This is a genomic window from Paraliobacillus sp. X-1268, from assembly GCF_003426095.1.
Classification (GTDB): domain Bacteria; phylum Bacillota; class Bacilli; order Bacillales; family Amphibacillaceae; genus Paraliobacillus_A; species Paraliobacillus_A zengyii.
In genome coordinates this window covers 1-57,671 of the sequence record NZ_QJSK01000012.1, presented here as the reverse complement: position 1 = coordinate 57,671, position 57,671 = coordinate 1, and the positions used below count along the sequence as shown (strand labels likewise).

Below are 57,671 nucleotides of genomic sequence, written 5' to 3'. Positions count from 1 at the left end.
TATTACTTGTTGATAAGTCCGATCAGATGGGGTTTTAAAATCACTTTCCATCGTTCCTGCAGCATCGATAACAATGACACCTTTTCGATAAGGTAGTTCTATAATAATCGAATCCCCTTGACCTACATCAAGCATTGTGATTGTTCCATTTCCGTTAATATATGGACGACAAGCGATCCAAAAAACTAAACCAATTAATACTAATCCGTTTAAAATAGCCATTCTTTTCTTTTTATCATCTAGTGCAATGAATAAGAAAAACAAACATAAATAATATGGAATATAGTAATATATAGGGAATTCACCGATTATCCATGGATAATACCATTTTTGATCAATCCATTCTATTATGGATAAAGCAGGTTGATGAAGATGAATAAAAGTGCTATCGATTAACGTAGTCAAAAACGGAAAGAAATAAATGGAAAGAAGCATGAGGAACAAAACAGGCATAACTATAATAGAAAAGTAAGGTACGACTATAGTATTTAGTATCAGTGATAATGGATTCAAAAAATAAAAATGGGCTATTTGAATAGGTAAAACACTAACTAAGCTAATAAAACTTATTCGAAATATAAGATTTAATTTTCCGCTACTTCTGGTTATAAAATGTTTAGACAACAAAATGGATAAGGTTACAAGAAAAGAAAATTGAAAACCTAATTGGTAAATGATTTGTTTATCAAATAAAACACAAATAAAGAAAACTATACTTAGACTATCAATCATTCCTAAGTTTATTTTATTTTTCATCATAATAAATCCTAATATCGTCATCCATGCAGCTCGCCATACAGATGGAGCCCCTCCACTAATAAACGGATAAACCATCAACAATGCAAGTAATAGATAAAATGCTTTCTCTTTCGTAACCATACCAGTCTTAATTAAGATAAAATAAACAAAGCTACTAATTAATCCTACATGTAAGCCAGATATAGCTAGCAGGTGGGACAACCCCCATCGTTCGAATACATTGATGGCCTTTTCGTCAATCAATGCGTCTCGGCCTAATAATAGCGCTTGGAGCCACCCACTCGCAAAACTACTTATTTCCCTTTCAATTTTAACTATGATATTTTTCCGCAAAGTGAAAAGCTCATTTTCAAATGAAGAGCCAGTACATTTTAGATCGCTTTGCTCGATCGTTATGAGATAGGTTATTTTTTGTTTAAAAAGGTATTCTTGATAATTAAATTGACCTGGATTTTTGCTGACTGGAGGTATTTCTGGTGATCCTTGTAACTGACATGTGGCACCTGTTTTCCAAGTTGTAGAGGAGGATAGATCCTCTTCATTTTTAAAGTTAGTGACAAGAAGATCTTGATTTGTTATAGCATCATGAAAGACAAATGAGGTTTTTAACGGAGTAGAGTCTATCTCTGAGGTGATGGTTCCCATGAAATCCTGAACTTCACCATCTAATATTTTATTTTGATTCGATGGATAATAGTAAAAAGAGAAAATGAAACATGTACTACACATGATCATAATATCCACAATTCTTATCCGTTTGTTCTTGAATAGTAGGTATAACCAAAGAAAAAATATACCATAAAGGAATAACAATCGCAGTGTGATTGCAATTATTCCAATAATAGCACTAACTGCAATCAGATGCCATTTTCCACGCACAATTGGCTCTCCTCTTTTCTATTTTTAATTAATTTTCAGGTATTAAGTCGATTGAAACTTGTTCTAATACGACTTTTTCAACATGAACCCCTGCTTCACGAAAGAGATCAATTGCATATGGGTGATTTTTATAATCTGTTGCATAATAAACAGACTTAATACCACCTTGAATAATAGACTTACAACATTGTAAACAAGGAAAATGCGTTACATACATTTCTGCTCCATCTGTTGCTACGCCAAATTTTGCGCACTGTAATAATCCATTTATCTCTGCATGAATCGTACGCACGCAATGTCCGTCAATCACATAACAGCCTTCATCAATACAATGCGTACTACCGGAAACACTTCCGTTATATCCGCCTGCAATAATTCGTTTATCACGAACAATCGTTGCTCCTACCATTAATCTCTCACACGTACTACGCAAAGCAATTAAATGACTTTGCGCCATAAAATACTGATCCCATGAAATTCTTTCCATTCATACATACCTCACTTACTTTTTTCTAAAGTTTATCCAACAAATGAACATTCGTCAATGACTTATGGAATTTGTATGAATTCCGCAAGATTCTCAATTGTTTTAGTTCCAATTCCAGTTATACCTTCTAAATCCTGAATCGATGTGAATGGGCCATTTTCTTCTCGATACTGCAAAATGGCATCAGCCTTAACTCCACCAATGCCTGGTAGGGTTTCTATTTCTTCTTTAGTGGCTGTATTAAGGGGAATTTTAGATGTAGTTGTTTCATTTGTGGTTGTTTGTAAGGTTTGTATCTCTTCCCCAATTTTCGGGACAATTATCACCATTTCATCTACTACTTTTTGGGCTAAGTTTACTTGCTCTAGATTGGCTTGATCAGTAAACCCACCTGCCATTTCAATTACTTCTTTCACACGTTTCTCTCCAGTAATTTCATACATATCAGGTTTCATCACTTCACCTTTCACATCTACAAACTGCTTGACTGGCTCTGTTGTATGCTCTATGGGATTAACTATTTCTTCCTCTAACTCCATTTCTGGTTCTGTCTGACTAACATTCGAACGAATAGTCGTATTAGTCATCTGACTAGAATTGATTAATTCCCATAATCCAAATGCTATTATACCAATAACGACACTAGCGATTAGCCAATTGTTTTTTAACCAATAAAACATTTCCAAACTCCTCTCTTTTGCATAAGGTATGGAAAGGAAAAAGCACATGGGAAATTCAAAAATAAATAGGTAGGCATATATTTTTCAAAAAACGAACACTTCTTATTTCGACAAAAGATTTGTTTATCCTGCAATTTTATAAAAAAAGAAAAAACGCTCATTCTTTTTTATGAGAATGAACGTTTTAATTTCTATTTTTGACATACAAAAAAGATTCGTTGTTCTTTTTCGATCGTTTCCTTTGAAATTGGTTCGAAATTAAAATCAGCATATAAACCTTTGATTTCAAATCCACATTTTTTTAATAACCTTTCATATGTAGGTATTGGAAAAGTCCGTTGATGATGAATCTCATCAAATCGATCATATTGTTTTTGATCTTGAATAAAAAAGGTTAGATTATGAAAAACTTCCCCTTCTTGTTCACCTGGCTCACAGAACCAAACATACCCCATATCTTCATACATTTCTGAGAAAACTTGATCTTTTAATTCTGATTCCACATATCCTATTGCATGAATATCAAATAAAAATAAACCATTTGGTTTCAATAGCTGCTCAACATTACTGAATACGTTCGCTAATTCTTCCTCTGTTGTGATGTAATTGATAACATCGCAATAGCTAACAGCGGCATCAAATTGGCTTAAACCATTCAAAGAACGTAAATCCTGTTCAACCCATTGAATTTTTAAGTTGTTTGCACTTGCTCTTTGCTCAGCATGACTTAACATATCAGCCGCTAAGTCGACACCTACTAAATCATAACCAGATTGTGAAAGTAGACAAGTGATTTGTCCAGTTCCACAACCTAAGTCAATTATTTTTTTTGTTTCAGTTCCATACTTTTTTAATGCATACTTTGTAAAAGCATGCCAATCATCATAAGGAGCATCTTCCATTAGTAGATCATATACATATGACATCTTATTGTAAGACATTGTTTATCCCTCTTTTGAGAAATGCACCTCCACTAGTGGTGCATCACCCCAAAGTCGCTCAAGATTATAATAGTTACGCTCATCACTATGGAAAATATGACAAACAACATCGCCTAAATCAACTAGGATCCAGCGTGCTTGGTCAAATCCTTCCATTCGCTTTACATTAATATCTAATTCTTCAGCTTTTTCCTTTATTTCTCTTGCAATTGACTGTACTTGTCTTTCATTACTTGCATCACAAATTAAAAAATAATCCGCCATTGATGAAACTTGTTGCATATTTAATAAAACAATATCGTTACCTCGTTTGTCATCACAAGCTTGTGCTGCTAATTTTGCAATTTCTTCGTTATTCATTAAATTTATTCCCCCAGTTTAATTTTACTTTTCAGATGATTATATGCATGTATCGCATCTGGATAAATCTTTTGATTATGTGTTATTAAGTGTTGTATTGTATTTTTTAAAGTTAAAAACACAGCATAATCCAAATCCTGTTTTGCTTGTTCACGCACATCTTCAACTCCAGGAAAGTTTCTACCTGGTTCAATGTAATCCGCTAAAAAGATAATTTTTTCCATTGTATTCATATATGCCTTGCCTGTTGTGTGCCAATGAATAGCCTGTAAAATAGTTCGATCTGTTATGCCTACTTCACGTTCTACTAATAAAGCACCTACTGGACCGTGCCATAGTTCTGAATGATAATCCAATAAGTCTTTTGGCAATGTCGACTTTTCAATCCATCGTTTCATTTCATCTAAATCACGATATTTTGCATAATCATGAAAAATTGCAGCAAGTTCAATTTTATCAGTTGGTTGCTCATAGTGTACAGCTAAATCAATCGCTGTATCCGCTACACGGATAGTATGCTCATACCTTGCTAACTTTAAATGTGATTTTACTATTTGTAAACTTTCAGTTCGATTCATACAAATGGAACTCCTTTATCACGCGTAGTACGCTTGGGGTCACTAAATATTTAATTGATTGTTCCTTTTTTATCCTTTTACGAATCATTGTGGATGATATATCCATTATCGGGATATCTAATCCAATGACTGGATAATCTGTTTTTAGAACATAATCTGGTCGTTTCACACCAACAAATTGAATTAATTCTATTAACTCATCAATACGATACCATTTCGGTAAATATTCCACCATATCCGCGCCAATAATAAAATAAAACGTAATGTCTGGATGTTTTTCATTTAATAACATTATGGTATCAAATGTGTACGATTTACCTAAACGATCAACTTCAATTGTGTTCAGAAGAAAATGATCGTTATCTGCAATTGCTACTTCTAGCATATTAATTCTTTGTGTTACAGTTGTCGTTGTCTTCGCTTTATGTGGTGGTTCATAGGAAGGAATAAACCAAATTTCATCCAGCCCTAACTGTGTATAAGCTTCTTCAGCTATCATCAAATGTCCGATGTGTGGCGGATCAAATGTTCCTCCCAATAGGCCTACTTTTTTCATTTTGTTCTCCTTATGGAAGCTCGATCTGTTTATTTTCTACTGACTCTTTGTATAACACAATATTGTTTCCGATTACTTGTACAAGTTCTGCTTCTGTACCTTGCACCAATTGATCAGCAACAACATCTTTATCTTCAGCACAATTCTGCAACACACTTACTTTGATTAACTCTCTTTTTTCTAGTGCTTCATTTACTTGTACAATCATGTTCTCATTAACACCTGTTTTTCCTACTTGGAAAATCGGTCGTAATGGATTCGCTTTTGCTCGTAATGAGCGTTTTTGTTTACCTGTTAACATAGTTATTCATTCCCTTTTAAAATGTCTTCTAGCCCTGATAGTAGTGGCTCAATCGTTACTTCTTTTCCACTCCATAATTGAAAAGCTAATTTTGCCTGATATAACAGCATCATATGCCCTTGATGGATAGAAGCACCCTTATGTTGTGCCTCTAATAGAAATTGTGTCATTAATGGTTGATAGACAATATCACTAACAACTGTATCGTTATTAACATACTCTAATGAAATAATTTGTTCTTGTGTAACTGGTTTCATTCCAACTGATGTTGTTTGAATAATTAAATCGTAATCCTGAACATGTTTCTCTGCTTCTTGAAAACTTAAAGCACGTGAGTTTACTTTATCCGTTCTATTCAAAGGAAGCAAATCTGTCGCTTTTTTCAACGTGCGATTGGCAATGTCCACTGTCTCAAATGATGCACCACACAAAGCGTAAAATATACCTCTAGCAGCACCACCCGCTCCTAATACGAGTACACGCTTATCCCCAGAAAAAAGCATTGGAAATTGTGATTGCATTGCCGTCAGATATCCTGCTCCATCTGTATTATAACCAACCCATTTACCATTTTTAAATACCACTGTGTTTACTGCACCAATTAAAGCAGCATAAGTGTCTACTTCATCTAAATATTTCATAATGGATTGTTTATACGGTACGGTAACATTAAAGCCATCCAATTTATCTTCTTTAAGTTTCTCAACAGTTTCACGAAAATTTTCTCTCTCCGTCTCATATAACAAATATGTACCATCCCTATCTATTTGTTGAAGAAACTGTTGATGGATCCAAGGTGATAAAGAATGCTTGATTGGATAACCAATTAAGCCTAATTTCATCCTACTCTCCCCCTTTTCTTCTAGATAGCTGTTATATAAGTGCGTCTCTACGTGATACGGGCATAATGTCCGGTGAATGCGCACTGACAGTTGCATGATTTCCAGTAACAGTAATCCAACCTAATCCCGGAAAAACAATATCTGTTTTATTATCTTTCACTTTAAAAGATTGTTCTTTTAAAGCTGGATATTCCGTTGCATTTTCTTTACTTGGTGGTGTTAACATTTCTCCTACATGTTTCTCATAAAGGTTTTCTGCATTATCTAATTTTGTTCGATGGATTGTTAGTTGGTTCGCAAAATAACAGACAAATGATTGTTTCTCTCCTTTTACAAAATCAAATCGTGCAAGTCCACCTACATATAACGTTTGTCCTTCTTGCAATTGATAAACGCGTGGTTTAATCTCTTTAGTTGGTGTAATTGTCTTCAAGTCAAAATCCGACATGTAGTGTGATAACTGTTTTCTATTGATTACACCTGGCGTGTCATATAATGCGGTTGAATCATCTAAAGGAATCTCAATAAAACCAAGTGTTGTCCCCGGAAAGTATGAAGTGGTTATTGCATCTTTCGTACCAGTTGACTCATTTATTAGTCGATTAATAAATGTTGATTTCCCGACATTCGTGCTTCCTACTACATATACATCTTGCTTTTTACGGTATGACTCAATTGCATTTTTAACTTGATCCATTCCTTGTCCTGTGGAAGCGGAGATTAAAAATACATCTTGCACGACAAGTCCTAGATCAGCAGCTGACTTTTTCATCCATTGTCTTAACTTACTAACATTAGTCGATTTAGGCAATAGATCGACTTTGTTCCCTATTAAAATAATTGGATTATCGCCTGTCAAACGATGTAGACTTTTAATAAAGCTCCCATTAAAATCAAATACATCTACTAATTTAACAATTAATCCTTTTGTTTTACTGATTTGACTTAGCATATCTACAAAGTCTTGATCAGTATACGAGACATCTTGAACTTCATTATAGTGTTTTAACCTAAAACATCGTTTACAGATGATGGTATCATTTTTTAAAGCAGACTGTGGAACATAACCTGCTTCGTCTTCATTTATAGTTTGAATTGGTGCACCACATCCTTGACAGATATCATCTAATCGTTCTGTGTCTATTCCTTCCACGTTATCATTCCTTTCTTTCGCATCCAACTTAGAATTCTTCGTTCCATTTTTCGATTAATTCGTGTTAACATACCATCCGTTTGGACAATAGGTACAACGAGGATTGTATAGAAACCTGCACTATTACCACCTAATATATCAGTCATTAATTGATCGCCTATAACAACAACCTCTTCTTTTTCCAAGCCCATCCGCTTAGCTGCTTTTTTAAAAGCTCGGTTCAATGGCTTTCTAGCACTATATACGAAAGGTCTTTTTAAAGGTTCAGAAAATATACGAACTCTTTCTTCCTTATTATTTGAAATAATAGTTACGTTAATATCATTTTCTTCCATGCTTTGAAACCATTCGACAATTTCAGGTGTTGCATCTACTACATCCCAAGCCACTAAAGTATTATCTAAATCTGTAATAATACCGGTAATACCTTTCTCTTTTAAAGATTCTGGCGTTATTTCGAAAATAGTTTGTACATGTTGATTTGGTAAAAATTTTTTTAGCACGTCATTTGCCACCTCTGTTTACATTTACCTTTCCCATTCCACTTACTCATCATAAACAATTTATCACGTTCTTTCAAAACTATTCTACTAAAAACGCAATAAAATTATATGTATATGCTTTTTAAACCCTTTATATTCCCGAAAATCGTTCGACAAATTACTGGTTTTTTCACGACTGTGGATAACTTTATGCACACGAAAAATCGCGATAAGACAAGATTTTTCAAGTTTTTCCTCACATTACTAACAAGTTATCTACAGGCTATGTAGATAACTATTCGCTTGTACCAAACATTTTAATTTGTTAAAGTATTAATAACTTCTTCCTCATGAGATACAAAAATCGACTTAATATTGTATATCCAATACTTTAGGAGGGGCTAAAGATGAAACACTTATCAGATGATTTATTAATTGAGTCGTACTATAAAGCATATGAATTAAAGCTCAGTCCAGAATTTATACGCTTAATTGAGCAAGAAATCGAACGCAGGTCACTTGCTAATTACATTCACTATTTTGCTAATTAGCAAGTTTCTCCACTCACTAACTTATTCTACAATACTAATCAATCAGTTTATATAGGACAGACACTATTATGATGTTTCCTTCATAGATTAGGGATATAGGCAAAAGCCCAAACGCTATGGAGGTGCATATACTTGTCAACGATCTTAAGTGCGCTTGCTTTACTAATGAAGGATGCACTTTTCTTTGTATCTTATGTAAAAAACCACGCTTTTCCACAACCACTCAATTCAAAAGAAGAGGCCATTCAAATCAAAAAAATGCTTGAAGGAGACGAAGATGCTAGAAACATGCTAATCGAACATAATTTACGATTGGTAGCACACATTGTTAAGAAATTCGAAAATACTGGTGAGGATAATGAAGATTTAATTTCAATTGGTACCATTGGGTTGATTAAGGGAGTAGAAAGTTTTTCAATGGATAAAGGAACTAAATTAGCGACCTATGCTGCTCGCTGTATTGAAAATGAAATCTTGATGCATCTTAGAGCATTAAAGAAGACTAAAAAAGATGTTTCCTTACAGGATCCAATAGGGCAAGATAAAGAAGGTAATGAAATCAGTTTAATAGATATATTACAAGCTGAAAATGATGATATTGTTGAATTTATACAATTAAACATGGAAGTTGCTAAAATTCAAAAATACTTAAACATTTTAGATAATCGCGAGAAACAAGTTATAACAAGCCGCTATGGTTTAAGTAAAGAAGATGAATTAACACAAAGGGAAATTGCAAAGAAACTAAATATATCTCGAAGTTATGTATCTCGAATAGAGAAACGAGCGTTAATGAAAGTATTCCATGAATATTATAAAAAAGAGAGATAAAGAGCACTCCTATGGGTGCTCTTTTACTCTTTATTCCTTACTTTTATTATTAAAGTCTGAAACCATAATGCACCACCCAAACATGCAAGCATTAAGGTTATCAAATATGTTAAGTGTTCTGTTTGCTGACGTACATAAGCCTCTATTATGAGACCGGCGTATAAATAACTACTAAGAATTAATAGAACAAGCAAGAAGCGTTGAAAGTCTCTAACTTTTGTATCATTCCCCATCTTGGTCTCTCCTTTACCGATGATGTATGTTGATAATAACATGCATTCGGTGTGAAAAAACCTAGTAATTCATGGGAAACATTAAATATCTTGAACAACTTCCATAATTAATTGCGCAGCATGTTTTGCTGCGGTATCCAAAAATGCATCAAACGATACAGCTGATTCTTTACCGGCAATATCAGATAAAGCTCTTATTATTACGAAAGGCGTATTATATTGGAAACATACTTGTGCAATCGCTGCTGCCTCCATTTCAGTTGCAATCAACAAAGGGAATTTTTCTCTAACAAATTCAACACGTATTGGATCCTGCATAAAGGAATCTCCTGTTCCTATTAGACCTTGTTTGCCTTTCACATGAAGGATTTGTTTAATAACCTTTTCCACTTTCTCTATTAGAAAGGGATCAGCAAGGTATGTTTCTGGTAAACCAGGTACTTGTCCATATGCATACTGAAATGCTGTTACATCAACATCATGATGTGTTACAGCATTCCCAATAACTAAATCACCAACATCTAAAGTTGCATCAAAACCACCAGCAGAGCCTGTATTTATAATGTAAGTTGGTTTATAGCGTTCATGTAAGATGGTCGTTGCCATTGCTGCATTAACTTTCCCTATTCCTGATTGCAAGATAACAACACTTTTCCCTTTAAGAGAACCTGTTATAAATAAACAGTTAGCTATTTTTTCTTCTTTTTCAATATTTGTCATGTTGTCTTTTAATAACGCTATTTCTTGATCCATTGCCCCAATTATCCCGATAATCATGCTCTATTTCTCCTTCAATAATACTTTTAGTTTTCGCTAGTAAAGCGATATTTTTGGTCATTTTCATTTAATATTTCCACCTGAGTTGGTTTCCAACCTTGATTTTCAATCCAAGCTATAAAAACGCGGTAATGTTCAGACTCCTCACTATTTGAAAAGGTTGTAATCACTTGTTGTTCACCATTTCCTGCGACCCATAAATAAATCATATTCTCAGTTGATAAACCTGTAGCTAACGAAGCAGCACGCATCATCTCTTCCCAATCCTCAGAAGTTTTTTCCCATACAATTTCATGTGGTTCTTCTTGATTAGTTGGAATAGGATTCCAATTCCCAGTATACGCTTCTATGACATTTTCGTCTTCTGATTCTACTACTTCCAAATTAACTTCTTCTGTTCCATCGGTTTCTAGTTCCAATTGCTCCTCCGCTAGTTCATCAGTATCAGTTGTTTCATTCACATCTTCTTGATCTTGTTCCGTATCTTGCGTATCTGCTTCAGAAGTTACGTTATCTTCGTTTAATTCTGACTTTGCCGCTGTATCTTCTAATGCATCGTCATCTTCGCCACCAGAAAACACAAGAATTGCAATAAAACAAATAATAAGCGCTACACCTAACAAAGCAAGATAGGATAACCATTTTGTATTTTTACGTCTTTTCTCAAATCTATTTAAGCGACTATATTGATCAAAATCTTCTGGCATATAGTTTCCTCCCTCTTGACCATTTTACCTTATATTATGTTCTAGTAATGCAATCAATTTCCCTTTTAAAATTGTCATTTTTTAAAAGGTTGTTTTTTATGCTACGTTACCATAAACTTTATAATCTACGTCGCAGTTTCTCTCAAGTCTTGATATTCAAAGTAATGGTTTGCGAAAAAACTTTTAAATTATTAAAAAATGTTTCATGCCAATAAGTAGCATGAAACATTTTAATTTATTGTCTTTGATTTAAAATCTTATTCATTATGTCGTTCACTTATTTAACACTTATTATTTTCACATTCATATCACCAGCAGGTGTTGAAACAGCCAGCGATTCTCCAATTTCACGTCCAAGTAAACTTTTAGCTATTGGTGAGTCATTTGAGATTTTACCTTCAAAAGGATCTGCCTCAGCACTACCTACAATTGTGTAGGTTTCTTCATCACCATTTGGTAACTCTTGAAACGTAACAGTCTTACCAAGTGAAACAACATTTGGATTTTGGTTATCATTTTCAATAATAACTGCATGCCGTATCATATTCTCAACATGGCCTATACGTGCTTCTACAAAAGCCTGCTCATCTTTCGCTGCATCATACTCAGAGTTCTCAGATAGATCACCAAAATCACGTGCTTCTTTTATACGTTCAACAATTTCTTGACGTTTCTCTGTTTTTAATAAATGCAATTCGTTTTCTAACTTTTCTTTTCCTTCTTGCGTCATATAATAGCTTTTCTCTACAGCCATTCTAAACACTCCTTTTAATTCCAACCCTTTTTAAACAGCAAATTACTTATTGATATTTATTCATAAAGTAGTCTGAATATGTCAATCTAATGTAAAAGTAAACGTTTAATAAAACTACTAACCAATACTATGGCAGATTTTTTGTAATATTTCAATACTTTTCTTTTGAAACTTTTTAAGAGATTTGTTTAATTCATCTTACGAGCTAATATTGTTTGTATCTTTGTAGCCATTAAATCAATCGCAACGAGGTTTTCGCCACCTTCTGGAATAATAATATCTGCATAGCGTTTTGTTGGCTCAACAAATTGTAAGTGCATTGGTCTTACTACATTAATATATTGATCGATAACGGAATCAATCGTACGCCCACGCTCTTTAATGTCACGAAGCATTCTTCTAATAATTCGGACGTCAGCATCCGTGTCAACGTATACTTTTATATCCATTAAATCTAATAATCGTGGATCTTCTAAGATTAGTATTCCTTCTAAAATAATTACTTCTTTAGATTCAACAGATACTACTTGATCAGAACGAGTATGCTGTTTATAGTCATAAATTGGCTTATCAACAGCTTTATGTTGTAATAATTGATGCAGATGCTTAATTAAAAGATCATTATCAAATGCTAACGGATGATCATAGTTCGTTTCTAACCTTTCTTCAAAGGGTAGATGCGACTGATCCTTATAATAATAGTCTTGTTCAATAACTAAAATGGTCTTATCAGCAAAACGTTTGCAAATTGAACGCGTAACAGATGTCTTTCCAGAACCAGATCCACCGGCTACACCTATTACGATAGGCTTTTCATTACTCATATGTTAACTATCCCCTTTATTATCATGTTGTTGTTTTTTTGTTGTTATTGCTATCCCATCGCCTATAGGTACAATTGTAGTATGATAAGCTGACATGTTAACTAACCATTCATTATAGGCACGAATCTTTGTTGCAATACGTTGTTGTCCTTTATTTTGGCTACTGTCAGTAGCAACCATTCCTTTGAATAAAACATTATCAGATATAATAATGCCATCTTCATTTAAAAATGGCGAATACAATTCGAAAAATCGTTGATATTGTCCTTTTGCTGCATCGATAAAAAGAAGATCAAACTTCCCTTTTACTTCTACTTCATTACTAATATCGAGCGCATCACCGAAAACTAAATCGATAGTGTCAGTATCACCATAGTTTGAAATATTACTAATAGCTTCTTGATATCTTAGTAGGTCTCGTTCTATTGTTACAATAGTAGTACTAGGATATGCACTTGCCATTTGTAAGGCAGAATAGCCAATAGCGGTGCCTATTTCAAGTATTTTTTTTGGCTTTTTCATTCGAATTATTTGTTTTAAAAAAGCAATACCAGTTGGTTCCATAATTGGAACGTGGTTAGCATTAGCATAAATCTCTAGCTCTTTTACCCAATTATCCTGTGATTCAATTAAACTGGATAAATATTCTTCCGTTTCCTTGTCCATTTAATTTAAATTCCACCTTTTCACGCTTAAAATAAGGAAATTAGGAGCGATTATCAAGTAATCACCCCCCAATCTCTTGCTATAAATCTCGATCTAAATGTTCTTTGGCTAATTCTTTGTGTCTTTCAAATGTTTCAGCATAATAAATTTCACCGTCTAGAGCAGCTACAAAGAATAAAAATTCTGTATCTTCAGGTTCTATAATTGCTTTTAATGAGTTTTCACTAAAATTAGAAATTGGTCCCACAGGTATCCCATCTATCCTGTAGGTATTATAAGGTGATTCAACTTCCAAGTCCTCAAGTAAAACTCGGTCTTTATGTGTACCTAATGCATACAAAACAGTTGGATCTGTTTGTAGCCTCATATCGTTTTCTAATCGATTATAAAATACACCTGCAATTTTCTTGCGATCCTCTTCTGTACGTGCTTCTTTCTCAACTAATGAAGCTAATGTAATAACTTCGTGCATCGAAAAATCTTCCATTTCATTGATCTGTGATTGATACGTTAATACTACTTGTTCCGTTTTTTCTAACATTGTTTTTATAATGTTGTCTATAGAAGGATCTTCTGTATAAAATGGATAAGTAGCTGCAAATAAATAACCTTCTAATGGGTAACGGATGTCTGTGTCTAATATTTCTTCCGATAAGATTGATGGATACGTTTGAATTAGCTGACTAATATAAGCTTCATCTTGCATTCTTTCAATAAATTCATCTCCATCAATACCAGCATTGTTCTCATATAATGCTGCAATTTCATCAATACTTTTACCTTCTGGTATGGTTACATTAATTACAGCCTCTTGCATTACATTACCGGTTTGTAATTTGTCTGTGACTTGAGCTAACGTCATGGATGGAGACAACTGGTATTCACCAGCTTGAAATTCCGCAGCATTGTTAAACTTTACGTAAAAACGATAAATAAAAGCATTACTAACAATACCCTCTTCTTCTAATATATTCGCTATTTGAGATGTGGATGATCCGAGTGGGATCTCAATGGTTTTTAAAGTTTCATCACTCGAGTCAACGGGTGCAAGCCCATCCCTCACATATATGTATCCAGATATACCTCCTACAACTAAGGCTATTGTCAGTAGTACAAGTATTGTTGCAACAATCTTTCTTACTAAACTAGCTTCTTGACATCTTTGAATAAAAAGCTCTCCACGTGATTTATAAGACTTCATTGATTCTTTATCATCTATGCTCTCTTGTGTGTGTTGGTTGTCTTCTTCTATATGTTTCTTTTTCTTTTCGTTATCAGATGTGGACATCTTTAAATCCTCCCTTCATCCGGTACATTATACTACAAAAAACAACACTATTTCCATTTTATTTTCAAATAAAGTTTATAACACACAAAAACAGAAGGAAGTTGTTCCTTCTGTTTTTGTTATATTAACATTACTAACTAACAATGCGAAAACTATTCCTCGTCATCTGTGAGTGTATTAAGCATTTCTTCAACCATTTCCCATTCTTCATCACTTTCAATTTGAAATAGAGCCAAATCGTCTTCATTATTTTTATCTTCATAACGAAAGGCGAACACTTCTACTTCTTCATCTTCGTTTTGATCAATTGGAACTACTGCTATATAAGATTGTTGATTCTCATCAACATCAAATGTGAAAAGTACCTCAAATAAATGTTCTTCACCGTTTTCATCTGGAATTATAATTCTTTCTTTTTCTTCTAATGCCATTTTTTGCACCTCCAACTTATTGATGGGCATCTAAATACCCTTGTAATATCATGACTGCCGCCATTTTATCAATTACTTTTTTTCTTTTTTTTCTACTCATATCTGCTTCTATTAAAACACGTTCTGCAGCCATTGTCGTTAAACGTTCATCCCACATAAATGTTTTTAGTTGAAACGTTTCTTCTATGAAAGTGGCAAACCGCTGACAAGCCTCTCCTCGTTCACCTATTGAGCCATTCATATTTTTTGGTAAACCTACAATTACTTCTGTTATTTCATGTTCTTTAATAAGATCTGCAAGCTGTTTTTCTACTGTTTTGAAATCTAATTCATCCCAGTACAACGTAGTGATACCTTGGGCTGTCCACCCAAAAGCATCACTAACTGCAATACCAATCGTTTTAGAACCAACATCTAACCCCAATTTTTTCATGTTACTCCTCTTTGTGCTGAACTAAGTAGTACTTAACTAATTCTTCAATTAGCTCGTCTCTTTCAATTCTTCTAATTAGATTTCGTGCATCTTTATACCTCGGAATGTACGCCGGATCACCCGAAAGTAAGTACCCAACGATTTGATTGATAGGATTATAACCTTTTTCTTTTAATGCCTCATAGACAGTAAATAATACTTCGTTAACATTCTCTTCTAAGGGCTCTTCTGAAAAATTGAATTTCATGGTTTTATCCATTGAGTCCATACATAACACCCCGCCTTTTTATCATGTCCAGTTTTTTGTACCTAAAAAGTTTCTTCAAATGAAACTGTCACTATAAATTTTTCTTTTACATATTATTGTAAACACAAATAGCATAACATACTTTATTTAATCTTTTCTCTATTATATCGTTTTTATACGAAAAATAACAATCTATTCGATTGAAGAAATAAATTGTTTAGCATATGACAATGCTTCATCCAATTGTTCTGGATTCTTTCCTCCGGCTTGGGCCATATCAGGACGACCGCCTCCGCCTCCGCCACAACGAGTTGCTGTTTCTTTAATTAACTTACCAGCATGATAGCCACGGTCAATAAGATCCTTTGTCACACCAGCAGCCAATTGTACTTTGCCATTATTAACAGCACTTAACAATACAATACCTGACACAAGCTTTTGTTTTAATTCATCTACCATACTACGTAATTGATTAATATCTGACACATCAACTTGTTTAATTAAATATGATACGTCATTTACTTGTTCAACATCGTCAAGAATAGATGCCGCTTCTATATTAGAGAGCTTTTGACTTAGTGAGTCCCTATCTTTTTGCAACTCTTTTATTTCTTGAAATAAACTATCGATACGTTGTGGTACTTGATCTAGTGAAACTTTCAACAAACTAGCAGCTTTCTGGAGATGGTGCTGTTGATTTGTAACATGTAGATAAGCACCTTTACCAGTTGTTGCTTCTATTCTTCTTGTACCTGCACCTATTCCAGATTCTGTTGTGATTTTAAATAAACCTATTTCAGCAGTATTCAAAACATGACAACCGCCACATAGTTCAATGCTAAAATCACTAATTTTTACTACTCGAACAACATCACCATATTTTTCACCAAATAATGCCATTGCACCCATTTCTTTTGCCTCTTCAATTGGATAACTCTTAATTGAAACTGCTAGGGACTCCCATATTTTTTGGTTAACAATTGTTTCAATCTGTTCGATTTCCTGATCTGTGATGGTACTAAAATGAGAAAAATCAAAACGCAAACGATCGGTAGCCACTAACGATCCAGCTTGATTAACATGTTCACCCAGAACATCTTTTAAAGCTTGATGTAGCAAGTGTGTAGCCGTATGATTTTTAATGATTGATGTACGTGCTTCTTTATCAACAACAGCTTTAACAATGTCACCACTGCTCAAGTTACCTTTTGTAACTGTTACACGGTGTAAATGTTGTCCTTTAGGAGCTTTCTGAACACCTTCAACTCTAGCTTCAGCTTGTTCCGTATAAAGCCAACCTATATCTGCTACTTGTCCACCGCTCTCAGCATAAAAAGGCGTTTGGTCTAACAAAACATAAACTTCTTTCTCACTTGATTGTGTGACAACTTCTTTATTCTCTATAATGGTTGAAATAACTGTGTCTACTTTCAAGTAATCATATCCGACAAAAATACTCTCTGCTGTAAGCTCACCAAACACACTGTCTTGTACTTGCATCGAATCGACTTTTTGTCTTGCATTACGCGCTCGACTTTTTTGCTTGTCCATTTCTTCTTTAAAACCTGCTTCATCAATTGTAAATCCTAGTTCATTCACATATTCCTCTGTCAATTCTTTTGGGAAACCATACGTGTCATACAATCTAAATACTTCTGTTCCAGGGAAGACTTTGCTTCCTTGGCGGTTCTCTATTTCGATAATGTTTTCAAGAATGGTTAAACCTTCATGTAACGTTTCATGAAACCGTTCTTCTTCGGTTTTCACTACATTTTCAACAAATGCTTGTTTACTCTGTACATTGGGATAAAATGCTTGCATAATTTCTCCAACTGTCACAACCAATTGATACATAAATGGTTTCTCTATTCCAATTTGCTTTGCGAAACGAACTGCTCTACGTAACAACCTTCTTAACACATAACCTCTTCCTTCATTCGAAGGTAATGCACCGTCAGCAATAGCGAATGTAACGGTACGTATGTGGTCAGCAATAACTTTATAGGCAACATCCATAGACTCTTCTTCGCCATATTTAACAGTAGCTAGTTGTTCTACTTTTTTAATGATAGGTAGAAATAAATCTGTTTCAAAATTAGTTGGTGCATTTTGAATAACACACACCATACGTTCTAACCCCATACCTGTATCAATGTTCTTCTTTGGTAAAGGTGTATACGTGTCATCAGGATTGTGATTAAATTGTGAGAAAACAAGATTCCATATTTCTAAATAACGATCATTTTCTCCACCTGGATATAGTTCTGGATCAGTTGGATCATTGCCATACGCTTCTCCACGGTCATAAAAAATTTCCGTATTAGGACCACTAGGACCTTCACCGATATCCCAGAAATTCTCTTCTAATCGAATAATACGCTCTTCAGGTAGTTTGATATTATTTTTCCACAGATCATATGCTTCGTCATCTTCTGGATGCACTGTAACTGCTAATTTTTCAGGATCAAAACCAATCCATTTCTCATTCGTTAAAAACTCCCAAGCCCATTGAATGGCTTCCTCTTTAAAATAATCACCAATCGAGAAATTACCAAGCATTTCAAAGAAAGTGTGATGACGCGCTGTAAAACCAACATTTTCAATATCATTTGTTCGTATAGATTTTTGCGCGTTAACAATTCTTGGATTGTCCGGGATAACTCTACCGTCAAAATACTTCTTTAGTGTTGCAACACCACTATTAATCCATAATAATGTCGGATCTTCCTTAGGTACTAGAGATGCGCTAGGTTCCACTCTATGTCCTTTTTCTTCAAAGAAATCTAAAAACAAATGTCTAACTTGTGCTGAAGTGAGTGTTCTCAATTCAATAACCTCCCTGATTTAAATATGTATCTTAAAAAAACTAAAAGCTCCCGTCTCTGCAAAAAATTGCAGGGACGAGAGCTGAATATCGCGGTACCACCCTGATTATGAACTAATACGTTCATCATCTTGAGCACGATAACGGTGTGTGACCGGCAGGTATTAACTGCTCTCTGAACTAGCTTCTGTGACCCTTCATTTAGAATTTCTTACAGCCTAAGGAAATTCCTCTCTTTTAATGGTCTGCCACATACTGATGATCATCTACGATTTAAGACATGTTACTTGCTAGCATATTATAGATAATATTTAAACATATGTCAATCTGTTGATCTAAACTCCTTCATATGCTTAACAATCACTTTTAAAACCGTTACAAATGGAATAGCCACAATCATACCAACTATTCCAGCTATTTCACTACCAACTAGCAAGGCAAAAATTATAATTATCGGATGTAAATGAACACTTTTTCCAACGATATAAGGAGAAAGTAGATTTCCTTCTATGAGTTGGACAACAATCACCCCTAGTATTACATAGACAACTTGCTTCATAGATATGGTAAAGGCAATTATTACTGCTGGTACAGCCCCAATGATAGGACCGAAATAAGGAATTATATTTGTTATTCCCATCAAAATTGCTAATACAATAGGATATTTCATACCAATAATCAGAAAAATAATATAGGTCGTTAAACCAACAAATAAGCAAACAAGTAACTGCCCTCTAACATAAGCACCAAGCGTTTTATTAATCGCGGGTCCTAAAACTTTACTATCTTCCTGATACCTTTTAGGAATTAACTTAGCCGTACTAGATTTTATTAATTTATAATCTTTTAGCATATAAAAAACTAAAACAGGTATTACAGCAATTATAATAAATAAATCCATTATCTTTGTAGCATTTTTTAATATAGAAGTTACATATTGTGTGATAAACTCTTCTATCTCGTTAAAAAACAAATCCATACGATCATGAAATGTTTCTGGTAGAAAAGATGTGCTTTCATACAATTGATAAATCTTTGTACGATATGTATGGATAAAATCAGGTAAATTTTCTTGTAAATCTTTTAATTGCAAGACAAATGCCGGAAATATGTGATAAGCAATATACCCTATGCTAGTAATGAACAAAAGGTAAATTAGTGTGATAGCTAACCAACGTGGTATTTGATAAGTGTGTATTTTTTCAACAAGTGGGTGTAACAAAAAAGCAACAATACTTGCTATTATAAATGGTGTACTAATATGCAGTAGGCTGACCAACACAGAATGATAGAAAGGAAATAGTTTGAGCATTAAATAGAAAAATAGGAGTAATAAGATACCGAATACAATCCAATACAACCAATGGATTATTTTTTTTTGATTAAACATTAGTAATTTATCCCCTTATTAAAAGTTAACAGAAATGCTTCATCATCTTTTACCACTGCATCTTTCTATCTTCTTCCGTAAAAAGATCATCAAGTGAACTTAGGGAACCATCCTCCTCAACTTCATGCATATTAAAAACACCTTCCATTACAGTAAGTTCGATAAAACAATTCCAGCAATAATAATGTTGATTTCCTATTTTCCCTATGTTTTTCCCTTTACAATTTGGACAATACATGTATTTCGCACTCCTTTTACCTAATAAAACAATTACTGCTATTCTTTCCACCTTTTTGGTTATTTATTCAACTCAAATTATTACAATCTTATGAATACACTAAAACACACCATACAGCGATTGTATGGTGTGTTTTAGTATATCTATAAGAAATCATAAGGGGATAAAGCACTATCCTCCTCATTCTCAGTAGCAGTTTTCAGGTTTTGATCTTCTTTTATTATAAGCGTTAATTTATCAGTTAAGGTTGTATATCGTTTATTTGTATCTTCTTCTTGTACGCCATATAGAAAAGCTTGTTTATCGCCACAAATAATTAAAGATTGTTTTGCACGCGTTAATGCCGTGTATAACAAATTCTTACGAAGCATTCGTCGATAACCCGGCACAACAGGTAATATAACAATAGGAAACTCACTACCTTGTGATTTATGGATTGATATACAATAAGCATGCATTAAGTTTAATAAATCTTTTCTTTCATAAACAACATCTTTCTCATCAAATGACACAACTACTTGTTCAACTTGATCGACATTTTCGTCTTCTTGAAAAATAGCTGTTATCTCTCCTATATCTCCATTAAAGACGCCATCTTCGGCCTGATTAACTAATTGAATGACTTTATCTCCAGTGCGGAAGGTAACATCTTTAGCTCTTAATTCCCTACGATCTTTTCTTTTAGGATTAACTAACTTTTGAATTTCCTCATTTAACTGATGAATGCCTGCCTGAGATCGGTACATTGGGGCTAAAACTTGAATATCTTTAAGCTCAACACCCTTTTCATGCGCCTTAGTTACAATTTGTTTAACAACATCTACGACGTGTCCTTCATTACAAGCAATAAAATTAAAATCATTTGCTTTTTGAAGTGATTCTTTCGTTACTCTTTTTTGTTTCATTTCATGTGCTAACTGAATAATTTTCGAGCCCTCTTTTTGCCGATACACTTCTTCCAATTTAACAGCCGGTACCAATTTACTTGCAAGTAGATCTGCTAATACTTGACCCGGTCCCACAGATGGTAATTGATCTTCATCACCCACTATTAACACTTGCATTTCTTTAGGTATTGCTTTAAATAATTGATTAGCTAGAAAGACATCTACCATCGAAAACTCATCAATCACTAATAATTTTCCATTTAGCTGATTATCTTCATCTTTTTCAAAAGATTCATTTCCATCCCAACCTAGTAATCTGTGGATAGTAACAGCAGGCAAACCCGTAGACTCATTCATCCTTTTTGCTGCCCTTCCTGTTGGAGCTGTTAACACAAATGGGAAATCAGATTTATTATCATATTTATCAATATCTGCAGACAAATCATATAACTGTTCATACGCCTTAATAATACCCTTGATTACAGTAGTTTTACCTGTTCCTGGCCCACCTGTAAGAATCATCACTTTTTCAGTTAAAGCTTGTTTAATCGCAGCGAATTGTTCTTGTCCATAACTTAATATTTCATCTTCTTCAATTTGTCCTACAATTTTTAATAATTCAGCTTCCACCACATCATCTTCTATCTCTTGTTCAAGAACACGATTTAATTGCGTTGTGAAACCCGCTTCCGCATAATACAAAATTGGTAGAAATACCTTATCATTTTCTTCCATTATTAATTGTTTTTCTTCATTTAAAGATTGTAGTTCCGTCCAAATTTCCTCTTCTGTTATTTGATAACGTTTTGCTTGTATTAATCGACTCGATTGTTCGATTAATGCTGTTACTGGAAGATACACATGTCCATTTTGTGTTGAATCTTGTAAACAAAACATGCAACCAGCCTGAATTCTACTGGGATGATTCATTGCTATGTTATGTTGTTTAGCAACTTCATCTGCTCGTAAAAATCCAACACCATCAATGTCAAAAACATATTGATACGGATTTGTTTCTAATATATTTATTGCTTCATCTTTGTATACTTGATAGATTTTTTGTGCCATCTTTAATCCGAAACCGTATTTAGAGAGATGGACAACAACATGCTCAAATCCTTGATGTTCTTGTAACTTTTGATGAAGTCCCTCGGCTCTATCTTTGGTCAAGCCACGAATATCATCTAAGACATGAGGATCTTTCAATATTTTAGAAACAGCATTTTCACCAAGTTTTTCAACGATTCGCTGCGCTGTTTTTTTACCAACTCCGTGAAACAGTTCACTTGATAAATAAGCAACTAATCCTTCTTTCGTGTCTGGTATATAACGTTCATAATGCGTTACTTGATACTGCAAACCAAATTTTTTGTGTTTAATAAAATCCCCACGAAAGATATACGGTTCTCCCATGTTCAGTTGATTAAAATAGCCTTTTATTACAACTTCCTTTTCAGAGAACGTTTCATTAGTCTGGAGCACTTTAATTTTAGCAATGGAAAAGTGTTCTTGATGATTAGTGAAAATCATATGAATTAGTTCCCCTTTTATATAATTCTCTTCCACTTTATTGTAGTTGTCCTCCATTACTAAAATACCCCTCTGCTATTTATTGATTCGATTGCTCAATTAACATTTCTACTTTTGATTTAGCATCTAGTGCTAAACTATGATCCGGTTGCAATTCGACAGCTTTAGAAAGGTAAGCTAACGCTTCTTCAGGCTTGTCTTCAAATATTGATGCCACACCTAAATTATAATGTGCATCACTGTGTGTCTGATCAAGTTCTAATACTGCTTTAAACATTTCTTTGGCTAGTTCGAGTTGATCTGTTTGAGCTAAAGCCAGGCCATATTGAAATAAAACTGCTTCATCTGTTGGATTTATTTCTTTTGCTCGTTGAAAATAGACTAGTGAAAGTTTGTCATGTCCTTGTTGTTGAAGTGTTAAACCTTGCATGAAATACACATCTGCTTCTTCTAATCCACTATCAATCGCCTTTTGATAATTCTTTTGTGCTTTTTTAAGATCATCTATTTCAAAATAGAGATTGCCAAGCCCATAATATGCTGTACCTGCTTTATCATCCAATGTAATTGCTTTCGTGAAAAATCTTTCCGCTCTTTCATTATCATTCATATGTAATAGTAAGTTACCAAAGTTAATATACCCTACTGGATCTTCTGGTGCTTCTTCAATAACCTTATTAAAGCAACTTGCTGCTTCTTCAAATTTTCCTTCTTGCATAAACTGTATACCTTTATTTGTTTCCTCCATGTTAAAACCTTCTTTCAATCTTTATTATACAGAAAAATACAGAACAGAGGAATGTTAATCTGTTCTGTATTTTTAATTATTAGCCAACGTAATCTAACATTACTTCATCTTTAAAAATTTCATCTATTGTTCCACCACCAAGACAAACCTCACCATCATAAAATACAACAGCTTGTCCAGGTGTAATCGCACGTTCTCTTTGATCAAATACAACACGTACTTTATTATCAGTTAATGGTATTACCGACACTTTACTATCCTCTTGACGATAGCGGAATTTGGCTGTACAAGTGAACGCTTCTTGCGGCGTTTCATTTATCCAATTTAAGTCTGTCGCAATTAAGCCATCTGAATAAAGGTAATCATTCTCATAGCCTTGCTCTACATATAAGACATTTTCTTTAAGATCTTTTCCAACTACAAACCATGGACCACCAGGACCACCAATTCCTAATCCTTGGCGTTGTCCAATTGTATAATACATCAAGCCCTCATGTTGGCCTTGATTCACACCATTCATCGTACGCATATAACCTGGTTGTGCCGGTAAGTATTCACTCAAGAACTCTTTGAAATTTCGTTCTCCAATAAAACAAATACCCGTACTATCTTTTTTAGTCGCAGTTGCAAGGTTATGTTCTTTTGCAATACGACGAACTTCTTTTTTCGGTAGGTGACCTAATGGAAACATTACTTTCTCTAAAACATCAGCAGATAATTGGTTTAAGAAATAAGTTTGATCCTTATTTGAATCAACACCTCGTAACATTTCAACTCGATTACCGTTTTTACTTACTTGCGCATAATGTCCCGTTGCCACATAATCAGCACCTAGAGATAATGCGTGCTCTAAAAAGGCTTTAAATTTAATTTCTTTATTACACATTACATCTGGATTTGGTGTTCGACCAGCTTTATATTCGTCTAGAAAATAAGTGAATACTTTGTCCCAATATTGTTTTTCAAAATTAACACCGTAATATGGAATACCCAGTTGATTACAAACGCGAATAACATCATTAAAATCTTCTGTTGCGGTACAAACACCGAATTCATCGGTATCGTCCCAGTTTTTCATAAAAATGCCTACTACATCATAACCTTGTTCTTTTAGCAAAAGTGCTGTGACCGAGGAATCCACTCCGCCACTCATCCCTACAACAACACGTATATTTTTATTATCTTCCATCTCATTCACCACCTAACTATTTTTTATGATACTACTCTATTTACAATTGCAGCTATTTTGGTGGCTGCTTCTTCAATTTGTTCCTTGTTATTTGCTAAACCAAAGCTAAATCGAATAGAATTTATCGTGCGCTCATCTTCTTTACCATACATTGCAGCTAACACATGCGAAGGCTCTACAGATCCTGCTGTACAAGCACTACCACTTGAAGCCGCAATTCCTGCTAAGTCAAAGTTCATTAATAAAGACTCCACATTAGCTCCCGGAAAGCTTATATTTACAATTGTTGGGACTGTAATTGCATTTTCACCATTAATAGAATAATGCACGTTTTCCTTCTCTAATATCCCCAATAACATTTCTTTATAAGCTTGATAAGCATTCATTCGTTGCTCTTTTTCTTGTTGTATTACTTCAATTGCTTTTTGAAAACCAACAATATTTGTAACATTCTCCGTTCCTGGACGTCGTTTTCGTTCTTGTTCGCCCCCAAATTGCATTGTATTTATTCGTACACCATCTTTTATATAAAGAAAACCAGTTCCTTTAGGTCCATTGATTTTGTGCGATGATACTGTTAGTGCATCCACACCCAATTCACTTACATTAATATCACAAATACCATAGGCCTGGACCGCATCGGTATGAAAATAAGCTTGATGATTTTTAAGAATTTCGCCAATCTCTCGAATAGGTTGCATAACGCCTGTCTCATTGTTCACCATCATGATAGAAACTAAAATCGTTTGATCTGTCAAAGCAGCACGAAAGTCTTCAATCATTACTTGTCCTGATTTTTGCACAGGTAAATAAGTGATCTGATAGCCTTGTTTTTCTAGAGATTCAGCTGCATGCAATGTCGCATGATGTTCTATTTTCGTTGTAATAATATGTTTGCCTTTATCTTTATTCGCCCAAGCAATGCCAAGTAAAGCTAAATTATCAGCTTCTGTTCCACCACTTGTGAAAATGATGTTTTTTTCAGAAGCATTAATACTCTGTGCTGCTGTGTTTCTAGCCTCATCGAGTAGCTGTCTAGCTTTTCGTCCAAATTGATGAATACTTGATGGATTTCCAAATGATTGTTCCATCACAGAGAGCATCGCTTGTATCACATCTGGGTGTATAGGAGAAGTCGCTGCGTGATCCAAGTAAATTGCATCCATTAGTCTGCCTTCTTTCCATTATCTATAGTTTAAACTGGCAAATAAGTCTTAGTATAACTAGGAAGTTTCACAATCAAAAGTTGACAGTCTGCTTCTTAATTTGAAGAGTACTAACTAGCATATCTAGTTAAATTGGCAACAATCCAACAGGAACTGCGCGGTCTGAAGATCCACTCAGAAGCGTTTTTTGCCTGCGATTACTCGGTCCACTGAAGACACTTGATTCTAAGTTAACTGAAGTCATGCCTGTTGAAAAGGAGCCAATTTCACTTAAGAAAGCGGCTCGAAAACACTCTTGTTACGTTGGAGAGATTCTTTGAAAGACTATAAAGCAATATAAAAGATATACTTCAAATTTAAAACAGTCAACGATTAGCACTTATTTTTGTTTAGGAAGTTGAGTCATTTATATATAAAACATATGTGGTTCTTGACTATCGTCGTCACCATGTTTTCGCAAATCTTCTAATGTGGTAGTATCTAATACATCTTTAACCGCATCTCTAACGCGCATCCATAGTGCTTGCTTTGCGGGTTCTTCATCTTCAATACCTTCTACAGGAGTAATCGGTCCTTCTAAAATACGAATAATATCTCCAGCTGTTATTTCTCTTGCTTCTTTCGCAAGTAAATAACCCCCATAAGCTCCTCGAACACTTTTTACTAAACCAGCATTTCGTAAAGGTGGAACTAATTGTTCTAAATAATGCTCAGAAAGATTATTTTCATTTGCAATTGTTTTTAAAGAAATTGGGCCATCACCAACCCTTTTCGCTAACTCAATCATAATTGTTAAACCGTAGCGACCTTTAGTGGAAATTTTCATATTTTACACTCCCTATTTGCTAACTAACACTAACTCTATAACATTACCCAATAAATAGCATATAGCGTAATTGGTTCTTTTGTTAAATAAATTTCTTTTTTTCTTCTATTATGAGATTATTATAGCACGAATGACATATTTCTTGCATTTTTCAAACGTTATCAGTACGCTAGAGAAAATATGATATTCTCATATATATAGAGGTTGAAAACAAGAAATAATTCTATCGATTAATAAGTAAGAAGTCAAGTATTTCAATCCATTAAAGGAGTTAACTTCCATGGCAAATCAACCGCTCGCATTCCGTATGCGACCGAAACATATAGACGATATCATCGGACAAACCCATTTAGTTGGAAAAGGAAAAATGATTCACCGTATGATTGAAGCGAACAGGTTATCCTCCATGATTCTATTCGGCCCACCTGGAACTGGAAAAACATCGATGGCAATGGCTTTAGCCAAAAGTTTGAATCTTCGGTATAAACTTTTAAACGCTGTTATTGATAAGAAAAAAGACATGGAAATCGCCGTTGAAGAAGCAAAAATGTCAGGACAACTTGTATTAATTTTAGATGAGGTGCATCGTTTAGATAAAGCTAAACAAGATTTTCTATTACCTCATGTAGAAAGTAATTTAATAACTTTAATTGGTTGTACTACAAGTAATCCATATCATTCAATTAACCCAGCTATTCGAAGCCGTGTTCATTTATTTGAATTATCAAAGTTACAACCAGTAGATGTCAAAAAAGCAATAAATCGTGCACTTAGTGATTCAGATGAGGGAATTGGATCTATGCAAGTTGAAATAACAGACGAAGCCCTCGAACATTTTGCTCAATCAGCAAACGGAGATTTACGAGCAGCATTAAATGGACTTGAATTAGCTGCTTATTCAACCCCTCCCAATGAGGGTGAAATTATTTATATATCATTGGACGTTGCTGAAGCGTGTATGCAAAAGAAAAGTTTCTCTCATGATAAGAACGGTGATGCACATTATGATGTATTATCTGCTTTTCAAAAATCCATTCGGGGTAGTGATGTCAATGCTGCACTTCACTATTTAGGCAGATTAATAGAAGCAGGAGATTTGGAGAGTATCGCTCGAAGGATGGTTGTTTGTGCGTATGAAGATATAGGAATTGCTAACCCACAAGCTGGTCCTAGAGCATTAGCCGCTGTTGAAGCCGCTGAACGCGTTGGATTTCCAGAAGCACGAATTCCTTTATCTGTAGCGATAGTTGAATTATGTCTTTCACCTAAATCGAATTCAGCTTATTCTGCCCTTGATCAAGCTTTGGCAGATATCCGAAGTGGTGATACTGGCGATATACCAGCTCATTTAAAAGATGCACATTATCAAGGAGCGAAAACATTAGGACGTGGAGTCGACTATAAATATCCACACCAGTATGAAAGTGGTTGGGTCAAGCAACAATATCTACCAGATAAAATTAAGAATAAAAGATATTACCAACCTAAGCAAACAAGTAAGTTTGAGCGAGCACTGAAACTAATCTATGATAAAATAAAATCATAACTTGTATAATTCTATTCCAAATCGAACATACTAGTAAAAAAGCGTTATTAATGTGATTTTAGCTAGTTTCTATTTTTAAAGGATCTTTTATAAAGATTACTATTAGTAGTTAAATAACTAGTTTTATAAGTGAATTTACTAGACAGTATCGTATCAAAAGGAGTGAATTAAATTGGCAAAAGTTAGACAAGATGCGTGGTCACACGAAGATGATTTATTACTTGCAGAAACCGTTTTACGTCATATACGAGAAGGAAGTACGCAACTAAATGCATTTGAAGAAGTTGGTGACAAATTAAATCGTACATCTGCTGCTTGTGGATTTCGCTGGAATGCAGAAGTCCGTCAACGTTATGATCAAGCTGTTGCAATTGCGAAAAGACAAAGAAAAGAAAAGAAACGGCAATTTGCAACACAGCAAAAGCAACCTACTCATTCGATGCTTTGGAAAAAAGAAATCACACCATCAGAAGAAACAAATACAACAGTTACAGAACAACCTCAAATGATGGCAGAACAAAATTTTTCCTTTGCAAATGAACCCGAATCAATTGATTTAGATAGTGTTATCCGTTATTTAAGATCATTGAAGAAGAACGTTGATCATTCTAATCGAGCAAAACACAATGAAGCTAAATTACAAGTAGAAAATGATAGCTTATCGAATGAGAATCAACAATTACAAAAAGAAGTAAAACAATTGGAAAAACAATTAGAAACAGTACAAGCAGACTATCAAGCTTTCTTACAAATCATGGACAGAGCACGAAAAATGGTTGTGTTTGACGATAAAGATGGAAATGCATCTCCAGCATTCAGAATGGAGAAAAATGGAAATTTAGAACAAGTTGCACGATAACAAAAAAGCATCCCACCTCCATTAAACGAAGGTTAGGATGCTTTACTTATGTATGAATAGTTCAATCCCGATTGTGCCGTCTTTGTAAAAAGTTTTGAGCCCGCCTATTTGCAGGTGGGTGCCCTGTTTTATATCTAATACGTCCTTAGTTAAAAGGCATGTACGCCATATAAAAACAATTGGCTCCCGTAATTATAAATGTTCGGTCAAAACATTAATAATTCAACGAACACATCAGGATTGTTTACTATCATTTAGTTGTTAATTACTAATTAACTTCTACACATATATTAGCATAGAAAACGATTTATTTCAAATGTTTTAACAAGCAATTTATTCCAATTATCGCTTTATTTTTCACTTTCTCCTGGCTTTTTTTGTAATAGTAATTGCAACTCATCTAGCTGTGCTTGACTAACGCTACCTGGAGCATCAGTTAATGGATCAGATGCAGATGCCGTTTTCGGAAATAGAATCGTATCACGTAAATTTGTTTTTCCTGCTAAAAGCATTATAATACGATCGAAGCCTAAAGCAATCCCACCATGTGGTGGAGTACCATACTCAAGTGCTTGTAGAAGGAAAGAAAATTGTGACTCAGCCTCTTCTTTTGAGAAACCAAGTGCTTTAAACATTTTATCTTGTATGTCTCTCTTATATATACGTAACGAACCTCCACCTAACTCAAAGCCATTCAACACTAAATCATAAGCCTGTGCCTTTACTTGCTCTGGATGTGTTTCTAATTTATCTATATCTTCCATACTAGGCATTGTAAATGGATGATGTGCCGCAGAGTATCTTCCTGAATCTTCATCATATTCTAATAATGGCCAATCGGTTACCCATAAGAAATTAAATTGGTTCTCATCAATTAAGTTTAATTCCTTTGCTAATTTCATACGAAGTGCACCTAAACTATCATATACAACAGCATTTTTATCAGCAACAAATAGTAGTAAATCATCACTTTCCGCCTGGAGTCTTTCCATTAATACATTTTGCTCTTCTTCAGTGAAGAATTTGGCAATTGGACCCTTAAATGCATTATCTTCTATTTTCAACCATGCTAACCCTTTTGCACCATATATTTTTACAAAGTCAGTTAATTTATCAATATCCTTACGCGAATAATCTTTTGCATGTCCTTTAACATTTATCGCACTTACTTTTCCACCTGAAGAAATGGCACTTTCAAATACCTTAAAGTCCGATGTTTTAACTAAGTCTGATAGATCAACTAGTTCCATATCATAACGTGTATCTGGTTTATCTGAACCGTAACGCTCCATCGCTTCTTCATACCGTATACGAGGTAAAGGTAAAGATAAATCGATCCCTTTAACTTCCTTCATTAATTTTACCATCATTCTTTCCGTCATCTCCATGATTTCATCACTTGACATAAATGATGTTTCTATATCGATTTGGGTGAATTCTGGTTGACGATCTGCACGTAAATCCTCATCACGGAAACAACGAGCAAATTGGAAATAGCGTTCAAACCCAGCAACCATTAACAATTGTTTAAATAATTGCGGAGATTGTGGGAGTGCATAAAAATGACCTGGATGAACACGGCTAGGAACAAGATAATCTCTCGCACCCTCTGGGGTACTTTTTGTTAACATTGGTGTTTCCATCTCCAAATATTGTTCCTCGTTCAAAAATTGACGAATAACTTGTGTCGCTTGATGGCGAAGCCGAAATGTTTGTTGCATCGATTCTCTTCGCAAATCAAGATAACGGTATTTTAAACGTAATTCTTCAGCGATTTCTTTATCATCATGTACAGAAAATGGTGGATTTTTTGCTTCATTTAAAATCGTCACTTCATTAACTAATATCTCAATTTTACCAGTTATTAGTTTTTCATTGATAGTTGCTGCTTCCCGCTCAACAACTTCTCCATGAACCTCTAATACATATTCACTTCGAACCGATTCTGCAATAGTTAAAGCTTGTTCAGAAACAGTTGGATTAAATACAATTTGTACTAAACCAGAACGATCACGGAAATCAATAAATATTAAGCCACCAAGATCCCGACGTTTTTGAACCCATCCTTTTACACATACCGTTGAACCAATATCTGTTGTTCTTATCGTACCTGCTAATCGTCTCTCCTGTTGCATTATACTTTCCCCCCGTGTAATAGTTGTTCTATATGCGTAATCACGTGATCAAGCTGTACAGTTTCTTGTTCACCTGTGTTCATGTCTTTGACATTAATATTGTTTTCAGCTAATTCATTATCTCCTAAAACTAATACATACTTCGTTTTGAGACGGTCAGCAGTTTTAAATTGACCTTTAAACTTTTTCGATTGATAATCTTTGTCCACTTGGATACCAGCTTGGCGCATTTCATATACTAGACTTGTGGCCTTTTGTTCAGCCTTTTCACCCATTGTTACAACATAACAATCTAAACCACTATCAATTGGTAAGGTTAGTTCTTCTGCTTCAAGAGCCATTAATAAACGTTCTACACTCAATGCAAATCCAATACCAGGCGTTTCTGGACCACCTAAATCTTCTACTAAACCGTTATATCGACCACCACCAGATAAAGTTGTAATCGCTCCAAAACCATCTGCATCACTCATAATCTCAAATGCAGTGTGATTGTAATAATCTAAACCTCTAACTAAGTTTTTATCTACTACATATGCGATATTCATTTGGTCTAAGAAACCCTTTACCTGTTCAAAATAATTTCGTGATGCATCATTTAAATAATCTAATATGGATGGTGCTGTTGCCATCGACGGATGATCTTTATCTTTTTTACAGTCCAAAATCCTTAATGGATTTTGCTCTAATCGTAACTGACAATCACTGCATAGTTCTTCTTTATGAGGTTTAAAGTGTTCAATTAGAGCATTGCGATGACTCGTTCTACTTTCGGTGTCTCCCAAGCTATTAATAACCAATCGTAGCGAACGTAATCCCAATTGCTGATAAACAGACATTGCAAGTGAGATTACCTCTGCATCTATTGCTGGATCTGCACTTCCTAATGCTTCTACACCAAACTGTACAAATTGCCTCATTCTTCCTTGTTGTGGTCGTTCATAACGGAACATCGGGCCTGCATAAAATAGCTTAGTTGGCTGTGTAGCATGTCCAAATAACTTATGTTGCACAAAGGCTCTAACGACTGATGCAGTTCCTTCTGGTCTGAGCGTAAGACTCCGTTCTCCTCGATCTTCAAATGTATACATTTCTTTTTGTACGATATCAGTTGTATCACCAACTCCACGCTGAAATAATTCGGTGTGTTCAAATATCGGCGTGCGAATTTCTTTATAATTATATGTACGACAAAGTTCTTTGAATTTCTCTTCAACATATTGCCATTGTTCTGTTACACCTGGTAAAAGATCTTGTGTTCCTCTCGGCGCATTAATCATTTGTTTAACCCCCTGTTAATTAATCCCTATTCTTAAACATAAATAAACTCCCGTCCCTCCAATAAAGAAGGGACGAGAGTTTAACCCGTGTTACCACCCTAGTTGAAATGTATACTACATTCCCACTCGAAACAGTTAACGCCTGTCTACGTTTGTATTTACTTCGCTTTCAATACAAATCCTAAGGAATGTCTTTCATTAAGCTGCTTAACCGGATTCCCTTTCAGCCTAGGGGATTCACTCTCTTTTGCCGCATTTCCTAACTACTTTTTCCCTCATTGGAGATAACACTTTATAAACTCGTACGAATTGTAAGAATTGTTTATAATATTACTGTTTGTGAGCTATCTTGTCAAGAACGATTTAATTTTCTTTTTAACTTTTTAACATCATATAAAGAAATTCCTAACTCCTCTGCAATCTCTAAACTATTACTTACTGATTCCAGTTCAATAAACCGATGAAAGTCTACATTTAATAATCCATTATTGTATCTATTAGATTGATTATCATTAACTCGCATGAATCTAACTCCCTTATGGTAATTTTAGAGTTGTTCTATTATAATTACACTAGAATTCATTTTAAAAAATTTGGGGGTACATCATGCGTCTACGACGAAAGCATATTTTTTTGTTTTTCATTTTCATTATTTTTAGTCTATCCAATTATGCTGAGGTCTATGCACAAGAAGTAACGATTGCAGCTGATGGTCTAAATATAAGAAGTGGTCCAGGCGAGGATTATGACGTTGTTGGACAAGTTAATACAGGAGAAATATTCCAACTCATAGAAGAAAAGCCGAATTGGATAGCGATTTCGTATAATTCTCAAACCGTATGGGTAGCAGCAGAATATGTTAGCCTATCACCTGAAACAGGAGAAGAGACTGATCAATCAGAAGAAGTAGAAACAACAGAGGAAAATATAGTAAACGTTCCAGAAGAGCAAAATACAATTAAAAATGCCATGACTAAATTTCAAGAAACCAATGTTCGAAGTCAACCTTCAACAGCTGGTGATATCCTCACTACACTAGGTAAAGGTGAAGTCATTTCCACAATACAATCTGAAAATGATTGGCTTGAAATAGAATGGGATAACACAACTGGTTATGTTCCTTCATGGGTTATTGGCGATGTCTCACCAATTCGAACAGATGCAACATCTGTATTTCAAAATAAAGTGATTGTATTAGATGCTGGCCATGGTGGAAGAGACGTTGGTGCAATTGGTGCAAGTGGTAATTACGAGAAGGATTACACGTTACGTACTGCTAAAATGGTCAAATCCTATTTAGAACAACTAGGAGCAACTGTTTATTTAACACGTGATGACGATCACTATTACACACTAACGAGTAGAGCAGCCTTTTCTAATTATCAGAATGCGGATATGTTCTTAAGTTTGCATTATAATAGTACCCCACAATATCCTAATGCTGCTGGGATAAGTACCTACTATTATAACGAAAGTGATGCAGCCTTAGCTGATATAGTGCACACAGAATTATTAAAGTCACTATTAGCAGAAGATCGTCAAACTAATTATGGAGACTATCAAGTAATTCGAACAAATCACCGTCCATCACTATTACTAGAATTAGGATTTATATCGAACGTTGAAGAGGAATCAAAGATACAAACACTTTCCTACCAGAAGAAAATTGCGCAGGGAATTATCGCAGGTTTACAAAGATATTACTCATATAATGAATAAGTAAAAAAGTAGATCTTCCAATTACGGAAGATCTACTTTTTTAAAATTTAATCAATCTTTACTATCTAAGATCAGCGTAACTGGTCCATTATTAACCATATCTATATCCATCATCGCTCCAAATAAACCCGTTTCGATATGAATGCCAGTGTTCTTAATAGATTGATTAAAATAATCATAGCACTCTTTTGCTTGATCAGGCTTAGCTGCTCCCATAAAATTAGGTCTTCTTCCCTTTCGACAATCACCGAATAAGGTAAACTGTGAAACGGATAGTATACTTCCTTCTATATCTTTTACAGAGAGATTCATTTTTTCAGAATTATCTTCAAAAATGCGTAAGTGAATGATCTTTTGAACAAGGTAATCTGCATCTTTCAACGTATCCTCGTGGGTAACACCGAGTAAGACCATTAAACCTCGTCCAATTTCTCCTACCTGCTCACCCTTGACTGACACACTTGCATGATTAACTCGTTGAATAACGGCCCTCATTAAAAATATCTCCTTTAAGACTAGCTATTGTAATACGCGTTCAACAGTATAAACGTCTTTTATTTGTTTTAAACGATCAACAATTTTACGTAAATGTCCTAAGTTATGAATTAGAATAGTCAAATGAATTACTGCCATTTTATTTCGATCAGACTTTCCGTTTACAGCAGTAATATTTGTTCGCATTTCATTTACAGATTGTAAAACGTCATTTAACAAACCGCGACGATCATATCCAGATATTTCTAAATCAACATGGTATTGTTTTATGTCAGTGTTACTATCTTCCCATTCCACATAAAGTAACCGTTCATCGGTTAATTCTGCCTTAATATTAGGGCAATCAACACGATGTACAGAAACACCACGTCCTTTAGTAATAAAGCCAACAATCTTATCACCTGGTACAGGATTACAACATTTTGATAATCGCACTAATAAATTATCGACACCCTCTACCTTTACACCAGAATCCTTTTTTCGATAGGCTTTTGGTTTTACCGTTTTTTTCTGTGCACCTTCTAAAATTTGCTCTAATTCCTGATGTTCTTCCTCTTTTCGCAACTTTTCTGTTAGTCGAGTTGCAATCTGAGCAGCCGTTATTCCTTGATACCCTACAGCGGCATACATATCTTCAACACTTATAAAATTAAAACGTTCCGCAACTCTTTTTAAATTGTCTGTAGTAATGGCATCTTTTAAAGCAAAACCAGTTGCTTTCACTTCTTTATCTACCATTTCTTTTCCTTTTACTACATTTTCATCTCGTTGCTGTTTCTTGAAAAACTGTTTAATTCTATTTTTAGCTTGAGATGTTTGTGCCATCTTCACCCAATCACGTGACGGTCCGTATGAGTGTTTTGATGTTAAAACTTCAACAATGTCGCCATTTTTAAGTTGATAATCTAATGGCTCCATTTTTCCGTTTATCCGTGCACCTATTGTTTGGTTTCCAACTTCTGTGTGGATTTTATAGGAAAAATCAATAGGCACTGAACCAGCTGGTAGTTCAATTACATCACCTTTTGGAGTAAAAACATATACCATGTCAGAGAAGAGATCAACCTTTAGTGATTCCATAAATTCTTCTGCGTCATGTGTTTCTGTTTGCCATTCTAGTATCTCTCTAAACCAAGCAAGTTTTTTCTCGGAATTTCCTTTTGTTTGTTCTAATTGTTTACCCTCTTTATATGCCCAGTGAGCTGCAATTCCATATTCAGCTATCTCATGCATTTCTTTTGTTCGAATTTGCACTTCTAGCGGAGCACCTTTAGGACCAATCACTGTTGTGTGTAAAGACTGATATAAATTTGGTTTCGGCATTGCAATATAGTCTTTAAAACGTCCTGGCATAGGTTTCCAACAGGTGTGAATAATCCCTAAAACGGCATAACAATCCTTAATACTCTCAACAATTATTCGAACTGCTAGCAAATCATAAATCTCATTAAATTGTTTGTTTTGTAAGACCATTTTACGATAAATACTATATAAATGTTTTGGTCTTCCAGAAAAGTCTGCTTTAATACTTATGTCCGCTAATTGATTTTGCACTTCTGTCATAACTTCTTCAATATAAAATTCACGTTCTTGTCGTTTTTGTTTCATTAAATTGACAATACGATAATACTGTTGAGGATTTAAATAGCGTAATGCTGTATCTTCAAGCTCCCATTTTATAGCAGATATACCTAAGCGATGTGCTAATGGTGCAAAGATCTCAAGCGTTTCATTTGAAATACGTCTTTGTTTCTCTGGGGGCAAGTGTTTTAAAGTCCGCATATTATGCAGACGATCAGCTAATTTTATCAAAATAACACGAATATCTTTTGCCATTGCAATGAACATCTTACGATGATTTTCCGCTTGCTGTGCTTCTTTCGATTTGTATTTAATTTTACCTAATTTTGTAACCCCATCTACTAACATCGCAACTTCATTATTAAAGTTTTCTTGTAACATTTCTACCGTTATATCTGTATCTTCCACAACATCATGTAAAAAGCCACCTGCAATCGTTTCTGGGTCTAGTTCTAAATGAACCAAAATTCCAGCTACTTGAACCGGATGGATAATATATGGTTCGCCTGATTTGCGAAATTGGTTCTCATGTGCCTTTTTAGCATATTCATAAGCACGCCTAATAAAATCAAGATCTTTACCTGAAAGATATTGAGAAGCTTGTTCAATTACATCTTGTGCTGTCAAAATATTCTCTTTCGACATTTTATCACCTTTACCCTCTTATGCCTCTGTTCATTTAGTATGACATTTTCCATATAAATATATAAGAACGAAAAACCATAAAGCTTTATTATAGTATAATAAAAGATTTGTCCAAATGATACAAGGATTTCAATTCTCTTTAATTCAAATAGTCGTATTAACTCTTTTCAAATGTGAAATTGACAAAATAAAACAAATTACGCCTTTAATTAGGAAAATAAGGAGTACCTCCAATTAGGCACTCCTTTCTTATAAGAAATCATTGTCTTTTAATTAGATTATAAACTGTAACTTAACATTATTGTAACATCTCTTATCAATGCTCTATTCAGTCTAATATTCCATTAGCGTTAGTATATCATAACCTTCTAAATTATCTCGACCGTTTAAGTATGTAAGTTCAATTAAGAAAGCGCATCCGACTACAATACCACCTAATTGTTCTACTAACTTAATCGTTGCATCGATCGTTCCACCAGTAGCTAATAAATCATCTGTTATTAGTACCCGTTGGCCCGGTTTAATTGCATCTTTATGAAGTGTTAGTACATTTTCACCATATTCTAAATCATAATTCACTTTAATTACTTCTCGTGGTAATTTACCTTCTTTTCTAACTGGTGCAAATCCAATTTCCAATGCATAGGCCACTGGACAACCTACAATAAATCCTCTAGCTTCAGGTCCTACAATTAAATCAATATCTTTTTTATCTGCATAAGCAACGATTTCATCCACTGCAGCTTTATAAGCCTTGCCATTATCCATCAGTGTTGTAATATCCTTAAAGCGTACACCTTCTTTAGGCCAATCTTCTACCACAGTAATATAATCTTTATAATTCATTCGTTATTTCCTCCTCAACAGAGCTTGTGTGCTCCATTTGACTGTCCATCCATGTTTTTAACTCACGGTAACTAGAATAATATAATACTTTTTCCATCTCAGCTTGTTTAATCGATTGCTGATAAGCATTTGATTCTGTTAAATCTCGTTTTCTTACTTGCTTATTAGGATAAATCACACCATCTGTCATTTTAACAAATTCCAGCTCGGAAAACACCTTAATAATAAACTCTATTTTATTTGTTTTCCAACCTTTGCTTTTACTTAATATATCTAATTCAGTTTTCCTATTAAATTGTTCTCTTTTTAATAACATACCATAAAACCATTTAAACTCATCACGAGTAGGAAAAGACTGCAAAAAGTGCTCTTCCTCGATATGATAACACGCAAAGATATTTTGTGGAGAGAGAAGGGAGAATACCTCTTCTAATTGTTCCAATTGATTGGGTAAGTCTAACAAAACTATATTCTTAAACGTTGTAACATCTTGCTCTTTAGCAAGTATCCGTAACTCTTCAAAGGTGGCATATGTTCCTTCAACCTTATGCTCAGCTTCTTTTGTTTCAAAAGAGAGCATAATCGTTTTGTTTTTATCTAAATGTTCTAGTTTTTTTGACCATAATTTAGAACCTCGATAATCAAATAATTGCCACTCATTTACTGCTAGATCTTGGATCATGAGCTGTGGACTTTTTTTACCATTCCATTCATTAATTTGCAAAAAACCTACTGCTTCTATTTCAGTATGTTCTGAAATAGAATGATACAATGCTCCCATACCAAAACCAACACCAGCCAGTTGAACAGAATCACTACGGAATGAAACTTTCAAATGGTTTTTTTCACTACCTATTTGCCTCAATTCATTAGGTTTATCCTTTAAATGGAATAAAGGCTTCGGATTACCCATACCAAATGGAGCTATTTTATTTAACTCATTTACTAAACCAATATCAATTGAATTGATTTCAATAGAGTCTTCTATATCTAATTGTTCTTTATAGTCTTCCGGTTGCAGTTGCTCTTCTGCTAGTTGATTAAGCGAATGACGTATTTTATCAACGTTCTCTTGTAAAAGCGTCATGCCTGCTGCTTGCGAGTGACCACCAAACCGTAAAAATTGATCTTTTATTTGCATACCGTTTTTAAATAAATCAAATGCTTGAATACTGCGAGCAGATCCTTTTGCATAACCTTCTTCTGGCTGAATCGTTAAAACAATGGCAGGTCTTTGAAACGTTCTAACTAGTTTTGATGCTACAATTCCAAGAACACCTTGATTCCAACCTTCTTTGGCAACAACGATCACGTTCCTATTCTCATCAGGTGTAGATTCCACCATCATAATTGCTTCTTTAGCAATTTCTTTCACTATTTGTTGTCGCTCCTGATTAAGCTGATTAATCTGTGTTGCAATTTCTTGCGCTTCTTCTTGGTCTTTCGTTAATAATAATTCAACTGCAGGATAAGCTGTTTGTAATCGACCCACAGCATTAATACGCGGCCCGATTAAAAAGCCTATATCTTCTTCTGTCATATCACCTTGTATACTACACGTTTGTTTTAACGCATCTATACCCGGACGATTAGATTGACTAATTGCTTTTAAACCATGATACGCTAAAATACGGTTCTCTCCTACTAATGGAACTAAATCAGCTATTGTTCCAATAACAACTAGATCTAAAAGTTGTGTTGGAAAATAGCCCAATATATGTTCGGCCAACTTAAAAGCAACGCCTACACCAGCTAATTCTTTAAATGGATAACTTTCCGAGCATTTCGGGTGTACAATCGCGTAAGCTTCTGGAAGTGATTCTTGTACTTCATGGTGATCCGTAATAATTAAGTCAATTCCAATTTCTTTCGCCACAAAAGCAGGTTCGATTGCAGCAATTCCAGTATCAACAGTAATAATAAGTTGAAAACCTTGTTTTTTTGCATCCCTAAAAGCTTGTTCATTAGGCCCGTATCCTTCTGTAAACCGATTCGGAATATAGTAATCACACATTGCTCCTGCCTCACGCAACGCCTCAATCAATACAGCCGTCGCACTAACACCATCAGCGTCATAATCACCAAAAACTAAAATACTTTCACCTTGTTCAATCGCTTGATCAATACGTTGTTTTGTCTTCTCCATATCATTTAACAAACTAGGATCATGTAGATCTTTTAAGTTAGGATTTAAAAATGTTTCCGCTTCTTCTATTGTCGAAATTTCTCGCTTAGCAAGCATACCTTTAATCATTGGTGATACATTTAATGATGCAAGTTCCTCAGATATTGCAGCATGCTGTTTATATGTAAAATTCCATTTTGTTTGACTTTGTAACATAAGTTCACCCCTGACTTACTTATTATACAAGAGTATGTCAGGGGGTTCAAATACAAATACTTCTTGTTATTCCTTAGAAGTGTCATTTGTGTTATTAATTTCATTATTATCTGCACTTTGCTCATCTAATGTAGATATGTCCTTTTCTTTTTCAACATTTTTTAGACTTGCGATTTCTTTTTTAAGTGAACGAACTTGTTTTTGGTATTGTAATAATCGAAAAATACCAAATGCACTTGTAATTAAACCACCCATTAAAACAGATACTAAGATGACAAGTACTAATGGTGCTTGTCCAGTTCCAAATAGATAATCAACTTCTACAGGAGCGACATTAATAACTGCAAACACAGCTACAATAAGTGCGAAGATAAGTGCTAAAATAATATGCGTTTGTCCTTTCATGTAAACACCTCTTTTTCTTGAATTATAAGTATAATTCCCTAAACCCTTAAATATAAAACGTATTAAAAAATAGCTCTCCCTTTTTAGGAAGAGCTATTTTCCTTAAACTTGTGGACCATCATTTCGTTTCTTTTCTGCATAGATGATTGGTTTTTCTTTTATATTCTTACCACGCCATATCAGCCATACTTGAGCTGCGATAAATAGTGATGAATACGTACCAGCGATTAAGCCAACCACGAGTGCAAATGAGAAATTGGTAATCGAAGTTGCACCGAAAATATAGAGGAAAACAGCAGCTATAATAACGGTAAGTACTGTATTTATACTTCTACCTAATGTTTGCATTAAACTTCTATTGACAATTTCAGATAACGCCTCAAACGTTCGCACTCTTTTCTTAGCTTTGAGGTTTTCCCTAATCCGGTCAAATGTAACGATTGTATCATTAATTGAATAACCGACTATCGTTAGTATTGCAGCAATAATCGTTATATCAAATTCTAGTTGGGTAATACTGAATATTGCAAGTATAAAGAATGCATCATGCAGTAGGGCTAGAATCGCTGTTAATGCGAAATAATATTCAAAACGAATCGTTACATAAATAATTATCCCAATTGAAGCAATTATGACCGCATAAAGGGCATTTTTTGCCAATTCTTGACCTACAACAGGGGATACTGTACTCACATTCGGATCTGAACCATATGTTTCATTAAAATAAGTTCGTACATCAGCAACAGTATCTTGTTCTAATTTAGTATCAAAACGTGCAACAGCTATATCGTTAGCGTTACCAGATAAAACAATATTTTCTGCTTCTAATCCAATTTCTTTAAAGTCTTGTTCAATTTGTTCAACGGCAACTGGTTCACCAACATTAATTTCAACACGTGAACCACTTTCGAAATCAATTCCAAGGTTTAATCCAAAAATACTTAAACATGCGATACCCGTTATAACCAAAATACCTGAAAGCGCAAAAAACTTATTGCGATGCTTCACGAAATCAACTTGACGTCCAAAAACTTTAGGCTCGACTTCGGTTGTATCCGCTATGTCTTTAATATCTGTTTTTCTAACACCAAACCAACTTGGACGCTTATTCAAGAATCTACTCTTAACCCATAGACCTAAGAAGAATCGGGAACCAAATACTGCGGTGATAAAACTTAAAATGATACTTACGATTAATAAAGTCGCAAAACCTTTGACAGAACTTGTACCAAATGCAAATAATACACTTGCTGCAATTAAAGTCGTAATATTCGCATCAAAAATAGTAGACAGGGAGTTACTATTTGCTGATTTAAACGCGGCACTGATAGACTTGCCTTGTTTTAATTCTTCTTTCATTCGTTCATAGGTAATGATATTAGCGTCTACTGCCATACCCACCCCAAGAATCAAAGCGGCAATACCAGGTAATGTTAATACACCATTCATTAGTTCAAATACGAGTAATACTAAATAAATATACATACTTAATGTAACGACAGCTATAAAGCCTGGGAACCGGTAATAAACAAGCATAAATAGGAAGATTGACGCAACCCCTAACATACCAGCAAAGACCGTTTTATCCAACGCTTGCAAACCAAACTGAGCACCTACAGATGTCGTATATTCTTCCGTTAAATTGACGGGAAGTGATCCTGCATTTAAAATATCCGCGAGTTGTTTAGCTGATTCAACTGTAAAACTACCATCAATTTGTACATTTGGTTGATCTATCGTATAGCTTACAGCTGGAGCGGAAATATACTTTGGTTCAGCTTTTTGCGATTCTTCTTCAAATGAATCACCTTCTTGATAATCCATCCAAATCGCTAATCGATTATCTTCCATTTGAGAAATTTCACTCGTTACCTCAGCAAATGCGGAAGCATCTTTAAATTGAACGGTTACAATTGGTTGATTGGTTGTGGCATCAAAATCTTGTCTAGCACTACCTTCAACAATATCTGAACCATTTAAATATTCTACATCATTGACATCTCGAAATGACAATTGAGCTGATGTGGATAGTAATTCACGTGCTTCATCTTCATTCTCTATCCCAGCTAATTGAACCCTTATACGGTTTGGTTCTTCAATATTGAAATTAGGCTCACTTACACCTAACACATCGACACGTTGACGCAATGATTCAACAGTGGCTTCAAGATCAGCCGTATCTATTTCTCCACCATCAAGCGCCTCCACATCATACAAGATCTCAACTCCACCTTGTAGATCTAAACCTAATTTTATATCTTTTGTAACACCTGTTATTGTCGTCCCAATCGTACCTGCTAAGACTAAGACGATCAGAAAAAAGGCAATAATTCTGCCTCGTTTTACCATGGACAATTGCGCCTCCTCTACACTATTCTTCTTTTTAAAAAAACTATGTAAGACTACTTTCTAAAAGAATAGCGTAACTCATTTAAACTCTATTACATTTTCATATTTAAAACTATACTACCAAAATATTATGAAACGAAGATCAACTAATGTCAATCCAAAAATCACAAATAAGCAATAAGTGTTTAGTTCACTTCATTCATTATATTTAATGCAGCAATAGAAGCCATCAAATCTTCATTTTGATAAGATTGCATGGTCAAATAACTCATGAATTTACTAGCACTTAAATGATAAATATCTTCTACTATCTCAAACAACCGCTTTTCCGGATTACCTTTCCACACTTTTTCAATTAAGCAATTCCATACAATTTTGCGTGTTGCATTATCATAGCCCATTAAAATTAATTCCTCTACCTTACTATCCAAGACCACTAGTACTGTACTTTTCCAGTCTTCTACTTGTTTAACTACTACCATATATAAAACCTCCTCTTTCGGATTTATCTAACTGCTTGTCATGCTTGACCAATCTATCTGCATATACATTATTGTATAGGAATTTTATTTTTTTGAGAAGGTAGGATTGTCAATAATGACAAAACAAACATTTTTGCAAGGAACACTTATATTAATAGTTGCTGGACTTATCACACGATTATTAGGCTTTATTAATCGAATTGTTGTAGCTAGGTTAATGGGTGAAGAGGGTATAGGCCTTTACAACATGGCTTTACCAACCCTGTTTCTCATCTATACTTTATCACAGTTTGGACTACCTATCGCAATTTCCAAGCGGGTAGCTGAAGCAGAAGCAAATAATAACACGAAACAAATTAAAAAAATTCTAATAATTTCTCTCGTTATCACTGGTACATTAAGTATATTTTTTACAATAGGGATGATTATCAGTGCACCAATTATTGCAAGGCATTTTTTAACAGACCCAAGAACATTATACCCATTACTAGCCATTACGCCAATGGTACCTATTAGCGCCATATCATCCGTTATTCGAGGTTATTTTCAAGGGCGACAAAATATGAAACCACAAAGTTATGCACAAGTTATCGAACAAATAATACGAATTTCATGTGTAGCGTTTTTTATAAGATTATTACTTCCTTATGGAATTGAATTTGCTGCTTGTGGAGCTATGATTTCAGTTATAATTGGTGAACTCATTTCACTTATGTTCATGCTACGAATGTTTCGCAAACATAAACGAATCACATTACATCATGCTACTTTTTCATATATAACAACGGGGAAAGATACATTAAAATCTTTATTATCAATTGCCTTACCTAGCACGGGGAGCAGATTAGTTGGTTCAATATCAAATTTCTTAGAACCTATTTTAGTATCTCAAAGTTTGGCTATTGCCGGTATTACCACGATTGCTGCAACCAAGCAATATGGTGCATTAACCGGTTATGCTATTCCACTTTTATTTTTCCCTACTTTTATTACACATTCTTTAGCTGTAGCCTTAATTCCAAATATTAGTGAAGCAGAAGCGAAACATAATCATTCTTTAGTTCATTACCGTATCCATCAAGCAATTCGCATTTCCTTCGCTTCTGGTGCAATAGCTACAATTATATTAACTATGTTTGCTTCACCTATTTTACATTTTATGTATGGCACAACAAATGCAAGTGGGTTTCTTATTCTAATGGCGCCTTTATTTTTATTTCTATACATTCAATTTCCATTGAATGCTACCTTGCAAGCATTAGACTTTGCTCAAAAAGCAATGTGGAATAATATACTTAGTACATGTGTGAAGTTTGTTATATTAATTGTCTTAACAACAAATCCGGCATTTGGCATTATGGGGGCTGCAATTGCGATGACAGTAGGTGTAGTTTTAGGGACATTTTTACATCTAGCAACATTAAATAAAGTAATACAATTTCGTATCCCAAAAGTTGACTTACTTAAAATGATTGCGTTGTTAGGATTAACATGGCTAACAGCTAACATTTTAAAAGAAATCTTTACTGGGTACCAAACTACATTACTTCCATTTTTATTGCTCTTAATTTCGATTCTGATTGTATATATCTGTTTGCTTTTTTTCTTGCGATTTATTACAAAAGAAGAATTAGCTCAACTACCATTCATTAATCGTTTTGTTTCTTAAGTATATTCATTTTTTATATCTACAAACCAGTTTTTAGATTGATCTAAAGAACAAAAGGATATCTGCTTTATATCAGCATATCCTTTTTGTTTTAAGTTCGCTATAAGCCAAGATTCATTTTGATCTATTTTCTCTAAACCTTCTAATTGAATGACACCATCTATAATCAGTGGAACAACAAAACCGTTTTTAGCACTTTCCTCTTCTTGATTCGCATTTTCAAAAATAGATAACTTACCTGATGGTTCCAAAATAGCAAATGCTACATCTTGAATACTCTTCGTTCCATTCTCTCTTAGTTGTTGCAATAAATCATCAAACGTATATCGATTTTTCTTCATTTCATACTCATCAACTTTACCACGTGAAATAATTACGGAGGCTTTTCCTTCAAACCAGTCTCTAAAATGCTTGTTTTTTAATGATAGCCATGCAACAGTTCGCTGAATAAACAACAAAAGACCCATTGGGATGAGAGCTTCAATCAACATCCTATCGGTATCCTCGACTGTAAACACCGCCATTTCTGCCACCATAATAAATACAACGATATCTAATATACTCAGTTCTCCAATTTCTCGTTTACCCATTAAACGAAAGATAATCACAACTATGATATAAATAAAGAATGTTCTAAAAATTAACGTTCCTAACTCAAAATCCATCGTTATCCCGTCCTCACTTGATGGTCTTTCCTCCTTTTATTATCGCCTGTTTTCTAATTATTATCCTATTAAAAAGGAATCAATAAAAGGACGCAAATAACGGAAATATATATATATTGTGCAAACAATCATTGAAAATAAAACAAAAGGAATTCCATACTTTAAATAACGCATAAAGGATATACTTTCTCCCTCGCCCTCCGCTAATCCAGCTACGACAACATTAGCAGATGCACCAATTAATGTACCATTACCACCTAAACACGCACCTAGAGCAAGAGCCCACCATAATGGATCAACGTTCGTCATCCCATAGGCCTGAAACTCTTCTATAACCGGTATCATAGCAGCAACAAAAGGAATATTATTAATAATTTGTGAAATTAATCCTGATATCCATAGTAGTATAATAGCTGTTAAAGGAAGGTCACCTTCTGTTACCCATATAATATATCGTGCCAGTTCATCAATAGCACCTACTTCTTCCAGGCCACCTACTAACATAAACAATCCGATAAAAAAGAATAAGGTAATCCATTCAATCTCTTGAAATACTTTTTCTGTTTCTAACTCCTTTTCCGTTAACATAAGTAAAAGAAGAGCACCAAAAACAGCTACAGTTGTTAGATCAATATGAAAAATTGGATGAAGTAAAAATCCAAGAATTGTGAGACTTAGCACAGATACTGATTGATAAATCATCGGGCTTTTTTTAATATATTTACTAGCATTAATTTGTAGTAAGTCATCTACTAAATGCAATTTCATGACAAGCTCTTTTCTGAATCGCAAGACTACAAATCCAAGCATACAAATAAATAAAATGATAACAACAGGCCCTAAATTAGTAATGAATGATAAAAATGTAAAATGTTCAACTGCTTGCCCAATCATTATATTTGGTGGATCTCCAATTAGTGTAGCTGTTCCTCCTATGTTAGAACTTAAAATAATAGTTAACAAATAAGGAAAAGTTGGCAACTCCAAAAGCTTTGTTAATGTTAAAATGATCGGCACAAATAAGAGGACTGTTGTTACATTGTCAAGTAACGCAGATCCTAAAGCAGTTAAAACAGCCGTCCCTATTAACAATGGAATTGGGGCTCCATTTACTTTCTGTGCAAATATTATTGCAATATAAGTAAATAATCCCGTTTTCTTCGTAATAGAAACTAAAACCATCATTGAAAAAAGTAATGCAATTGTGTTCCAATCAATGTAATCAGTGAATACGGCCTCCCACGTATATACTTTTGTAAGTAATAATAGGACACCCCCTGAGAGCGCTATTAATGCCTGATTAACCTTTTCCGAAATAATAAATAGATAGCATACGATAAAGATGATAATTGCTATTGTAAAAGCCATTGCTTGTCCCCTTTCCAAGGGTAAATTAACCTGTCTAAATACATAGAGCTTTTCTATCAATATATGCTGAGATTAAGAAAATATTTAAGTCTTTTTCAGCAATTGTTGCATAGATTTAATTAACACGTAATTTAGGACAAGCGAAGGAGGAACAACTATGGTAAATACGAGGTTTAAGGCACTGTTACATGGCTGGATTGTCATATTAGCTATTCTATTATTAGCAAGTCTTATTTTATCTTTATTACTACGCTTTACTTCTTTAGGAGCTTCTACACTTAGTGGAACAACAACAATTATTAGTTTTCTTGCATTATTTGCAGGGGGTTGGGTTGCTGGACTAAAAGCCGGAGAAAAAGGATGGCTAATTGGGATTCTTACTAGTCTTGGATTTTCTTTATTTATTTTCTTATATCAATACTTAGGACTTCAAACTGTTTTTTCTTTATCACAGATTTTATATCATACTGGGTTTTTAGTAACGGGTCTAGTTGGAGCTATTTTTGGGGTTAATACGTATCGTAAAGCCTAATAACTATACTTTCTGATCGTTCACTAGGTTTGGAATTGCTTGATAGTATCTAAAAGAGACTACTTATTTAAAAAATTTAGTTTAACACGAAACATCTATACACTACGACGTAAGGGGTGTTTTCGAAACAAAATAGAGAGGGCAGCACTTGAGTGCTGTCCTCTCTATTTTTTAGCCTGTAACGTTTTATTAATTAAGCTTCTGTCTGAGAGACTACATCTCTAACAGACGAACGATCATATGTAAGCTTCGTTCCATCTACTTCAATAATAACTGTATCTTCATCGATCGCATACACAGTTCCATGCATACCACCAATCGTGATAATTTTGTCTCCCTTTTGTAGATCGCTTTGCATTTGTCTTACTTTCTTTTGACGTTTTTGTTGTGGACGAATTAAAAGAAAATAAAAAATCACAAACATTAAAATAAACGGAAAAACTGTTGCAAGTATATCCAATCTATTCCCCTCCTTCTTAAAAGTTTTTAGCATTTGGTTTATTATAACCATAATCTTCAAAGAATTTCTCTTTGAAATCACCAAGACGATCTTCTTTTATCGCTTCGCGGACTTGCTCCATTAAGTTTAACAGAAAATACAGGTTATGATAAGTAGTAAGTCTAAAACCGAAAGTTTCATTTGCTTTTACTAAGTGACGAATATACGCCCGAGAGTAGTTTCTGCAAGTATTACATTTACAATTTGGGTCAATTGGCGAGAAATCACGTGCATATTTTGCATTTCGAATAACAACACGACCTTCCGAAGTCATGCACGTACCATTTCGTGCTATGCGTGTTGGCAAAACGCAGTCAAACATATCAATTCCCCGAATTGCACCATCAATTAAAGAATCAGGCGATCCTACACCCATTAAATAACGTGGCTTTTCACTTGGAAGCATCGGAGTCGTGAAATCTAAAACACGATTCATCACATCTTTAGGCTCACCAACGGAAAGTCCACCAATAGCGTAACCTGGAAAGTCAAGTGACGTTAAGTCTTTAGCACTTAAACGACGAAGGTCCTCATATTCGCCTCCTTGAATAATTCCAAATAAACCTTGATCTCCAGGACGATTATGTGCTTCTAAACATCGTTCAGCCCATCTGCTCGTTCGTTCTACTGAATCCTTCATATATTTGTGTTCTGCTGGATATGGTGGACATTCATCAAAAGCCATCATAATATCCGCACCTAAAGAATTTTGAATATCCATTGCTTTTTCTGGTGACAAAAATAACTTTTCCCCACTAATATGGTTACGGAAATGAACACCTTTTTCTTCTATATCACGTAAATCACTTAAACTAAACACTTGAAATCCACCTGAATCGGTTAAAATTGCTCCATCCCAATTCATAAATTTATGCAAGCCTCCAGCTTCTTTAACAATATCTTCACCAGGTCGAAGCCATAAATGATAGGTGTTTGATAGTATTATTTTGGAACCTATCTCTTCTAATTCTTCAGGACTCATTGTCTTAACTGTTGCGAGTGTGCCCACCGGCATAAACATTGGTGTATCAAAAGAACCATGAGGTGTATGAACCTTACCTAATCTAGCCCCCGTTTGCTTACATGTTTTAATTAATTCATATGTGATTGCTGCCATGTTTTGTATTTTTCCTTTCTAGTTGTAAAATTTATAGAATTAACATTGCATCGCCAAAACTAAAAAAGCGATATTTTTCACGTACTGCTTCGTTGTATGCTTCTAATACAAAATCTCTATCCGCTAAAGCACTAACTAACATAACAAGTGTTGATTTCGGCAAATGAAAATTGGTGATTAATCCATCAATTACACGAAATTTATAAGGAGGATAAATGAAGATATCCGTCCAACCATTAGCTGCAACTAGCTTCCCATCATAATCACGTGCGATCGTCTCTAACGTCCTTGTAGAAGTTGTTCCTACTGCTATAACTTTACCACCATTTTTTTTCGTGTTGTTAATCGTATCAGCTGTTTCTTGTGACATATGATAAAACTCAGCATGCATATCATGTTCTTCAACTGTATCAACACTTACCGGACGAAATGTACCTAATCCAACATGCAACGTTAAGAAAGTAACTGCAACACCTTTTTCTTTAAAACTCTCTAACAGCTCCTCAGTAAAGTGTAAGCCTGCTGTTGGTGCTGCTGCAGATCCTTGCTCACGTGCATATACCGTTTGATAACGATCTTGATCAGGTAATTGCTCTTTAATGTATGGAGGAAGTGGCATTTCTCCTAGTTGATTTAACACTTCTAAGAAAATTCCTTGATAGTTAAACTTCACAATTCGACCACCATGTTCTTTTAAATCTAGACAAACACAGGTTAACTTGCCATCTCCAAAACTTATTTCAGTTCCTATTTTGACCTTTTTTCCTGGTTTAACTAGTACTTCCCAAACATCTTCTTCCTCTTGTTGATGAAGCAATAGCACTTCTATTTTTGCACCAGTATCAATTTTACTTCCAAATAATCTTGCTGGCAGTACTTTGGTATCATTTAATACTAAACAATCGCCAGTATTTAAATAATCTAGTACATCTACAAACTTTTTATGTTCTATTTTTCGATCTTTTCTATCCATTATCAATAATCGAGATGATGTTCGATCTTTTAATGGCGTTTGTGCTATTAACTCTTCTGGTAAATTGAAATCAAAATCTTTTATCTCCATGTTGCACTCCTTAACGAAACTTACTAATAATAAATAAAATAACCGATAAAATCACACTTATTATAATAGATGTCATAATCGGAAAGTGAAAAGAAAAGTTCCCTCTCTTAAAGCTAATATCCCCAGGTATTTTACCAATAATCCCAGACAATACACCAACTATAATCAATACAATACCAATAACAATAAGCATTTTTCCGAAATCGGTCAAGGTTTTGGCACCTCTCGATTAACATGCTGATAGGCTTTTGGTGTAGCAAGACGTCCTCTTGGTGTACGTTGAATAAAGCCCATTTGCAGTAAAAATGGTTCATAAACATCTTCAATTGTTTGTGATTCCTCGCCAACTGTTGCGGCTAATGTATCTATGCCAACCGGTCCACCTTGAAAAGAATCAATTATAGCGAGTAGCAGTTTATGATCAATGTGATCTAATCCAGATTGATCGACCTGTAACATCTCTAATGCTTCTTTGGTAATAGCTAAACTAATTGCAGATTCTCCTCGCACTTGAGATATATCTCGCACACGTTTTAACAACCGATTAGCAATACGTGGTGTTCCACGCGATCTTCTTGCAATCTCTACTGCTGACTGTTTTTCAATTGTCACTTCGAAAATAGAGGCAGTACGTTCTACAATTTCACATAAATCATCCGTTTCATAAAATTCTAAGCGACTTAATACACCAAAACGGTCACGCAATGGTGCTGTTAATAGCCCAGCTCGTGTCGTTGCACCTACTAATGTAAATGGTGGTAATTCTAAGCGCACTGAACGAGCAGTAGAACCTGTACCTATCACGATATCTAAACAAAAGTCTTCCATCGCGGGATATAGTATCTCTTCCACAGCACGTGGCAATCGATGAATCTCATCAATAAACAGAACATCTCCTGTTTCCAATGAAGACAATATTGCTGCTAGATCTCCGGCACGCTCAATTGCTGGCCCAGAAGTTGTTCGAAATTGTACACCCATTTCATTTGCAATAATAGAAGCCATTGTCGTTTTTCCTAAACCAGGTGGGCCATATAATAAAACATGATCTAAAGGTTCATTCCGCAAGCGGGCTGCTTCAATAAAAATCGCTAAATTTTCCTTCGCTTTATGTTGTCCAATATACTGCGCCAAGGTGGAGGGACGTAGGCTTAATTCGATGGATGTATCTTCCTCATGTATTTCACTTGAAATCATACGTTCTTCCATTTCCTCACCCCTCTAATTTTGCATAAGTAGTGCTAAACCTTTTCGCACTAATTCATCCGTATTTTTAGAAGCCTCTTCTTTTAACTTAGGGGAAATTTGTTTAATTTCTCGATCAGAGTATCCTAGTGATTTTAATACTTCTACTGTTTCATCTAATGCCTTTATTTGATCTGTTGTAACTTTTACAGTTTTAGCATCCGCTACATTAGCAGATACATCAAATTCTATTGTTAACTTCCCTTTAAGATCTAAAATCATTTGACGAGCCGTCTTTTTTCCTACTCCAGGAAAACTCGTTAAGAATTTTTCATCTTCTTCCTCAATTGCCACAACAAAATCTTGTACACCAGCAGTGGCGACAATTGATAAAGCACCTTTTGGTCCAATTCCTGAAACATTCAATATTCGTGCAAATAATGATTTTTCGTCCACCTTTGAAAATCCATATAAAGTTTGAGCGTCTTCTCTTATGTAGTGGTATGTAAAAATACGTACCTGCTCACCTAACTGATCTTGAAATTTAAAAGGATTTGCACAAATAATTTCATAACCTACTCCATTTGCTTCGACAATAGCAGTCGTTTCAGTCACTGTATCTAGTTTACCATTTATGTACGCAATCATCATCATCTCTCCCTAACATTCTCCAAAAAATCTTTACTCTAGTTTATCACACAATCGTACGTTCGTATAACATCACTTTCAGACATTTGAGCATATTACATTAAACGTTGGATTTTATGAGTTTAGAGTATGTCTATTATAATAGCTTGACACAATTTCAAAAAATTGTTGATTTTCGAAGAACCATAGACTCTGTAGTAACTACCATGTTGATTTGCGCTACAGGCAGTCGCTTTCCGCGGGCAAGTCTTCAGCTAACTTCTATTTTGAATTGTGAGACTTTCTTGTTATACCAAGACTTAAGTGCCTGATTTACATTACGAAAGTTGAGAAAGTAAAAATAAACTAAAAGAAAACAAGCGAAGCATCGATCCGCTTCACTTGTTTAACCTTGGACTTGTTTTGTTGGAGAGAGATCACGATAAACTTCTAAAACTTGATGATAGGTTTCTATGTCTTCAATCTTAATTCCTGTTTCTAATTCTTCTATTTGAAAACTCTCTAATGTGCTTGTATCGATTTGATAAAAAGATTGAATTACTTGCTGATGTACAGGTTCACCCTCAAAAATAGATAGCATTCCTTCTTGTAAACCAAAATAACCATTTGCCTTTAAGTATGGAGAAATATCATCCACTTGCTTTCTAAAAGTCATTTCACCTGATGATTGTTCTACTAGTTGCCAATCTTCATACGATGCCCAAAAGTCTTCCATTGCACCAATAGACTCTTCATGCGTTTCTTCCTCTATTTTACCATCAAGATATTGTTTCTGTAATGTCACTTCTAATACTAGTTGTTCATTAACTTCAGGTTGGCTTGTTGTTGGTGTAACTTCTCTTTCTATTACATCATTAACATCGCTTTGTTCTTTGTTAACACTAACAATTAAAACCACGACTGCTATTACACTAATTAACACGCTTATATAAATTTTTTTTCTATGCATTTGTTTTCACCTCGGTCAATTAAACTTATGCAACGATAGTTTGTCCTATCATTGTTATCTTTGACCAATAGTTAAATTTTTATACTTTCGTGAAAGTATAAAAAACAAAACAAAAATACCGACTAAAGGTTTAGTCGGTATACACTACAAAATCATATTCATCAGGATCAATAATTCGCACTTCAAATATCTCATTTTCTTCTAAAATAATTTCTTCTCCGTTATAGTAACGGATAGCATCATTAAAATCTTCATTATGCATCGCAATAGCATACTTATTGTCATGCAATTTTTTAACTTGATTAAATTTCAATTCTCTTTTTGCACTTTGACTTGCTTTTTGATAGATTACATAGTAATCCTTTTCATCATTAATAAAATGATCTAAATGTTTGAGTGCATCTTGTCTGTCTGTAGTAAATTGATCTTGTAAAGCTTCACTATCATTTATTTCACTCATTGAAGACACCTCATTATGTTTTTTATCATTATATTCTAATTTGCTTGATTTAGAAATGGCTTACTGCCTATTATTTTTAAAATAATCAGAAATATGTCAGACTTTATTATATTTTACCATCTTTATTCTACTAAACCGTTATGATGAATCTCTTGAACATCCTCTAAATCTTCTAATACACTTAGTAACTGTTCCATTGACTCCGAATCTTTCTTACTTAATTCTGTATACGTTTGAGGGAACATTGTTACTTCTGCTGTTTCCAACTCGTACTCCTCTTCCATTAAATTAGCTTTAACTTCTTGAAAATCTTCTACCTCTGTAAAGATTTCATATACTTCTTCATTTGTTTCCATTTCTTCTGCCCCAGCTTCTATAGCAGTAAGAAGCATCGAATCTTCATCAGCATTTGTTGCCGATTTTTCAATCACTATGTATCCTTTTCGTTCAAATAAAAAAGAAACACACCCATTTTCACCTAAATTACCATTATTTTTTGTAAATGCATGGCGAACATCAGCAGCTGCTCTATTTTTATTATCTGTTAACAATTCGACCATTACCGCTACACCACCAGGGCCATATCCTTCATAGATAACTTCCTCGTAATTTGCGCCATCTAACCCACCAGTAGCTTTTTTAATTGCCCGATCAATATTATCATTTGGCATATTGGTTGCCTTTGCTTTATCTATTGCTAACCGCAGGGAAGGATTCATTTCAGGGTCTCCTCCACCTTGCTTTGCTGCGATAAAAATTTCTTTTGCAGCCTTCATAAATATTTTGCCTTTTTTTGCATCTTGAGCGTTTTTACGGCGTTCAATATTCTTCCACTTCGAATGACCTGCCAATTATATAACATCCTTTCCTAAATATACCGTTGATATTAAGTACTTTATATTACTATAACATATCTAGATTTTCCTTTAAAACAGGTAAAAGACTCTTTGTATGTTTCAATTACAAAGAGTCTTTTTTAAAGTAAAAATTCAAGCCTTATCAATTAAAATACTTCTGGTGCTTTAGCCATTTCACGTTTATGCGCTGTTGTACGGTGCATTCGATCAATAATTTCTTTATCCTTTTCAGGAACTTCATTACCTTTGAGATAACTATCAATAGTTGCATAACTTGTGCCCATCTCGTTCTCGTCTGTTTGACCTTCCCATAGACCTGCACTTGGCTGTTTATTGATAATTTCATCTGGTACACCTAAGACTTTAGCTAATTCTCTTACTTCACCTTTCGTTTGATGCACTAGTGGTACTAAATCGACACCACCGTCTCCGAATTTAGTGAAGTAACCAGTATACCATTCGGCAGCATTGTCTGTACCGACAACTAAGTACTGATGATTTGCTGCTAATGCATACAATGTACTCATACGTAAACGCGCACGTAGATTAGCATCTGCCAATTGCTTTTGATCAGGATTTAATGTACCAGCCTGTGTCAATTGGCTATTAATTTCAGTTAGCATAGTATCATGTGTGTTAGTTAAATCAATTGTTACATTGTCTATTCCAGCAGCTTCTACTACTTTATTTGCATGTACCAGGTCTTCAGGATTACTTTTACATGGCATCATAACACCTAAAGAAGCCTCAGGAGCAGCACGCTTAATCAGGTTTGCAACAACTGCTGAATCAATTCCCCCACTCACACCGACTATTAAACCTTTTACGCCAGTTTCTTTGATTTGATCTTGTAACCATTTAACGAGTTTTTCTGCTGTTTCTTGCATCTTTGATTATCCCCTTCCACTATCATTACTATTATTTTAGCATGGTATCTACTTGGTCGACAAACTTTTTCCGCTCCTGCCAACTCATTGAAAACTGCTCTATATATGCCTTTATCTCTGCTTCAGTATGAGGTCTTGTCATATAATACCACCATTCACGTATTAAATCAGTTGGAACAGTTACACCAATTAACAACAAACGCCATTCTTTTAGCGAGTAGGTGTGTATGTATGTGTATAATTGATCAAGACTGTGATCTATATACGGTAAGAAACGCTGGCATAACTGGATATAATCATATAATGGTGGAGCGGACGCCAACAAATCAAAATCTATCATGTATATTCTATTTCTATTATCTCTCAAAAAATTGTGAGAAGCAACATCACCATGATTCCAAGTTAAAAGCGATGCATCATTCGATTCAAGTTTCGGTATATTTTCTAAATGATACAGATCGATCCGTTCTAACATTACTTTTTCTACTTCACTATACAATGAAGCATTTCCAGTATTAATTAATGCCTGTTTAGTTTGACGCCACTTTTCTAATCGTCTGAACCATTTCCCGATTATTTTAGTAGACTTAAGTTCAGTATCCATACGTATCCCTCTGGTAACTTCATGAAAATCGGATAATGTCTCTAGTGCCGCTTGACGATCTATTTCTTCATGATAATCTAGTTTTTTAGCATGCAGATAAGGTTGCATCGCCCAGTAATACCCAAATCCTTCTAAAAAAAGTCTTTTATTCGGAAATGCAATAAACTTAGTAATAAAGGATTGACTCACTTTCGAAAAAAAATCCCATTGTTTATCGATGATAGAAAATTGTTTGTATCCTTTTATAATATATAGTTGATTCGTTTCTGTCTTTATTTTAAATATTGGATACTTAATGATCTTTATAGAAATTATTTTTAAATCACCCTCTTCTAGTAAAAAAGAAGCGAGACGACTCTTTGCTGAATCGTCTCGTTTACTACTATTCAATTCCCTCATCATCTTCAGTCATCCGATAAGGATAAGGTGAACCCATCTGTGGCATCGGTTGAAATGGCATATTATAGTCCATTTGTGGTTGCATCATTCCTGGTGCGCCTTGTTGTGTTGGATAAAATGGTTGATCCATTGCATTTTCAACACCTGTTGGCATCTGCATACCTGGTTGCAATCCTTGTGGCATTTGCATACCCGGTTGTGTCCCTTGGGGCATACCTTGTTGCATTCCATTCGGAGGTGGCGTTTGGTTATATCCATTAGGCGTCATATTATACTGAGGCATCGGAGCATTACCTTGTTGCTCACCTGAATAAATGCCTGGGTTCGTATTCCACTGGCCGCCATTTTGTTGCATTAATGGCATGGTTTGTTGATTCATATACTGGTTTGGCATAGGTGGCATTTCTATGCTGGATGATTCCATTTCATCACCCATGTCATATCCTTGATAAACAGGTGGCTGACCATGTATTAAACTTTGTGGTGATTGAAATTGGTGACACGGATCCATTGGAACAGAAGCAAAACTTGGCATCTGTTGTTGTGGGTATTGCATCGGCATCTGCTGCATCGGTGGCATACACGGCATACATGGCTGCTGCATCATATGATGAGATGGTTGCATTGGTTGTGGCATTTGCTGTTGAATTGGTTGCTGAATTGGTTGTGGTTGTGGCTGCGTTTGGTGTTCCGTATATTGGAAGTTATGTTGATTAATTTCCGTATCGTTATCCTCAATATCTACATCAATATTATAATTAGTTGAATAAAAATCAGGTAAATTTGGTAACTGAATTGGTTGTGGCACAGGCATTGGCTCAGCCTTTACTGGCATCTGTTTTTTTACTGGCGTTGTTTTTTTTGTATCATCTTCGTACATAACTGGTTGGGCTTTCTTTGACACATCTTTGTATGGATGCATCGTTTTGTCATTTACCGGTTGTTTTTGAACTTGTTTTGTTGAAGTAGGTATTTTAATTTTCATACCTGGCATAATCTGATTTGGATCTGCTAGTTGTGCATTCAATTGCTTCACTTCTTCAAAGTTAACCCCATATTTCTGTGCAAGATTCCATAACGTATCACCTTTTTGTACAATATGAATTTTCAACAGTGAAAACTCCTTCCTATATTTTAGCACTTAGTGAATTAGGCATATCACATTATAATTCATTATCAACATATGCGATTCACCTAGAAAGTTGATAATAAATTAAAATAAAATTAAAAAAACGAGGCTGGGACAAAACCCAGATAAACAATAAAAAGTTGCACCTTTCCAAATTTATGGTTGGAGGGTGCAACTTTTTATAAAATCGAAAATTTTAGTAAGTAAAAAAGGATACCTTCTGATAAAATTAAAGTGACGAAACAATAACTATCGGAGGTATCCTTATGTTCAAAGATTATAACATGAATCAAGTAATTTTGCCGTTAGATTTAGAAATTAAATTGCAAAAAAATGATATTGCCTATACAATCCATGACTTAGTTGAACAAATACCAGATAAAGCTTTTTCTGTTTTCT

General features: G+C 34.6%; 59 protein-coding genes, 1 other RNA gene, 1 pseudogene and 1 other annotated feature (1 of these 62 running past the window's edge). Of the genes and pseudogenes, 7 read left to right on the top strand and 54 right to left on the bottom strand.

Annotated elements, in window-relative coordinates; genetic code table 11:
- From D2K62_RS12990 to D2K62_RS12940, 11 genes and pseudogenes are all read right to left on the bottom strand, one after another.
- Positions 1 to 1,638 carry the 5' portion of a DNA internalization-related competence protein ComEC/Rec2 gene (locus D2K62_RS12990; protein ID WP_157967890.1) on the bottom strand. 639 nt of this gene lie to the left of the window's left edge, so only the first 1,638 of its 2,277 coding nucleotides appear in the window; it begins with the start codon at positions 1,636 to 1,638; its stop codon lies off the left edge, out of view.
- A gap of 43 nt (positions 1,639 to 1,681) precedes the next feature.
- Positions 1,682 to 2,125: pseudogene (locus D2K62_RS12985) on the bottom strand (ComE operon protein 2); the annotation flags it as partial.
- A gap of 62 nt (positions 2,126 to 2,187) precedes the next feature.
- Positions 2,188 to 2,805: a helix-hairpin-helix domain-containing protein gene (locus D2K62_RS12980; protein ID WP_112181416.1), complete on the bottom strand. Its 618-nt coding sequence runs from the start codon at positions 2,803 to 2,805 to the stop codon at positions 2,188 to 2,190.
- A gap of 191 nt (positions 2,806 to 2,996) precedes the next feature.
- Positions 2,997 to 3,746 (bottom strand): class I SAM-dependent DNA methyltransferase, encoded by a 750-nt coding sequence (locus D2K62_RS12975; protein ID WP_112181417.1) that lies wholly within the window; start codon positions 3,744 to 3,746, stop codon positions 2,997 to 2,999.
- Positions 3,747 to 3,749: 3 nt separating this feature from the next.
- Entirely contained in the window at positions 3,750 to 4,106 is a 357-nt protein-coding gene (gene rsfS, locus D2K62_RS12970; RefSeq protein ID WP_117161585.1) for a ribosome silencing factor, read from the bottom strand.
- Between the two features lie 5 nt (positions 4,107 to 4,111).
- Positions 4,112 to 4,684, bottom strand: a complete 573-nt coding sequence (gene yqeK, locus D2K62_RS12965) for a bis(5'-nucleosyl)-tetraphosphatase (symmetrical) YqeK (RefSeq protein ID WP_117161584.1) — start codon at positions 4,682 to 4,684, stop codon at positions 4,112 to 4,114.
- A complete protein-coding gene (locus tag D2K62_RS12960; protein WP_117161583.1) occupies positions 4,671 to 5,240 on the bottom strand; it encodes a nicotinate-nucleotide adenylyltransferase in 570 nt (189 codons plus the stop codon). Before D2K62_RS12960 ends, yqeK begins: the two co-directional genes overlap by 14 nt.
- Positions 5,241 to 5,250: 10 nt before the next feature.
- Positions 5,251 to 5,541, bottom strand: coding sequence for a ribosome assembly RNA-binding protein YhbY (gene yhbY / locus D2K62_RS12955; RefSeq protein WP_112181421.1), 291 nt, complete (start codon positions 5,539 to 5,541; stop codon positions 5,251 to 5,253).
- A 2-nt stretch (positions 5,542 to 5,543) separates the two neighbouring features.
- Positions 5,544 to 6,383 carry a shikimate dehydrogenase gene (gene aroE, locus D2K62_RS12950; RefSeq protein ID WP_112181422.1) on the bottom strand — a complete coding sequence of 280 codons (840 nt, stop codon included), beginning with the start codon at positions 6,381 to 6,383 and terminating at the stop codon, positions 5,544 to 5,546.
- Between the two features lie 31 nt (positions 6,384 to 6,414).
- Positions 6,415 to 7,536: a ribosome biogenesis GTPase YqeH gene (gene yqeH / locus D2K62_RS12945; protein WP_232828017.1), complete on the bottom strand. Its 1,122-nt coding sequence runs from the start codon at positions 7,534 to 7,536 to the stop codon at positions 6,415 to 6,417.
- Complete coding sequence (locus D2K62_RS12940; RefSeq protein WP_112181423.1) at positions 7,524 to 8,039, bottom strand: YqeG family HAD IIIA-type phosphatase; 516 nt, start codon at positions 8,037 to 8,039, stop codon at positions 7,524 to 7,526. The genes yqeH and D2K62_RS12940 overlap by 13 nt, the downstream gene beginning before the upstream one ends.
- 386 nt (positions 8,040 to 8,425) lie before the next feature.
- On the opposite strand from D2K62_RS12940, the gene sda reads away from it, so the two are divergent.
- Positions 8,426 to 8,569, top strand: coding sequence for a sporulation histidine kinase inhibitor Sda (gene sda, locus D2K62_RS12935; protein WP_112181424.1), 144 nt, complete (start codon positions 8,426 to 8,428; stop codon positions 8,567 to 8,569).
- 132 nt (positions 8,570 to 8,701) lie between these two features.
- Complete coding sequence (gene sigK, locus D2K62_RS12930; RefSeq protein ID WP_112181425.1) at positions 8,702 to 9,400, top strand: RNA polymerase sporulation sigma factor SigK; 699 nt, start codon at positions 8,702 to 8,704, stop codon at positions 9,398 to 9,400.
- A gap of 23 nt (positions 9,401 to 9,423) precedes the next feature.
- Here sigK and D2K62_RS12925 read toward each other — a convergent pair whose 3' ends face one another.
- The 18 genes from D2K62_RS12925 to cymR form a co-directional block, all read right to left on the bottom strand.
- Entirely contained in the window at positions 9,424 to 9,633 is a 210-nt protein-coding gene (locus tag D2K62_RS12925) for a YrhC family protein (RefSeq protein ID WP_157967384.1), read from the bottom strand.
- An 81-nt stretch (positions 9,634 to 9,714) separates the two neighbouring features.
- Complete coding sequence (mtnN, locus tag D2K62_RS12920) at positions 9,715 to 10,410, bottom strand: 5'-methylthioadenosine/S-adenosylhomocysteine nucleosidase (protein WP_117161582.1); 696 nt, start codon at positions 10,408 to 10,410, stop codon at positions 9,715 to 9,717.
- Positions 10,411 to 10,436: 26 nt separating this feature from the next.
- Complete coding sequence (locus D2K62_RS12915; protein WP_112181428.1) at positions 10,437 to 11,117, bottom strand: YrrS family protein; 681 nt, start codon at positions 11,115 to 11,117, stop codon at positions 10,437 to 10,439.
- A gap of 277 nt (positions 11,118 to 11,394) precedes the next feature.
- Positions 11,395 to 11,871: a transcription elongation factor GreA gene (gene greA, locus D2K62_RS12910; protein WP_112181429.1), complete on the bottom strand. Its 477-nt coding sequence runs from the start codon at positions 11,869 to 11,871 to the stop codon at positions 11,395 to 11,397.
- Positions 11,872 to 12,059: 188 nt separating this feature from the next.
- Positions 12,060 to 12,695, bottom strand: coding sequence for a uridine kinase (gene udk, locus D2K62_RS12905; RefSeq protein ID WP_112181430.1), 636 nt, complete (start codon positions 12,693 to 12,695; stop codon positions 12,060 to 12,062).
- A gap of 3 nt (positions 12,696 to 12,698) precedes the next feature.
- Positions 12,699 to 13,361, bottom strand: coding sequence for an O-methyltransferase (locus D2K62_RS12900; RefSeq protein ID WP_112181431.1), 663 nt, complete (start codon positions 13,359 to 13,361; stop codon positions 12,699 to 12,701).
- A 79-nt stretch (positions 13,362 to 13,440) separates the two neighbouring features.
- Complete coding sequence (mltG, locus tag D2K62_RS12895) at positions 13,441 to 14,649, bottom strand: endolytic transglycosylase MltG (RefSeq protein ID WP_332871752.1); 1,209 nt, start codon at positions 14,647 to 14,649, stop codon at positions 13,441 to 13,443.
- 152 nt (positions 14,650 to 14,801) lie between these two features.
- Positions 14,802 to 15,080 (bottom strand): DUF1292 domain-containing protein, encoded by a 279-nt coding sequence (locus D2K62_RS12890; RefSeq protein ID WP_117161581.1) that lies wholly within the window; start codon positions 15,078 to 15,080, stop codon positions 14,802 to 14,804.
- Positions 15,081 to 15,096: 16 nt separating this feature from the next.
- Entirely contained in the window at positions 15,097 to 15,513 is a 417-nt protein-coding gene (gene ruvX, locus D2K62_RS12885) for a Holliday junction resolvase RuvX (RefSeq protein WP_112181433.1), read from the bottom strand.
- Between the two features lies 1 nt (position 15,514).
- The gene (locus tag D2K62_RS12880; RefSeq protein ID WP_112181434.1) at positions 15,515 to 15,781 is read right to left on the bottom strand and encodes an IreB family regulatory phosphoprotein; all 267 of its coding nucleotides are present in this window, start codon (positions 15,779 to 15,781) and stop codon (positions 15,515 to 15,517) included.
- Positions 15,782 to 15,952: 171 nt separating this feature from the next.
- Positions 15,953 to 18,586, bottom strand: a complete 2,634-nt coding sequence (gene alaS / locus D2K62_RS12875; protein WP_117161580.1) for an alanine--tRNA ligase — start codon at positions 18,584 to 18,586, stop codon at positions 15,953 to 15,955.
- A gap of 320 nt (positions 18,587 to 18,906) precedes the next feature.
- Positions 18,907 to 19,974 carry an AI-2E family transporter gene (locus D2K62_RS12870; protein ID WP_112181436.1) on the bottom strand — a complete coding sequence of 356 codons (1,068 nt, stop codon included), beginning with the start codon at positions 19,972 to 19,974 and terminating at the stop codon, positions 18,907 to 18,909.
- A gap of 49 nt (positions 19,975 to 20,023) precedes the next feature.
- Positions 20,024 to 20,212 (bottom strand): hypothetical protein, encoded by a 189-nt coding sequence (locus D2K62_RS12865; RefSeq protein ID WP_112181437.1) that lies wholly within the window; start codon positions 20,210 to 20,212, stop codon positions 20,024 to 20,026.
- A 143-nt stretch (positions 20,213 to 20,355) separates the two neighbouring features.
- Positions 20,356 to 22,686: an SF1B family DNA helicase RecD2 gene (gene recD2, locus D2K62_RS12860; protein WP_117161579.1), complete on the bottom strand. Its 2,331-nt coding sequence runs from the start codon at positions 22,684 to 22,686 to the stop codon at positions 20,356 to 20,358.
- 22 nt (positions 22,687 to 22,708) lie between these two features.
- Entirely contained in the window at positions 22,709 to 23,377 is a 669-nt protein-coding gene (locus D2K62_RS12855; protein ID WP_117161578.1) for a tetratricopeptide repeat protein, read from the bottom strand.
- A gap of 79 nt (positions 23,378 to 23,456) precedes the next feature.
- Entirely contained in the window at positions 23,457 to 24,566 is a 1,110-nt protein-coding gene (gene mnmA, locus D2K62_RS12850) for a tRNA 2-thiouridine(34) synthase MnmA (RefSeq protein ID WP_117161577.1), read from the bottom strand.
- 23 nt (positions 24,567 to 24,589) lie between these two features.
- Entirely contained in the window at positions 24,590 to 25,732 is a 1,143-nt protein-coding gene (locus D2K62_RS12845) for a cysteine desulfurase family protein (RefSeq protein ID WP_112181441.1), read from the bottom strand.
- Between the two features lie 406 nt (positions 25,733 to 26,138).
- Positions 26,139 to 26,558 (bottom strand): cysteine metabolism transcriptional regulator CymR, encoded by a 420-nt coding sequence (gene cymR / locus D2K62_RS12840; protein WP_112181442.1) that lies wholly within the window; start codon positions 26,556 to 26,558, stop codon positions 26,139 to 26,141.
- A 280-nt stretch (positions 26,559 to 26,838) separates the two neighbouring features.
- Between cymR and D2K62_RS12835 the strand changes: the two genes are divergently transcribed.
- Both D2K62_RS12835 and D2K62_RS12830 read left to right on the top strand, forming a co-directional pair.
- The gene (locus tag D2K62_RS12835; protein WP_112181443.1) at positions 26,839 to 28,104 is read left to right on the top strand and encodes a replication-associated recombination protein A; all 1,266 of its coding nucleotides are present in this window, start codon (positions 26,839 to 26,841) and stop codon (positions 28,102 to 28,104) included.
- Between the two features lie 172 nt (positions 28,105 to 28,276).
- Entirely contained in the window at positions 28,277 to 28,963 is a 687-nt protein-coding gene (locus tag D2K62_RS12830; RefSeq protein ID WP_112181444.1) for an RsfA family transcriptional regulator, read from the top strand.
- A gap of 60 nt (positions 28,964 to 29,023) precedes the next feature.
- Here the strand turns inward: D2K62_RS12830 and ssrS are convergent.
- The 4 genes from ssrS to D2K62_RS18975 all read right to left on the bottom strand — a co-directional run bounded on the left by ssrS (position 29,024) and on the right by D2K62_RS18975 (position 32,901).
- Positions 29,024 to 29,207, bottom strand: a non-coding RNA gene (ssrS, locus tag D2K62_RS12825) — 6S RNA.
- A gap of 106 nt (positions 29,208 to 29,313) precedes the next feature.
- Positions 29,314 to 31,098 (bottom strand): aspartate--tRNA ligase, encoded by a 1,785-nt coding sequence (gene aspS, locus D2K62_RS12820; RefSeq protein ID WP_117161576.1) that lies wholly within the window; start codon positions 31,096 to 31,098, stop codon positions 29,314 to 29,316.
- Positions 31,098 to 32,378 carry a histidine--tRNA ligase gene (gene hisS / locus D2K62_RS12815; RefSeq protein ID WP_112181446.1) on the bottom strand — a complete coding sequence of 427 codons (1,281 nt, stop codon included), beginning with the start codon at positions 32,376 to 32,378 and terminating at the stop codon, positions 31,098 to 31,100. Before hisS ends, aspS begins: the two co-directional genes overlap by 1 nt.
- Before the next feature lie 65 nt (positions 32,379 to 32,443).
- Positions 32,444 to 32,666, bottom strand: a binding site (T-box leader).
- Positions 32,667 to 32,730: 64 nt separating this feature from the next.
- On the bottom strand, positions 32,731 to 32,901 hold the full coding sequence (locus D2K62_RS18975) for a hypothetical protein (protein ID WP_198663181.1): 171 nt from the start codon (positions 32,899 to 32,901) through the stop codon (positions 32,731 to 32,733).
- Between the two features lie 83 nt (positions 32,902 to 32,984).
- On the opposite strand from D2K62_RS18975, the gene D2K62_RS12810 reads away from it, so the two are divergent.
- Positions 32,985 to 34,097 (top strand): N-acetylmuramoyl-L-alanine amidase family protein, encoded by a 1,113-nt coding sequence (locus D2K62_RS12810; protein ID WP_112181447.1) that lies wholly within the window; start codon positions 32,985 to 32,987, stop codon positions 34,095 to 34,097.
- Between the two features lie 51 nt (positions 34,098 to 34,148).
- Here D2K62_RS12810 and dtd read toward each other — a convergent pair whose 3' ends face one another.
- From dtd to D2K62_RS12775, 7 genes are all read right to left on the bottom strand, one after another.
- Complete coding sequence (gene dtd / locus D2K62_RS12805) at positions 34,149 to 34,592, bottom strand: D-aminoacyl-tRNA deacylase (RefSeq protein WP_112181448.1); 444 nt, start codon at positions 34,590 to 34,592, stop codon at positions 34,149 to 34,151.
- A 24-nt stretch (positions 34,593 to 34,616) separates the two neighbouring features.
- Positions 34,617 to 36,818 carry a RelA/SpoT family protein gene (locus tag D2K62_RS12800; RefSeq protein ID WP_112181449.1) on the bottom strand — a complete coding sequence of 734 codons (2,202 nt, stop codon included), beginning with the start codon at positions 36,816 to 36,818 and terminating at the stop codon, positions 34,617 to 34,619.
- A 333-nt stretch (positions 36,819 to 37,151) separates the two neighbouring features.
- A complete protein-coding gene (locus tag D2K62_RS12795; protein ID WP_112181450.1) occupies positions 37,152 to 37,664 on the bottom strand; it encodes an adenine phosphoribosyltransferase in 513 nt (170 codons plus the stop codon).
- On the bottom strand, positions 37,654 to 40,005 hold the full coding sequence (recJ, locus tag D2K62_RS12790; RefSeq protein ID WP_112181451.1) for a single-stranded-DNA-specific exonuclease RecJ: 2,352 nt from the start codon (positions 40,003 to 40,005) through the stop codon (positions 37,654 to 37,656). Before recJ ends, D2K62_RS12795 begins: the two co-directional genes overlap by 11 nt.
- A gap of 66 nt (positions 40,006 to 40,071) precedes the next feature.
- On the bottom strand, positions 40,072 to 40,410 hold the full coding sequence (locus D2K62_RS12785) for a LapA family protein (protein ID WP_112181452.1): 339 nt from the start codon (positions 40,408 to 40,410) through the stop codon (positions 40,072 to 40,074).
- Between the two features lie 102 nt (positions 40,411 to 40,512).
- Positions 40,513 to 42,759, bottom strand: coding sequence for a protein translocase subunit SecDF (secDF, locus tag D2K62_RS12780; protein ID WP_117161575.1), 2,247 nt, complete (start codon positions 42,757 to 42,759; stop codon positions 40,513 to 40,515).
- Between the two features lie 185 nt (positions 42,760 to 42,944).
- Positions 42,945 to 43,241, bottom strand: coding sequence for a post-transcriptional regulator (locus tag D2K62_RS12775; RefSeq protein WP_112181454.1), 297 nt, complete (start codon positions 43,239 to 43,241; stop codon positions 42,945 to 42,947).
- Between the two features lie 115 nt (positions 43,242 to 43,356).
- Here D2K62_RS12775 and spoVB point away from each other — a divergent pair, with 115 nt between their 5' ends.
- Positions 43,357 to 44,910 (top strand): stage V sporulation protein B, encoded by a 1,554-nt coding sequence (gene spoVB / locus D2K62_RS12770; RefSeq protein ID WP_112181455.1) that lies wholly within the window; start codon positions 43,357 to 43,359, stop codon positions 44,908 to 44,910.
- Here the strand turns inward: spoVB and D2K62_RS12765 are convergent.
- Together D2K62_RS12765 and D2K62_RS12760 are read right to left on the bottom strand one after the other, a co-directional pair.
- Positions 44,907 to 45,575, bottom strand: a complete 669-nt coding sequence (locus tag D2K62_RS12765) for a DUF421 domain-containing protein (protein WP_117161574.1) — start codon at positions 45,573 to 45,575, stop codon at positions 44,907 to 44,909. The genes spoVB and D2K62_RS12765 overlap by 4 nt on opposite strands.
- Before the next feature lie 60 nt (positions 45,576 to 45,635).
- Complete coding sequence (locus D2K62_RS12760; RefSeq protein ID WP_112181457.1) at positions 45,636 to 46,943, bottom strand: ArsB/NhaD family transporter; 1,308 nt, start codon at positions 46,941 to 46,943, stop codon at positions 45,636 to 45,638.
- A 157-nt stretch (positions 46,944 to 47,100) separates the two neighbouring features.
- Here D2K62_RS12760 and D2K62_RS12755 point away from each other — a divergent pair, with 157 nt between their 5' ends.
- On the top strand, positions 47,101 to 47,475 hold the full coding sequence (locus tag D2K62_RS12755; protein WP_112181458.1) for a TIGR04086 family membrane protein: 375 nt from the start codon (positions 47,101 to 47,103) through the stop codon (positions 47,473 to 47,475).
- A 193-nt stretch (positions 47,476 to 47,668) separates the two neighbouring features.
- Here the strand turns inward: D2K62_RS12755 and yajC are convergent, their stop codons facing one another.
- The 12 genes from yajC to safA all read right to left on the bottom strand — a co-directional run bounded on the left by yajC (position 47,669) and on the right by safA (position 57,254).
- Positions 47,669 to 47,935 carry a preprotein translocase subunit YajC gene (gene yajC, locus D2K62_RS12750; protein WP_112181459.1) on the bottom strand — a complete coding sequence of 89 codons (267 nt, stop codon included), beginning with the start codon at positions 47,933 to 47,935 and terminating at the stop codon, positions 47,669 to 47,671.
- Between the two features lie 16 nt (positions 47,936 to 47,951).
- Complete coding sequence (gene tgt / locus D2K62_RS12745) at positions 47,952 to 49,091, bottom strand: tRNA guanosine(34) transglycosylase Tgt (RefSeq protein WP_112181460.1); 1,140 nt, start codon at positions 49,089 to 49,091, stop codon at positions 47,952 to 47,954.
- A 31-nt stretch (positions 49,092 to 49,122) separates the two neighbouring features.
- Positions 49,123 to 50,154: a tRNA preQ1(34) S-adenosylmethionine ribosyltransferase-isomerase QueA gene (gene queA / locus D2K62_RS12740; protein ID WP_112181461.1), complete on the bottom strand. Its 1,032-nt coding sequence runs from the start codon at positions 50,152 to 50,154 to the stop codon at positions 49,123 to 49,125.
- Positions 50,155 to 50,164: 10 nt separating this feature from the next.
- Positions 50,165 to 50,365, bottom strand: coding sequence for a DUF2905 domain-containing protein (locus tag D2K62_RS12735; protein ID WP_112181462.1), 201 nt, complete (start codon positions 50,363 to 50,365; stop codon positions 50,165 to 50,167).
- Entirely contained in the window at positions 50,362 to 51,363 is a 1,002-nt protein-coding gene (gene ruvB / locus D2K62_RS12730; protein WP_112181463.1) for a Holliday junction branch migration DNA helicase RuvB, read from the bottom strand. Before ruvB ends, D2K62_RS12735 begins: the two co-directional genes overlap by 4 nt.
- Positions 51,364 to 51,375: 12 nt before the next feature.
- Positions 51,376 to 51,987 (bottom strand): Holliday junction branch migration protein RuvA, encoded by a 612-nt coding sequence (gene ruvA, locus D2K62_RS12725; protein WP_112181464.1) that lies wholly within the window; start codon positions 51,985 to 51,987, stop codon positions 51,376 to 51,378.
- A gap of 385 nt (positions 51,988 to 52,372) precedes the next feature.
- Positions 52,373 to 52,936, bottom strand: coding sequence for a BofC C-terminal domain-containing protein (locus D2K62_RS12720; RefSeq protein ID WP_112181465.1), 564 nt, complete (start codon positions 52,934 to 52,936; stop codon positions 52,373 to 52,375).
- Positions 52,937 to 53,066: 130 nt separating this feature from the next.
- The gene (locus tag D2K62_RS12715; protein ID WP_112181466.1) at positions 53,067 to 53,396 is read right to left on the bottom strand and encodes a hypothetical protein; all 330 of its coding nucleotides are present in this window, start codon (positions 53,394 to 53,396) and stop codon (positions 53,067 to 53,069) included.
- Positions 53,397 to 53,518: 122 nt separating this feature from the next.
- The gene (locus D2K62_RS12710) at positions 53,519 to 54,247 is read right to left on the bottom strand and encodes a YebC/PmpR family DNA-binding transcriptional regulator (protein WP_112181467.1); all 729 of its coding nucleotides are present in this window, start codon (positions 54,245 to 54,247) and stop codon (positions 53,519 to 53,521) included.
- Positions 54,248 to 54,399: 152 nt separating this feature from the next.
- Positions 54,400 to 55,140 carry an NAD(+) synthase gene (gene nadE / locus D2K62_RS12705; RefSeq protein WP_112181468.1) on the bottom strand — a complete coding sequence of 247 codons (741 nt, stop codon included), beginning with the start codon at positions 55,138 to 55,140 and terminating at the stop codon, positions 54,400 to 54,402.
- Between the two features lie 31 nt (positions 55,141 to 55,171).
- Complete coding sequence (locus D2K62_RS12700; RefSeq protein ID WP_112181469.1) at positions 55,172 to 56,146, bottom strand: aminoglycoside phosphotransferase family protein; 975 nt, start codon at positions 56,144 to 56,146, stop codon at positions 55,172 to 55,174.
- Positions 56,127 to 57,254, bottom strand: coding sequence for a SafA/ExsA family spore coat assembly protein (safA, locus tag D2K62_RS12695; RefSeq protein ID WP_117161573.1), 1,128 nt, complete (start codon positions 57,252 to 57,254; stop codon positions 56,127 to 56,129). Before safA ends, D2K62_RS12700 begins: the two co-directional genes overlap by 20 nt.
- Between the last annotated feature and the right edge of the window lie 417 nt (positions 57,255 to 57,671).

Bases quoted from the DNA above. Each gene is read 5' to 3' on its own strand.
- D2K62_RS12980 (WP_112181416.1), bottom strand. From the start codon at position 2,805: ATGTTTTATTGGTTAAAAAACAATTGGCTAATCGCTAGTGTCGTTATT.
- D2K62_RS12975 (WP_112181417.1), bottom strand. From the start codon at position 3,746: ATGTCTTACAATAAGATGTCATATGTATATGATCTACTAATGGAAGAT.
- rsfS (WP_117161585.1), bottom strand. From the start codon at position 4,106: ATGAATAACGAAGAAATTGCAAAATTAGCAGCACAAGCTTGTGATGAC.
- yqeK (WP_117161584.1), bottom strand. From the start codon at position 4,684: ATGAATCGAACTGAAAGTTTACAAATAGTAAAATCACATTTAAAGTTA.
- D2K62_RS12960 (WP_117161583.1), bottom strand. From the start codon at position 5,240: ATGAAAAAAGTAGGCCTATTGGGAGGAACATTTGATCCGCCACACATC.
- yhbY (WP_112181421.1), bottom strand. From the start codon at position 5,541: ATGTTAACAGGTAAACAAAAACGCTCATTACGAGCAAAAGCGAATCCA.
- aroE (WP_112181422.1), bottom strand. From the start codon at position 6,383: ATGAAATTAGGCTTAATTGGTTATCCAATCAAGCATTCTTTATCACCT.
- sda (WP_112181424.1), top strand. From the start codon at position 8,426: ATGAAACACTTATCAGATGATTTATTAATTGAGTCGTACTATAAAGCA.
- D2K62_RS12925 (WP_157967384.1), bottom strand. From the start codon at position 9,633: ATGGGGAATGATACAAAAGTTAGAGACTTTCAACGCTTCTTGCTTGTT.
- mtnN (WP_117161582.1), bottom strand. From the start codon at position 10,410: ATGATTATCGGGATAATTGGGGCAATGGATCAAGAAATAGCGTTATTA.
- D2K62_RS12915 (WP_112181428.1), bottom strand. From the start codon at position 11,117: ATGCCAGAAGATTTTGATCAATATAGTCGCTTAAATAGATTTGAGAAA.
- greA (WP_112181429.1), bottom strand. From the start codon at position 11,871: ATGGCTGTAGAGAAAAGCTATTATATGACGCAAGAAGGAAAAGAAAAG.
- udk (WP_112181430.1), bottom strand. From the start codon at position 12,695: ATGAGTAATGAAAAGCCTATCGTAATAGGTGTAGCCGGTGGATCTGGT.
- D2K62_RS12900 (WP_112181431.1), bottom strand. From the start codon at position 13,361: ATGGACAAGGAAACGGAAGAATATTTATCCAGTTTAATTGAATCACAG.
- mltG (WP_332871752.1), bottom strand. From the start codon at position 14,649: ATGTCCACATCTGATAACGAAAAGAAAAAGAAACATATAGAAGAAGAC.
- D2K62_RS12890 (WP_117161581.1), bottom strand. From the start codon at position 15,080: ATGGCATTAGAAGAAAAAGAAAGAATTATAATTCCAGATGAAAACGGT.
- ruvX (WP_112181433.1), bottom strand. From the start codon at position 15,513: ATGAAAAAATTGGGGTTAGATGTTGGTTCTAAAACGATTGGTATTGCA.
- D2K62_RS12880 (WP_112181434.1), bottom strand. From the start codon at position 15,781: ATGGACTCAATGGATAAAACCATGAAATTCAATTTTTCAGAAGAGCCC.
- D2K62_RS12870 (WP_112181436.1), bottom strand. From the start codon at position 19,974: ATGTTTAATCAAAAAAAAATAATCCATTGGTTGTATTGGATTGTATTC.
- D2K62_RS12865 (WP_112181437.1), bottom strand. From the start codon at position 20,212: ATGTATTGTCCAAATTGTAAAGGGAAAAACATAGGGAAAATAGGAAAT.
- recD2 (WP_117161579.1), bottom strand. From the start codon at position 22,686: ATGGAGGACAACTACAATAAAGTGGAAGAGAATTATATAAAAGGGGAA.
- D2K62_RS12855 (WP_117161578.1), bottom strand. From the start codon at position 23,377: ATGGAGGAAACAAATAAAGGTATACAGTTTATGCAAGAAGGAAAATTT.
- mnmA (WP_117161577.1), bottom strand. From the start codon at position 24,566: ATGGAAGATAATAAAAATATACGTGTTGTTGTAGGGATGAGTGGCGGA.
- D2K62_RS12845 (WP_112181441.1), bottom strand. From the start codon at position 25,732: ATGGATGCAATTTACTTGGATCACGCAGCGACTTCTCCTATACACCCA.
- cymR (WP_112181442.1), bottom strand. From the start codon at position 26,558: ATGAAAATTTCCACTAAAGGTCGCTACGGTTTAACAATTATGATTGAG.
- D2K62_RS12835 (WP_112181443.1), top strand. From the start codon at position 26,839: ATGGCAAATCAACCGCTCGCATTCCGTATGCGACCGAAACATATAGAC.
- aspS (WP_117161576.1), bottom strand. From the start codon at position 31,098: ATGCAACAGGAGAGACGATTAGCAGGTACGATAAGAACAACAGATATT.
- hisS (WP_112181446.1), bottom strand. From the start codon at position 32,378: ATGATTAATGCGCCGAGAGGAACACAAGATCTTTTACCAGGTGTAACA.
- D2K62_RS18975 (WP_198663181.1), bottom strand. From the start codon at position 32,901: ATGCGAGTTAATGATAATCAATCTAATAGATACAATAATGGATTATTA.
- D2K62_RS12810 (WP_112181447.1), top strand. From the start codon at position 32,985: ATGCGTCTACGACGAAAGCATATTTTTTTGTTTTTCATTTTCATTATT.
- dtd (WP_112181448.1), bottom strand. From the start codon at position 34,592: ATGAGGGCCGTTATTCAACGAGTTAATCATGCAAGTGTGTCAGTCAAG.
- D2K62_RS12800 (WP_112181449.1), bottom strand. From the start codon at position 36,818: ATGTCGAAAGAGAATATTTTGACAGCACAAGATGTAATTGAACAAGCT.
- D2K62_RS12795 (WP_112181450.1), bottom strand. From the start codon at position 37,664: ATGAATTATAAAGATTATATTACTGTGGTAGAAGATTGGCCTAAAGAA.
- recJ (WP_112181451.1), bottom strand. From the start codon at position 40,005: ATGTTACAAAGTCAAACAAAATGGAATTTTACATATAAACAGCATGCT.
- D2K62_RS12785 (WP_112181452.1), bottom strand. From the start codon at position 40,410: ATGAAAGGACAAACGCATATTATTTTAGCACTTATCTTCGCACTTATT.
- secDF (WP_117161575.1), bottom strand. From the start codon at position 42,759: ATGGTAAAACGAGGCAGAATTATTGCCTTTTTTCTGATCGTCTTAGTC.
- D2K62_RS12775 (WP_112181454.1), bottom strand. From the start codon at position 43,241: ATGGTAGTAGTTAAACAAGTAGAAGACTGGAAAAGTACAGTACTAGTG.
- spoVB (WP_112181455.1), top strand. From the start codon at position 43,357: ATGACAAAACAAACATTTTTGCAAGGAACACTTATATTAATAGTTGCT.
- D2K62_RS12765 (WP_117161574.1), bottom strand. From the start codon at position 45,575: ATGGATTTTGAGTTAGGAACGTTAATTTTTAGAACATTCTTTATTTAT.
- D2K62_RS12760 (WP_112181457.1), bottom strand. From the start codon at position 46,943: ATGGCTTTTACAATAGCAATTATCATCTTTATCGTATGCTATCTATTT.
- D2K62_RS12755 (WP_112181458.1), top strand. From the start codon at position 47,101: ATGGTAAATACGAGGTTTAAGGCACTGTTACATGGCTGGATTGTCATA.
- tgt (WP_112181460.1), bottom strand. From the start codon at position 49,091: ATGGCAGCAATCACATATGAATTAATTAAAACATGTAAGCAAACGGGG.
- queA (WP_112181461.1), bottom strand. From the start codon at position 50,154: ATGGAGATAAAAGATTTTGATTTCAATTTACCAGAAGAGTTAATAGCA.
- ruvB (WP_112181463.1), bottom strand. From the start codon at position 51,363: ATGGAAGAACGTATGATTTCAAGTGAAATACATGAGGAAGATACATCC.
- ruvA (WP_112181464.1), bottom strand. From the start codon at position 51,987: ATGATTGCGTACATAAATGGTAAACTAGATACAGTGACTGAAACGACT.
- D2K62_RS12720 (WP_112181465.1), bottom strand. From the start codon at position 52,936: ATGCATAGAAAAAAAATTTATATAAGCGTGTTAATTAGTGTAATAGCA.
- D2K62_RS12715 (WP_112181466.1), bottom strand. From the start codon at position 53,396: ATGAGTGAAATAAATGATAGTGAAGCTTTACAAGATCAATTTACTACA.
- nadE (WP_112181468.1), bottom strand. From the start codon at position 55,140: ATGCAAGAAACAGCAGAAAAACTCGTTAAATGGTTACAAGATCAAATC.
- D2K62_RS12700 (WP_112181469.1), bottom strand. From the start codon at position 56,146: ATGATGAGGGAATTGAATAGTAGTAAACGAGACGATTCAGCAAAGAGT.